We start from the raw sequence: 57,671 nt of genomic DNA, 5'->3' as shown, positions 1-57,671 counted from the left end.
TGGAGTTCCGCGCTTAACAAACCATGGGAGGCCTTCTATCATGGGAGCCATGAGCATTCCAACAGAGTATCCAATGAAGCAGTATCTCGGCGGCATCGTGGAAGCACTGAAGGCCGCTCCCACCAATGGCGCCAATCCGGACGACGTGGAGACCATCCGGTTCTACGGCGAGCTGGGCAACGATGCACCTGACTCGCAGTTGCCGAACGTGCTGGTCGCCATCGCCCGTGTGACCCGTTCCGTCTCCGAAGACGAGGCCGCCAAGGCCGCGTTCTCCAAGGCCGGCGGTTTCGGTTATGTGAAGGACGCACAGCACGCCATCATGGCCACGCTTGACAAGGATTCCGAAGATCTGGTCAAGAAGCGTGGCTGAGACGCCACCGTCTATACCATCTGTCCGAATTTCATAGCGAACTTCCTGCCCGCGTGGGGGATCTTGTGATCCTCGCGCGGGTTTTTCATATTTCCGGGACCGTGCACAACGACACGACAACACGACGATACAGCGGCCCCTAACCCAAACGGCGGATTCTAACCAAAACGGCTTCGATCACGTACAAAAACGCGATCGAAGCCAGAAAGAGGAAAGAGCTTCTACTTGAGGTCGTCCCACACACCGGTGGCTTCAAGCTCGGCCACGGTACGCGCCGGGTCGTCGGTGAGCATGGTGATATGTCCCATCTTGCGGTTGTGCCGCACCTGGGCCTTGCCGTAGTCGTGCACATTCCACTCCGGATGGTCGGCGATCAGCGCACGGCTGGGCGCCACATGCTGGCCAAGCACGTTCACCATCACGGCCGGGCTGAGCAGCTTCGGTTCGGGCAGCGGCCAGCCGGCGATGCCGCGGATGTGCGCGTCGAACTGGTCGATCGAGCACGCCTCGATGGTGTAGTGGCCGGAATTATGCGGACGGGGCGCAAGCTCGTTGACCACCACACGGCCGTCCTTGGTGATGAACAGCTCGATGGCCAGGGTGCCGGCCAGTTCGAAGCCCTTGGCCAGACGCAGCGCAAGCTCCTTGGCCTGGCGATGCAGATCCTCGCTGACGTCGGCCGGGGCGACCGTGGTGTGCAGGATGTTGTTGCGGTGATCGTTGCGCACCATCGGGAAGGTCACGTAATCCTTGCCGTTGCCGGAGACGAGGATCGACGCCTCGAACGCGAAGTCCACGAATCCCTCGAGGATGCTGGGCGGGAATCCGCCGCCACGATCGCCGCGGGCACGGATCTTCTCCAGGTCGGTGTCGTTCCTCAGCACATGCTGGCCATGGCCGTCGTAGCCGCCGGAACGGGTCTTGAGCACACACGGATAGTGCAGGTCGTCGATGGCGGCCTCGAGCTCGTCGAAGTCGTTGACCGCACGCCACGGGGCGGTCTCGGTGCCATGCTCGTTGATGAAGGTCTTCTCGTTCACACGATCCTGCGTCACGCGCAGCAGATCGGTGCCCTGCGGGGCGGCCACCAGATGGCGCACCTCATCGATGGCGTCGGCGTCCACGTTCTCGAATTCGTAGGTGAGCACGTCGGACTTCTCCGCCAGATCATGAATGGCGGTCTTGTCATCGTATTCGCCAACCACCTGGAAGTCGGCCACCTGCGCGGTCGGGCAATCGGGAGTCGGATCGAGCACGCCAATGCGGAAGCCGCGGTACTTCGCCACGATCGCCATCATGCGACCGAGCTGGCCGCCGCCGACGATGCCGATCGTCGCGCCCGGCATCAGCATCTTCACGGCGCCGTTGGTTTCCTCAGACAAGCTGGGCATTCGATTCCTCCACCTTCTTCTTCAGACCGTCGCGGTACTCCTGCAGTTCCTTGGCCAGACGCTCATCGGTGGTCGACAGGATGCTCACGGCCAGCAGGCCGGCGTTCGTGGCACCGGAATTGCCCACGGCCGTGGTGGCCACGGGGATGCCACCGGGCATCTGCACGATCGACAGCAGCGAATCCCAGCCGGACAGGGCATGGGAGCGCACCGGCACACCGATGACGGGAAGCGTGGTCTGTGCGGCGATCATGCCGGGAAGATGCGCGGCGCCGCCGGCACCGGCGATGATCACATGGAAGCCCTTCTCACGCGCGGAGTGGGCGAAGTCGGCCATGAGCTCCGGCGTACGGTGGGCGGAGATCACCTGCTTGTGGTACGGAACACCGAACTGATCCAGCATCTCGCAAGCGTGCTTCATGGTCTCCCAGTCACTGGAAGAACCCATAACCACCGCCACCAATGGTGTGTTTTCGGCCATATCAAACCTCCCGTTCGCGGCCCCGTAAGAACAGATACCACTGTACGCACGACTGGGGAAAACGGGGAGCCCTGCAAACGGCGCGAACAACCGGCCGAATATCCGCCTGTCCGCCCGTCAGTTCTCGGCAAGGACCTCCACACGGACCTTCTTGGAGCGCAGGAACGCGATCGCGTCGCGAATGTTGCGTTCCGGGCCTTCAAACACCGCCACGATGCCGCCGATCGGATACTTGCCCACGATCTGCACGTCGGCGAGCATGATGTTCACATCGATGCCGAACTTGCGCGTGACCAGTGACACCAGCGGCTCGGAGACATCCTCATGCACGTAGCGCAACGAAATGAGCTTCTGGCCGGGGCGCAGATCCACCACCGGATCATGGCCGTCGAGCAGGGTCTGCACCTTGCCCAGACTGGACGCGGACTGGGTGAAGATGCGAGTCTGCGCAGCCTGCGGATCGGCGAGCACGGCATGCGTGACGCCCTCCTCCACCACCAGACCGCGATCAAGCACCACGATATGGTCGCAGATCTCCTTGACCGCGGAGATCTCATGCGTGGCAAGCAGCACAGTGACGTTCGACTCGTGGGCGAACTGCTGCACGAGCCGCAGAATATCAAGACTTTCCAGATGATCCTGCGCGGCGGTCGCCTCGTCGAGCAGCACGATACGCGGATCCGACGCGAACGCCTTCGCCACTGCGGCGCGCTGCAGTTCACCACCGGACAACTGTGCGGGATACGTATCCTTCTGCGAGCGCAGACTCACCTCGCGCAGCAGTCGGAACGCCTTGGCACGAGCCTTTTCGTCGGGTTCGTGCGCCTCCGGATCCTCGCCGGCGGCGATGGCGACGGATTCGAGGATGGTCCGGTCGGGATCGAAGTCGGGGAACACGCCCACCTTGCTGATCTGCGCCTGCACCGCGGCGAGTCCGCGATCGTCGAGCGCGCCGAGATCCTGTCCCAGCACGCTAATCGTGCCGGAAGTGGGGGTAAGGGTGTGGTCGACGAGTTTGAGCAACGTGGTCTTGCCTGCGCCGCCCAGACCGATGATGCCGTAGATGCCGCCGGCCTCGAAGTTGAGATTCACATCCTTGATCAGCGACTTGGGACCGTCCGCGGTCAGCACCGTCTTGGTCACCGAAGAGAAGACTATCGCGTCGACCATCGGGGGTTCCCCTTCCATTCCGTTCGTTCCGTCCATACCGTCATATCCATACGCTGCGTTTCGCGCGATGCGGCCCACCGTTGCGGTGGCGTCCATCGTTACGTTTGTTTCACGCGTATTCACTGATTGCGATGGTAGTGAAGTTCGCGCACGGTTTCCAGCAGCTCATGTGGGGATGTCGTGGCGGACCTGAGATGGGCCCATCGCGCTTTGCCTCATCGGATCGTTGCAATATCAACGATTGTGGGCACATGAGAGGAATTGATATAAGCGGCGATTGTAGGCACCGATCAAATATTCGTAATTGACGCGCCAAAGCGACGCACACAATCAGCACCCACAATCGACGTACACCGATCAACTCATACCGGCTGACACATACCTACCAATATCGCCGAACGTCACACGTGCAGCACGACCTTGCCGAACACGTCGCCGTCCAGCACCTTGCGGAATGCCGCGGGCGCATCGGCGAGCGCGTACGTGGAGTCGATCGCAGGATGGATGTCGGCGTGTTCGACGAATCGCAGGAGTCGCGCGAAGTCGTCGCGCGTTCCCATGGTCACGCCCTGCACGCGGATGTCCTGGAAGAACACGCGGGTGAGTTCGGCACCCGGCTGGTCGCCGGTGGTGGTGCCGCAGATGGCGATCGTGCCGCCGGGGCGTACGGATTTGACAGAATGCGACCATGTGGCCGCGCCCACGGATTCGATCACCGCGTCGACCTTGCGCGGCAGTCTGGCCCCGGATTCGAACGCCGCGTCGGCACCCAACGCCACGGCACGGTCACGCTTGTCCTCGCTGCGCGAGGTGACGAACACCTCGAGTCCGGCCGCATGCGCGAGCTGGATGGCCGCGGTGGAGACACCGCCGCCCGCACCCTGCACGAGAATCGTGTCGCCGGGCTTCACGCCGGCCGCACTGAACACGAGCGAGTAGGCGGTCAGCCAGCTGGTGCCGAGCGCGGCGGTCTCGTCGAAGCTCAGGTTCGCGGGTTTGGCGAACACGTTGGCACTGGGCACCTGCGTTTTCTCGGCGAGTGTGCCGGCGTACTTCTCGGACAGGATGCTGCGGCGCTCGCCTGGGGCCACGCCGTTGCCGTCGGTGCCGACGAACGTATAGAGCACGACTTCGCTGCCCGCCTTGAGTCCCTTGCGCACGGGGATGTCCTCGTCGAGGATGCCCGCGGCGTCGGTGCCGAGGATCATCGGGGTCTGTGCCGCGGACAGTCCCACGCCCTGCAACGACCACAGATCGTGGTGGTTCACGGTGGCGGATTTCACGCTGATCGTGGACCAGTACTCTCGCGGCGTCGGTTCGGGCCGCTCCCCTACTTCCAGTACGGACAGCGGGTCGTCGTAATTCACATCGTTCGCGTATACGGCCTTCATTGGCGTTCCTTTCGTTTGGCGTTCCGTCGGATTCCGGTTCGTACCGCACAGGCTCTCCGACAGGCATGTCCTCCGTATTTATTGTGCCGCCGACGCCCGTCAAAACGCATGTCTGACACACCCACGCCGCCGTAGCCGCACCGTTAGTGTGATCACACTATGGCATGGTGTGCTCATATGTGCACGCGCACGGCAACGGGGCATGAGCGGGATACGGAGATGTTGGGGGTATTGTGGCTGCTAGGTGCATCGATCGCATGGGTTCGGCTATGCTTTCGCCTTTGGAACCTTTGGAAGACGAGCGATGCGCAAGCAGCGGAGGAGCAGCAGGGATGAGCGATTTTCTGGCAGGTATCGATGGTCCGGACGATCTGAAGCATCTTGCCGTGGACCAGCTGCCCGAGCTTGCGGATGAGATCCGCGGCGCGCTCATCGCGTTCTCCCATGCCCACGGTGGGCATATCGGCTCGAACCTTGGTCTGGTGGAGGCCACGATCGCGTTGCATTACGTATTCGATTCGCCGCGCGATCACATCATCTTCGACGTGTCCCATCAGAGTTATGTGCACAAGATGCTCACCGGCCGTCGCGAGGCATTCACCGATCCGACGAGGTTCGGCGAGGTGACCGGATTCACGAATCCGTTGGAGAGCGATCATGATTCGTTCGTGCTGGGACATACCGGCACGTCGATTTCGCTGGCGTGCGGCATGGCGAAGGCGCGTGATCTCATGGGCGGCGACAACAATGTGATCGCCCTGATCGGCGACGGTTCGCTCAGCAGCGCCGTGGCGTTCGAGGGACTCAACGAGGCCGGGGAATTCCACGGCAATCTGATCATCGTGCTCAATGACAATGAGATGTCGATCGCCGAGGATCATGGCGGCATGTATGACGATCTCGCCGAGCTGCGTGCCTCACAGGGGCGTGCGCAGCGCAATCTGTTCCGTGCCATGGGACTCGACTACCGATACGTCGAGCGTGGCAACGATGTGACCGCACTGGTCCGTGCGTTCTCCGAGGTGAAGGACATCGACCATCCGATCGTGATGCACATCCACACGCTCAAGGGCAAGGGATTGGGTGCCGATGAGGGGTCGGTGGAGAGCAATCACTGGCATAATCCCGATTCCGCGGCCGGTGCGCCGCTGAACGCGCGCAAGACATATGGCATGATGGCGATGGACGCGCTGGCCGCCCGATTCGACAGCGAACCCGGACTGCTGGTCATCTCCCCCGCCACGCCAGGCTCGAACGGCATTACGCGCGCATGGCGTGCCGCGGCGGGATCGCACTATATCGACACCGGCATCACCGAGGAGCATGCCGTGGCGTTCGCGGCAGGTGTCGCGCGGGCTGGCGGCACCCCCGTACTGGCCACCAGCGCCACGTTCTTCCAGCGCGCCTACGACCAGATCCATCAGGAGTTCGCCCTCAATCAGGTGCCCGGCACACTGCTGATCTTCGGCGGCGGCATTTCCGGCACCGACAACACGCATTCCGGCGCGGGCGACATCATGATGTTCGGCAACGTGCCCGGTCTGACCTGTCTGGCACCGACCAGCTGCCGTGAACTGCTCGACATGCTCGCCTGGTCGACCGGCCCCGCCAACCGTCCCGTGGCGATCCGCATGCCCGGCAACGATATTCTCGCAGCGGAGCGCGCCGGCAGCTATCCGTCGTTCACCGATGCATTCAAATTCGGCCACGACGATGATTCCGATGGCACAGCGGCGAATCATGTGAACCATGCCAACGCGTCCGTTCGTTTTACGACAGACACGTATGACGATGTCTACGGCGAGCGCGACATCACCGCGACGACCGCCCTCGGCAACCCGTGGGCGCGATACACCGTCACGCGGTCCGGCAGTCGTGTGGCGATCATCGGTCTGGGCGACGCCTATCCGACGGCCGAGGCCACGGCCCATGAACTCGACGCACATGGGGTGACGGCCACCGTGGTCGATCCGCATCAGTTCTCCACGCTCGACACGGTCACGCTCGGCCAGCTCGCCGTATCGCACACGGTGGTCGTGACCATCGAGGACGGTCAGCTCGAAGGCGGCTGGGGCACGAAGATCGCGTCGTACTACGGCGGTCATACCCGTGCCGACGCGATCACGAACTCCGGTACGAAAATCCCGATGCGCGTACTCAATTTCGGTGCCCGCAAGGAGGTCACCGACCGTATCCCGCTGTCCGCGCTGCGCGAGCGCTACCGGCTGCTCCCCCAGCGCATCGCCGAGGCAGTGCTGGCCGTGTTGTGACGCCGATCGCTATTGTTCGTTCTTGATCGCGTCCAGCGCGGGAATGCTCACGGCCTTGTTCGACGGTCCGAAACCGGAGATCAGGCCGATCGCCATCGAGAACAGGATCGCGAACACGAACAGCCACGGCGGGATCACCGACAGGCGGATCACGCCATCGCCGCCCACGATCGCCTGTTTCACGTGCTCCCAACTGAATCCGCCGAGTATGAGCAGATTGATGCCCAACGAGATGATCCCGCTGAATATGCATCCGATCGAGCCGCCGAGGAATCCGATCGCGCCCGCCTCGCCGAGGAACATCATGCGGATGTCACGCACATAGCAGCCGAGCGCCTTCATGATGCCGATCTCGCGAGTGCGTTCGGTCACCGACATGACCATCGTGTTCGTGATGCCGATCGCCGCCACCAGCAGCGATACCGCGCCGATGCCGCCGAGCATGAGCTGGATGAACCGCGACTGCTGCTCCAGATCCTTGCGCATCTGCTCGTACGAATTGGTGCTGAAGCCCATGTCGCGGATCTGCTGCTCCACGTCGGCGACCTGCGAGATGTCGTTCACCTTGACCAGTGCCTGACTGTAGGATGTGCGTTTCACCGCGGCCGATTTGTCCACCTTGGCGATCATGGCCTTGGCTTGGTTCACGTCCATGAGGATGCCGTTGGATGTGGCCTGTCCCTTGTTGTAGTCCTCCTTGAGAACGCCGGTCGCCTTGAGTTTGAACGTGTTGCCGGTGCCGGACGCGCCCGTTCCGTTTGCCGTACCGCCGTTGCCGCCGTCTGACGAGCCGGAGCCGGAGCCGGATGTGCCGGACATCGCGCCGGAACCGGACACGCCCGCCGCCGAATCATTGCCGCCGATCGTGACCGTGATCTCCGTTTTCATCGGATCGAAGAACGGCTTGATCGCCTCGTCGGCGGGAACGAATTCGCAATTGCCCTGCATATCGCACTGACTGACCTGACCGTTGCCGGAGTCGTACGGCTGCTGCCGCATGTTGTTGCCTTCGGGCCGGAACTTGTCCATGAACTGGTAGGCGAAGTACTGGCCGACGAGCACCTCGCCGTCGCGGACGGGCGCTTCGCCTTCCTTCAGTTCGTATCCCATGCTCTTCAGTTCGGCCATGTCGATTGATTCGATCACGCCGTAGTCCGTGTAGAACCGGCCGTTGGACGCCGCCATCGTGATGCGATAGTCGAGCGTGAGCTGACCGGTGGCACCCACCACGCCGGGGAGCTGCTTGAACGACGTCAGCGTGTCGTCGTCCAGTTTCACCTCGTTCTCCGTATCGCCGGAGGTTCCCGACTGCGTGGCTCCGTATCCCATGCCGCCGTATTCCGTTCCCGGCCTGTACACGGTGATGACGTTGAGATCGCCCATCTGCTTGAGCATGGCCTTGTTCTGCTCGCTGATACCCGCGCCCAGCGAGATCATGAGCACGATCGAGCAACAGCCCACGATCACGCCGAGTACGGTGAGGATCGTCCGCGATTTGCGTCGAAACATGTTCTGCGCACACAGGCGCAGGATATCGTCAAAACGCATGATCGGCTCCGGTCAGTGACGACGGCGGGCGCCGGACGCGGAACCGTTGCCGGGCAGGTCGGCGACGGCGGCGACGGCGGGCAGGTCGGCCGTGTCGTCGCTGGGCACGGCGGTCACACCGGACGCACTTGCACTGCCAGCCGGGCCGCTGCCGTTGCCATCGGACGGTCCGTTGCCATCGGATGGACCGCCGGCGTCGCCGTCGCCCTTCTCCCAATCGTCCCACGCCTCATCCACGCTGGCCTTCTTCTTGCGCTTCTTACGACGACGGATCATCACAATCGCAATGATCACCGCCATCACGATCACCACGCCCACGACGACCACCCACCACGGGGCCCCCGTCTGCTCCTGCGTTGTCATGTCGGCGTCGGCGGAGGGGATATCCGGCGCGGGCGCCTCCTGCACGCTCAGCGTCACCGGGAATTCCTTGGTCTGCTGGTGCCCGTCGGAATCCTCGTAGACAATGGTGAACTTGGCGTTCACATCGTCCGTGGTGGTGGGGGTGAAGGCGAAGCCGATCGAGCCGGACGCGCCGGATGCCACGTTGCCGAGATACTGGGTCTTGGTCACCGCCTCGATGCCGTCACCCTCCACCGTGGCCTCCACATTGGCGATATCCCCCTTGCCCTTGTTCACATAGGCCATGGTGACGGTGGATTCCTCGCCCGCGTTGAGACTTTCAGGCACCTGCGGATCGTTCACCTGGAATCGGTCGGGCTGGCTCACCGGCACAGACAGTTTGATGTCGGCGTTGTTCGAACCGCGCTGGTCCTGGTCCACGTATTCGTAGCGGAAGCTCACAGTGATGCCCTGCGCGCCGCTTTTGGCGCCGCTCACCGCCTGCATCTGCACCTCCTGGCTGAGGCTCTTGCCCGCGGCCAGTCGGTCGAAGTAGAACGTGTTGGTGCCGCCGGCGATGGTGAAGTTCTCGCCGCCGTCCACGGTGACGACCATGTTCTCCACACGCACCTTGCCCTTGTTCTGGAACGTGAAGTTGAGCGGGAACGTGGCGCCGGCGGCCACCGAATTGCCGCCGTACGTGTACCCGGTGATGATGATGTTCGGTACGGGACCGGCGATCACGGTCTGTGTGGACCCGGATCCGTTGGCGGGGGCGGTTGTGGCGGTGCCGGCATCAGCGGTGTCGTCCGCGAGCGCGGACTGCACGCCGAACGACAGTCCGGAGGACATGGCCAGTGTGAGGCCCAGCACGATCGAGATCAGTGCGGCCATCAGACGGGTCGCCGGCGTGGGTGCCGTAGGCGTGATCGCAGTTGTTGCCGTTGCCGTCGTGGATCGCATGCTACAGGATCGCGTGCCGCGGGTGGGTGTGGTCGTCATGGGGTTTCCTTCTGTCTCGGTTCCTGAAATATTGTCGTTGTGGCGTCAGGCGTTCATCGCGTCATCGTTCATGGTGTCGTCGATGATCCGTCCGTCGAGCAGGGTGACGATGCGGTCGGCGTAGGACGCCATGTTGGGGTCGTGCGAAACCAGCACGATCGTCTGATCGAGACGCCGCGCAAACGAGCACATCATCGCCATCACGTCGGTTTTGGTTTTTGAGTCGAGGTTGCCGGTGGGCTCGTCGGCGAACACCACCTGCGGCTTGGCCACGAATGCACGCGCGATGCCGACGCGCTGCTGCTGACCGCCCGACATCTGGTACGGGAAGTGCTTCATGCGTCGTTCGAGTCCGACCCGTTTGAGCATGGTTCGGGCCGCCGCTTCGCGCTGCGCCTTGGGCACGCCGCGGAACATAAGCGGCATGGCCACGTTTTCGACCGCGGTGAGATTGGGGAGCAGATTGTAGGACTGGAATACGAATCCGAGATGCTTCTGGCGGAATTCGGCCAATTCGTGCTCCTCGAGCCTGGATATGGGTACGCCGCCGATCATCACGCCACCGCGCGTGGGTTTCTCCATGCCGGCAAGCTGATTGAGCAGGGTACTTTTGCCGGATCCGGATTCGCCGAAGATGCAGCAGATCTGCCCTTTGGGAATGCTCAGGTTCACGCGTTCAAGCGCAACGACGACCTCGTCGCCGACCGGATATTCCTTGCGGAGGTTGCGAACTTCGATGATGGGCCGGGATCGGCGTTCGGATTGCCGTCGTTCGGATTGTTCAGATCGTTCTGATCGTTCGTCCATGGATCATCTCCCTCTGCCGACGACCGTACGCATCATGGCGTTGATTACGATCGGCGGTTCTTCCTCATCGATGGTAGCCGGCCATCATCGTTTGTGTGTGCAAGGCCAAGGATCCCACGAACGTCTCATGGGGATCAACCCTTGCCGTGTCTGGCACGGCATACTGGTTTCCCGGGCAAATGACAGCGTGCTTTCAGCATACGTGAAATGATGTCGAACCCCCATAGTCCCCCGGAATGATTTTTCCGACATCGTTGTCGGCCAGAACGGGAACGGGGAGGCAGATACGAAACCGGCTCCCCTCGAAGGAGGGAAGCCGGCGAACAACGACGCGCTTGATCAGCGTGTATTCAGTGCGCAGTCATCGCAAGGCGCACAGTCATCGCAAGATCAGCGACCGCGGGAAACGCGGAAGGGGGCGGCCTTCCTACGGGACTTGCGGAAGCCCTGCGCGGCGCGGGACGTGGTGTGTCCATTGCGACCGCCGTGCGAACCATGAGTACCGTGCGCACCGGTCATGCCGCTGTTCTGCTGCTTGCCCTGATGACGCTTGGCCTTGCGTTCGGTGGCATGCTGGTCGGCGTAGCGCGCCTCCGTGCCGCGACGACCACGGCCGCGCTCCTCGGCGTTACGGGCCACGGCTCCGCGCTTGCCGCCGCCACGGTTCTCGGCACCGCGCCTGACGTCGTTGCGCTCGTTACGATCATTGCGCTCCGCGGCACCGCGACGGCCACCGTGATGCTGATGCCTGGTGGTCTTCTTCGGCTTGGCCGGAACCTTGAGCTGCCATCCGAACACGAGCGGCGCATACTCGCCCACCAGCTCCTTGACGGCCGGGTCCTCGGGCTTGACCCATGTGGACTTCACCTGGATGCCGGCACGACGCATCGTGGCGCGCACACCGCGCTCCTGACTCGGTAGCACCAGCGTCACCACGTCACCGGACTCGCCGGCGCGCGCGGTACGGCCGGAACGGTGCAGGAACGACTTCGGATCCATCGGAGGATCCACCTGCACCACAAGCTCCACATCGCTCACGTCGATGCCGCGGGCCGCCACGTCGGTGGCCACGAGCACGTTCACATCGCCGTTTGTGAAGGCGGCGAGATGACGGTCGCGCTGGTTCTGGTTGAGATTGCCCTGCAGGTCCACGGCCGGAATGCCGGACTTGACGAGCTTGGCGGCCAGCTTCTGCGCCTGGAACTTGGTACGCGTGAACAGGATGCGCTTGCCCTTGCCTCCGGCAAGCTTGTTGACCAGCGTGGCCTTGTTGCCCTGAGAGACGACGAACAGATGGTGGGTCATGGTGTCGACCTGCGCGTCGGCGTCATCCACCTCGTGCACCTTGGCGTTGTGCATGAACCGCTTGACCAGCCCATCAACACCATGGTCGAGCGTGGCGGAGAACAGCATGCGCTGTCCGCGGGGATCGACCTTTTCCAGCAAACGGGTCACGGACGGCAGGAAGCCCATGTCGGCCATCTCATCGGCCTCGTCGAGCACGGTGATCTCCACGGACTCCAGCGACAGCAGACCCTGACCGAGCAGATCCTCCAGTCGCCCCGGGCAGGCGACCACGATCTCGGCACCACGGTTGAGCCCGTCGACCTGACGGCCCTGCTTCACACCACCGTAGATCGTCACGGTGTTCATACCCATCATGGCGGCGAGCGGCTGGATCACCTCGTCGATCTGGTTCACCAGCTCACGCGTGGGGGCCAGCACCAGACCCAGCGGATGCGGCACATTGCCGTTGGCACGCTTCTCATGACGGCGGTTGTTGCCGCCTCTGCCCTTGGCATACTTGGCCAGACGGGCGACCAGCGGAATGGAGAAAGCGAGCGTCTTGCCCGAACCGGTCCTGCCGCGGCCGAGCAGATCACGACCAGCCAAGGAATCAGGCAGCGTATCGGCCTGAATGGGGAACGCCTCGGTCTTGCCATCGGCGGCGAGCACGCGCACCAGCGGCTTCGGCACGCCGAGTTCGGCGAAGGAGACGGGCTTGACGTCGTCCGCGACGTCGGCGGCATCATCGGCCGTCACGGTATCGACGGCGGATTCGTTCATATCGTTGGTATCGGTCATATCGGTCACGGAATCGGATTCAACGGCATCGGGCACAATGGCATCGTCAACAACAGTAGTGTTCGGCACGGCAGCCTTTCAAAACAATAATCAGCAGACAATCAATCGGTATGAATCCCCCGACGATGCGCCGTCATCCACATGACTATGAACACGGATAGGACATGTCTGGGGATCATCACAATCCAGGCCGGTTCCTCCGACCTGTGCAAACTTAGTGATGATACCCCAAGGTCGATACTTTCATACTTTCACTGCGGGTTCATACAACACGGTGGACAGACCCGCAGCGGAGGACTCTCCATACTGCGGCTTTATCTTTACTCGGCAACAAACCCGCAGCGAAGGGTCTCCCTCAGTGCGGGTTGTTCACGGCCATAGGGCAAACCCGCAGATAACGGGCCTCTCCGCTGCGGGTTTATCGAGGATTGGCACCCAACCCGCAGCAAACGGCCAACGACCAGCCACACCACCGCAACACGCAACTCGAATACTGTCCGCATCGCGGCGGCTATAGTCGGAATCAACCAACGAAGGGAGTCGGGATGGGTATCAACGCAAGCGAAAAGCCACTGGGCAAGGTGTTCTCCACCGACTACCAATTCGTCATCCCCGCATTCCAGCGCGCCTACTCGTGGCAGGTGAGCAACATGCTGCAGCTGGTGGAGGATCTCGAGGACGCCGCACGCGACCCGGAGCATCCATACTTCCTCGGCTCGCTGATCCTGGTGGGCGGCACGGATTCCACCGGACGCCTGTATCAGGTGATCGACGGCCAGCAGCGACTCACCTCGCTCACCATCATCATCGCCATTCTGCGCGATCTCGAAACGGACCCCGAACTCGTCGCCAACCTCAACACGCTGATCCTCGAGGAAGGCAACCGACTGTTCGGACGCGAGGCCGAACCGCGTCTGGCACTACGCGAACGCGACGCCGAGTTCTTCCGCAACTACGTGCAGGAAGGCAATCTCGAATCGCTGTTCGATCTGCGCGACAGCGACATGGAATCGAACGCGCAACGCAACATCGTGCAGAACACCAAGGCCGCCTACGATGCGCTGGATGCGTTGGACGAAAAGGAGCGCAGGGCCCTGGCAGGCTATCTGGTAAGCAACGTGTTCCTGATCATCGTGCGCACCGACGATCTGGCCGGCGCGCACCGCATCTTCGACGTGATGAACATGCGCGGACTGCCGCTGACCGCATCCGACGTGTTCAAGGCCAAGGCCGTATCGGCCATTCCGCTGGCCGACCGCGACATCTACGGCAAACGCTGGGATGATGCGATCGATCCGCTGGGCGACGACGTGGAGGCGTTCTTCAACGATCTGCTGCTGGTCACCTCGCCCAAGTCCGGCATGCGCGGACCGGTCGACGGATTCCGGATCAAGGTGTTCGACGAGTATCTGAAGAAGAACACAGCCGCGGAATTCATCAACGACATACTGGCGCCGTACGCCCGCGCATGGCTGATGGTGAACCAGCCGCACGCGTTCGCGCTGCCGCAGGAGGTGTCGGACTGGCTCGTGTCACTCAACGATTTCCAGTCCACCGAATGGAAGCCCGTGGCCATGTGGGCGCTGACGAACATGGGCGGACTACAGTCCCTGACGAGCGGCGACGTGAACGGCACCGCAGCCAACGCGGCCAACGACGACACGGCAGACACGGCAGACACAGACGGCAAGACCGGCAAGGACGCTGACAAGGCGGAGCAGCAGGTGCGCAAACTCGTGAATCTTTTGGCCGCACTGGAACGCGTAACCGGCGTGGACAATCTGGCACGACAGACATCGGCCGCGCGCCGCACCCGCGTAGTACAGATCCTCAAGGATCTCAAGAAAGGCAAGGACATCGCCAAATCCACCGGGTTCGCGATCAGCGACGACGAGCGCAAGACCGCGCTCGCCCGACTGCGCGGCGAACTGCAGGCCACAGGTACGCTCAAGAAGCTGTTGCTGCTGCGCGCCAACGATCAGCAGGCCGGCGAGCGCATCGTACGACCACGCAACATCAACGTGGTGCGCATACTGCCGGAACGGATCGGCGCGAATTCGTCGTTCGCGGTATGGCCGGAGTCCACGCGCGACCATTGGGTGGACAGGATCGGCAATCTGGTGCTCACCTCCACGAACGAGCAGATAATCGCCAAACTCGACAGCTACGCCCCACGCGCGGAACGGATTCTGGCCCAGCACAAATCGTTGAAATATCCGCTGACCGCCGAGCTTGAATCGGTCCGGGAGCTCACGCCGGATGTGCTGGAACGCCGGCAGGAGGAGATCGTGCATCTCATCGCCGAATACTGGCGGATCAGGTTCGATGCCGACAAGGTCGATCTGACCACGCTCAGCGAGGATCATCTGACGCGCGGCAGTGGCAGGTCGACGACCGGATCGAAGCGCATCACGATCGCCCAGGTGATCGACGCCGGGCTGCTGGTGCCGGGAGAGACGCTGGTATGGAAGCGGCCGCGACTCGGCCAGGAGTGGATCGCCACCGTGACGCGAGACGGCAAACTGCAGCTGGAGGATGGATCGAAGCATTCCACGCCCACGGCGGCGGCCCGCGCGGCAAGCGGCAAGGCGTCGGGCGCAGGGCTGGACGTGTGGCGGAGACAGTCGAACGGGCAGAAGCTCAGCGAGATCTGGCAGGCGTACCGTCTCAAGGCACTGGGTGGCCGCGGCCAATAGTTCAACGCAGCATGTCGCACGTATGAACACTCGGCAAATCCTGATATACGCGCCTTTCCCGCCCGCATACCCGCGGAATACTGGAATTACGGGGTTGTTGCAGTATCCAATGCAAAGGGGGAGCGAGTGGAAGACGACGCATACGCGCACATTGGCATCAAGCGCGCCAAACGTAAGATGGTCACCAAAGTGATTCTGTTTGGCGTCGCGACCGTGCTTCTGACAGGGCAGTTGATATCGTCGCTGTCCCTGCTCGTAGGCCCGGGAATGTTCCCGACTATGGTGGGGATGCTGTTGATGACGAACATCATTCCGATCATCCTGCTCATCGTATGTGTATGGAGACTGGTGGTCTGGCTGAAGGCGCTGAACACTCCCCCATCTCAGGATCATGGCGTGGTGGCGGAATTCAATACCACCACCGATGACGATGACGACACCACCACAACACATATCCTGCGACTCGACAACGGGAAGAGGGTGGATCTCAGCGACAAGTTGTCGTCGATATTCCAGGGGGATGACGAGACGCGGAAGCGGCTGATCACCCCCGGTACACGTGTGGTCCTCACCTGGTATCGCGACACGCCGGTCTATGCATCGATTGCACTGGAGCAACCTCAGCAGGCTCAGACGCCGCTGGCACCGCAGACATCATTGCCGCCGCAGACGCCGGTACAGCCGAATGCCGCGCCGAACCCGATCCATACCGCTCGCGCATGATCGACCTAGTCGGCGCTGACACCACACGACGCGTACAGATGCACGCAATCACAGGATCGCAGGATTCACGATATACGCGGAAACCAAAGCATTCCAGATCATGCGGAAAGGAATCGGATAGATGATTCGCCTGATTGAGCGGTTGACGGCTGCGGGATTCGGCATCATTGTCGCGCTGTACATCATCTGGTTGGCCGTCGTGGATATTGCGAGTGGGTCGTCGAATGCCGGCGGCGCGATGGCCGGCGGCGCGATGGCGCTGGCACTGCTGTGCTTCTGCCTGTACAAGGCTGCCATCTATGTGATCGCCCTGCATCGAGGCCCCCGTACGGCTCACGCCATGGTTTGGCGGTATGCGCAGGTGCATGGTACGGATTCCGATGGCGATCCGACCACCGACACCATTCATACCCTACGACTGGATGACGGGGAAATCATCCATGTGCCGAGCATCGGGATCGAATCCCTGCACGACGGCATGACCATGCGACGTTTCACCACGCCCGGCGAGCATGTGATCATCACCTGGTATGAGAAACCGTTCATCTGCACGTCGGTGACCCTCGACCCGGAACGTCCGGTCCGCGCTACGGCTGAAGAACGCCATCGGATCCTCAACCACAATTGGACGCCAGGCAATACGACCACCACGGCCAGCACGGCATCCGTTGTCGGAAACGGAACCAACTCCCCCGACGACGGATCATGGATCGACACCGATAATCTCGCTCCATCAGACGGTCCTAAACCCACCATCAAGGATCTGGCGCCGACGGCGTTCCGCACACTGAACTACGTACTCACCACCATCACGGGCGTACTCATTGCGGCAGTGGCGTTCACCTCGTCCCGACTGGGACAGTACGGCATACAGAGCGTGATCAAGGGTCTGCTGATCGGTCTGATACTCGCATGGTTCGCCCTGTGGGTATTCATTCATATGGTCGTCAAGCAGGTGCTCATGCATCGGGCCGTCACGGATCCGAACTTTCGCGCACGCGATGGGCATGAATCGATGTATCTGCCGCAGGAACAGGTCGATAACGAACAGCGTCGCAGTCTCATCCATCATCTTCTCGGCGTGATCGCCCTGTCGATTCTGCCGACATTCGCGCTGTCCCAATCGGTGGGAGCCCTGATCGAAGGTCCCCAGACCGTACCCGTCACCTATCAGGGCGTGGAACGACGTGTGGAGGAAGGCGACGATTCCGTCAATATCTACGCCGACTTCCAGTTCCGCACCGAAAACGATAAGACGATCACCATCACCACCGATTGGGACGAACGAGCTACGATCGAGCAGCAGGTGGGCGAGGAGAGCGGTCGGCATCTGCTGCTCACCTACTGGACCGATAACGGAAGCGTACCCACCTTTGACAACGCCAAACCGGATCCGGAATACGAGTAATCACATGTCATGCGCGAACAGGCGTCGATTCACGCTTGACAGGCGCACCAACGACAAACAACGGCAATGACGCCTCAGGAAAGGTGGAAACATGGGTCGACTTATTGTGCGAATGGCGGCGGCGGGATTGGGTATTCTGATCTCGTTGTGGAACATATGGGGCGCGGTCTATAATCTGCTGGCCCCGGTGCCGTTCGCGTGGATGCGGAATGTATTCGGCGATATTGTCGGCTTTGTCATATTTCTCCCCTTGCTGTGCTTCTGCATATACAAGCTCGCCACGTATATCAGGCTGCTATGGCGAGGACCGCGGACCACTTACGGCATGATCTGGGAGTATCGCAAGACGGAAACCACGGATTCCGATGGGGACACCGTAACGAGCATCACGCACACGATTCGTCTGAACGGCGGCGAGATGATCAACGCCAGCAGCATTCCCCAGTCGGCGTTCCAGGACGGCATGATGTGGCCGCAATTCATCACGCCCGGCACATACGTGATCCTGACCTGGTATGAGAAGCCGTTCATCCCCGTGGCATTGCGGCCCGATCCCGCGCATCCGGTGCCGGCGACCGCCGATGAGCGTCACCGCATCATCGACCCGACCTGGAGGCCGGAGCCGAAGACGACGCCAGTGTCGGATGCGGTCTTGGCGGGAACGACGAATGGCACGCCGTCTGTGAGAACGAGCGGCGATGTCGTTACAAACGGGACCGGAGTCGATGCCAACAACGGACATGCGGTACACGCCGACACCAAGAATGACACCAAGGATTCGGAATCCACGCCAAGTATCGAGAAGCTGAATCCGAAACCGTTCAAGCAGCTGAACTCCATCTTCAACATCATCATAGTGTTCGTCCTCGCCGGGGTCATGCTACGATCGACTGGCCTCACGCCGTTTGGCATAGAGGGTATATACAAGCGCATGGCGTTGGGAGTGGCCTTTGGTTGCTTCGCCGTATGGACACTGGTGCGCATGGTCGCCCAATATGTGCTGCTGAGCGTTGTCGGCAAAACCACGACGATGCGCGATCACGTTACGGGGGATCAGGTTCCGCTGCCGCAGGATCAGATTGACGGACAGCGGAAGACATGTCTGATAATGCATCTGATCGGCGCAGCCATCGTGGCGGTAATCGCCACATTCATGCTGATCGGGCCTGCACGGACGCTGATCGCCGGCCCGCAATCCGTGTCCGTCACCTATCAGGGCGTGGAGCGCCGCGAGGAGACCGATGAGGATGACGACACCACCAGCGTCTACGCCGACTTCCACTTCCTCACCGAGAACGGGGAGACCCTGACCATCACCACCGATTGGGATTGGCGTTCCACCATCGAGAAGCAGGCGGGAAACAACGGCAACCATCTGCTACTCACCTATTGGGGCAACCAGAACAATTTCTTCGACCACAAACTCATCTTCGACAATGCAAAACCGGATCCGAAGTATTCGTGATCATATTGAAACAAAAAACCAGTGCCATTACAGCACTATTACCGAATAAAAAAATGAACAGGACACGGACATCGTTGGCCGTATCTTCTTCAATAATTGGAGATGTATTGCAAATATAGTGCAATGCGCTGGAACCGAGGCAATATCTAGGATGATTCCGAATACCTGCAACGATTCCGGACATCCGAGACGATTCCGAAATGATTGTCTGATTCGCGAATGGCGAATCGTTGAATCACTTCTCCTCTTCGAGCTGACGAGCCACGTACTGCATGGTCTTCAGCGTCTCGCCGTTCACGTAGTCGGTAGAGGCAAAATCAGCCATTGCCAGACCCAGAGACATCATCTTTCCGAACTTCATAATTTCCTCCTTGGTTATCGTGTTGGATCATTTCCAACTGACACCTGTGACTATAAGAATGCGATTATTACATGGCAATGATTTTCCACCTGTTGCACGCGGATTTCACAAAAAAAGTTACGTAGATCACGTTTAGATCCTTCACATATTACGTAGTGTATAGCGGATCACATTTGTCCGAGCAGGCGAAGCAGATCGTCCTTGGTGAGCGCGCCGATGGCGTTGCCGCCGGTGGATGCGGCATCCACGAAGCGTGACGCGAGATCGGTTTTGGTGCGTTGCAGGTTGAGGATGCGCTCCTCGATCGTGTCCTTGGCCACGATCTGATACACGTTCACGTCCTGCGTCTGCCCGATGCGATGCGCGCGGTCGGTGGCCTGATTCTGCGCGGCGGCGTTCCACCATGGGTCGGCGTGCACCACCACGCATGCGCCGGTGAGGTTGAGGCCCGTGTTTCCGGCCTTGAGCGAGATGAGGAACACGGGGGTGTCGTCGCGGTTGAAGGCGTCGACCAGCTCGAGCCGCTTGCGTTTGGGCGTGGAACCGGTGATCACGTCGTAGGGCACATCGTCGGCGCGCAGCCGCTCGGCGATGAGGTCGAGATAGCTGGTGAACTGCGAGAAGATGAGCATCTTGCGTCCGGCATCGCGGCAGCTCGACACCAGTTCCTCGATGGCGTCGAGCTTGGCGGACAAAGCACGTCGTCCTGCCCGATGCGTGGTTGCGCCAGCCGTGGTTGCACCAGCCCCATCACCCGTACCGTTCTCATTCTTCTCACCGAACGCGAGCCTCGGATCGCAGCACACCTGGCGCAACCGTGTCAGCTGCGCCAGCACCTGGATCTTGGACTCGTCGAAGTCCTTGCCCTTCTGGTGAAGGATCGTATCGCGCAGCCGCTGCTCGAGCGCCGCATACAGTCGCCGCTGCTCACCAGTCAATTGCACAGTGATCACGTTTTCGATCTTGTCGGGCAGATCATGGAGCACATCGGCCTTGAGCCGTCGCAGAATGAACGGATTGACGAACGCCCGCAGCTTGTCCTGCGCTTTCGTGTCGCCGGCGAGGATCGGCATTTCGAATCGTTCGCGGAAATGCGCGTACGATCCGAGCATGCCCGGCATGAGGAAGTCGAAGATGCTCCACAGTTCGCTCAGCCGGTTCTCGATCGGTGTGCCGGTGAGCGCGAACCGATGCCGCGCCCCGATGCGCCGTACCGCACGCGACGCCTTGGTGGCGTGATTCTTCACGTACTGTGCCTCGTCGAGGGCCATCACATCGAAATCGATACCGTCATAGTCGTCGATATCACGACGCAGAAGATCGTACGACGTAATGACCACGTCATATTCGCCGTGCGCGGCGGCTTCGATCATCGTGCGACGTGCGGCCTTGGTGCCGGCGATCGCCACCGCACGCAATCCGGGTGCGAACCGTCCGCATTCGGCGAGCCAGTTGTAGACCAGTGACGCCGGGCAGACGATCAGATTCATCGCCGGAGTCGCCGCCTGATTCGCCGTCGCATCGGCACTCGCCCGCTCATGCCGCTCCGGCCGCTCATGCCGCGCCACCAGCAGCGACAGCAGCTGCACGGTCTTGCCCAAGCCCATCTCGTCGGCCAAAATCCCGCCGAATCCCTTGTCACACACCGCGTTCAGCCAGCGGAATCCCTCCACCTGATACGGTCGCAGCACACCGGCCAACGAATCAGGAACCACATAGGTCGTCGGATCGATCACACGCAGATCATTCAGATACGCGGTGAAACTCGCGCTTTTGTCGGCATCGTCGACCTGATGATCAAGATAGTAGGCCTCGTAGGCGGGCACCTGCAGCGTTCCCGTTTCCAGACTGGCGGCGGAAACGCCAAGATCGGCGGCGAGCTCGTCGATGGCACTGGTATCCACGTCACGCATCTCAACGAACGCGCCGTTCGACAGTCGATGGAACCGGCGCTTGCGACGATAACTGTTCAGCAGCGCCGGCACATCCTTGGGATCGATCTCATCGGCGATGGGCGAAATCCGAACTAGATCGGACGCAACGGACAGACCGACCCGGATCTTCGGACGCGGCGTGGCGGTCAGACCGTCGAACGCAGGCGTGGCGAACACCTCGCCGAGCCCGCGCAGCACCGGCAGCCCTTCGGTGATCAGTCGGTGAATGGCCTCATCGTCGGATTCGGGAATGCGCGCCACCACATCGTCGGGCTGGGGGAAGTAATGCCGCACCGCCTCCACGGCAAGCCGTTCGGTATCCGCATCACGCGTCACATCGCCGGGCGCAATGCCGGCGAACACGTGAAACCGCCGATCGCCATACCGTGCCTGCACATCGCAGCTTACGCCGTCACGCCCACGGTCCAGATAGGTTTCAATCACGCATGGCAGACGCTTGCGCCGCAGCAGATCACTGGGCAGTTCGGCCGGAATACCATGCGTTTCGGTCGAACCGTCCGCGTTCACGGTCACGCTCGTCCCCAGATACGGCAGTATGGTTCGGCTGAACGTGTCCAAGTCGTCACGATTCAGGAACAGCCCATGCTCCGAATCGTTGCACAGGATGGACAGCATGTCGAAATCCTTGACGAACCGCGCGCTGCATCGGTGAAACACCGGCTGTCGTGAATCCGCAGTCCGCCGCACAACAACGTAGGACGTGTTGCGTCCCTCGGCCAGCAGATCAAAATACGTACTGTGTTCGATCACATACCCGTCGCCGGATTCGCTTTCCCGGATCGTGAGCCCCGGATCGGGATCGCCGTCGACCACCGTGGCGGCGACCGGGCCACGCGATGCGCCCAATCCTCCCGATGCGCCCAATCCGTCCGACGTGGATAACGATGCCGGAGAAGCAACGGGAATATAGTCGATGGTCTCATCGGCATCGCAATACAGGTCCAGCAGTTCGACGACCTCATCGACGACCAGCGACATCTCGTTCGCTGTGGATTTGCGATGGTAGTAGTAGCTGTCGTACGGCTCGGCCACGCCAAGCGCCGCACGGATATCAAACGCCTGCGTCAGCACGTCGATCAGCCGGCGGGAACGTTCGTCGAACGCATCACGGGAATGGACGAACCCGAGTTTCTTGCCGTAGTACAGATACGCGCCGACGCGTATCGCCTGCAGCAGCTCGCGAATGTTCTTCACCGCATATTCGATATTTCGATCGGGAACACGAATCCGCAGCTTCAGACGCCATCCGTCATCAGACGGGTGCAGACATGGCCGCAGACGGACGCTGCCGATGGGCATATGTCGACTGCCGTCGGCGGCGCTCCCCCGGACGAGCGAGCCTTGGGAATCCGCCAAGTTCTGGGAATCGCCGTGGGAATCAGCGAGCGCACTGACCTGTTTGAGCAGGTTCAGCCGCTGCTCGCGCATGGCCTGCGCCGCGTCATGCTCCCGTTGCCGCATGTAGACCTGCAATAGCCGCGAGGTGTGATGCGCGGCTGTCGCACGCGTGGGATCGCCAGTCTGGGTGAACGATTGCGGATGGTCGTTGTATTGCATGATCAGTGCGATCACATGCTTGCAAATTCCGCTGTACACCCCGTAGGCGGGGCAGGTGCAGGCCGAGTCGACCAGTTCGTGGTCGTTTTCATCGATGGTGGCGTGCACTTCGTAGTCGCCGCGGCCGCTGGCGTTGCTGCGGACGAGTGCGGAGATCACCGTGTCGCCGTCGGCGTCCGCGTCGCAGTGCAGATCGTGCATGCGACCGCTGGTGATCACGTTGTAGGCACGGTAGAAGGCGGTGCCGCCGAGTGTGCGCAGTTCGTATTCGGGTATGGCGTCGGACTGGTGGCCGTAGGTGGATGTGCCGGAATGGCTGTCGTCGTCGGGGTCGACGGTGTAATCGTCGTAGTAGCCGTCAGCGTTGCCGAAACTGCCGGCACCGCCGGTTCCACCGTTACGCCCGTATACGTCCGACCGCCAGTTCATTCACGCGCCTTTCGATCAGCCGGCCGATCAGCCGGCCGCGCCCGCTTCGACCATATCAGCCACGACCGTCAGCGGCTCAGATGCGCGGCAGGGACTGCAGAAAACGGTGAACGTCGGTGAGTTCGGCGTCGCAGACGTCGTGGCGCATGCCGAGGTAGGCGCGTTCCTCCACGGTGGCGAATGCGGCGAGCGCCGCGCGGATCGACGTCTTCTGTTCTTCGGGGATCTGACGGTCAAGACTGCCGTAGCCGAGGAAGACCTTGGGACGACGCGTCGGCTCGGCGAATCGTGGCTGTTCATCGTGGAACGACGGCGCAAGCAGCACCGCGCCAGCAAACGTATTGGGGTGGTCGGCGAGGATGCGGTATGACAGGTATCCGCCCTGCGAGAAGCCGACGAGCACCTTGCGGCGCCCTTTGAGCGCCGACGAATCAAGCATGGACACGATCTGATCGCCGATGGCGGAACACTGCGACTGGATGCGCGCGTTGTCCCAGCCGGCGCTGTCGTACCAGGCATGGCCGCCGAGATACTGGCGATGGATGGGTCCCTGCACGGAGATGTAGTCGCTACTGGGGTCCACCGCGTCGATGATGCGGACCATTTCATGCTCGTCGTTGCCGTATCCGTGGAACATCACATAGACGATGTCGCTGGTTGCGGTGTCCGGCGGCAGAATCTGCCCGGTGATGGGTTCGGCGGGCGATCCGGCCGATTCCATGGTCAGTCGGGTCAGCATGTTCAGTCGCATATCAGCTCTCTTTCCTCAACAACGCCCACCAACGATACCATCCATATTCAGTCACTGCGCACGTCGACCCTAGTGATGACGACGACGGTGACGGTGACGTGACGGTGACGACTGCGGCATAGTTGTGCAGCGGGCAGCCGCCTCTCCCTATCATAGGCCTCCGATCCGATCTGCTACGGAACTGCCATATGCCCGGCATCACCATGCACCGATTGTGTAACGATCCGCGATTCGTTCCCGATTCCACGACGTTCCCATAGCGAAAACGGCATGAGGTTGCTACAATGGCTACTCGTTGCTTTTCGGCCCCGTAGCTCAGTTGGATAGAGCAACTGACTTCTAATCTGTAGGTCGCCGGTTCGAACCCGGCCGGGGTCACCATCGAACCCCTTGGAAACACTAGGATCCAAGGGGTTCACTCATACCGGGTATTCCACCATAGGGATGCACTCGGATGCACCAAGCGCGGATGCTCTCCCCCTCGCCATTACATCCGCCACATCATCCAATCCAACCCGGCACTATTCCGCCACCTCGCACGATCCGTCATATCGTGACTATGGACGCCAACGCCGCACATGGAGTGCGGAGTGCTTATGGACGTCGGAAGGACTTGGTGATCATATGTGGATTGACGATCGTGATGGAGGATACGATTACGCGATTCAAAACGTGAAGACGGGGCTCTACTGCGCAAAAAGCGGTAGGGCGACTGCGAAATACGACGATATCCTTCTCGCCGAGGATATGGAGGAGAGTGACCTCAACGTGGTCGAGATGTTCCGCGGCCATCTTGACACCGATGCGCTCGATGCCGTGGAGCGCGAGGACTACTGGCAGGAGTCCGAGGCCTACGAGTTCGGCAAGCGGTTCGTCCTCCCAGGATTCCGCTTGGTTCGCATTCCGTTTTTCAATTGGGATATGGACGATGACGACCAGTTCTACGACGAGGACGGCAATTTTGATTTTGTGGCGATCCGTGACTTCGTGTTCGGTAAGGATCAGGCCATTGCTATGCCCGGTGAGGTTGTGCCCGACGATGCTCCGTGGTCCGCATGCGATGGCGATACGCTGCTTGACCGTCTTGCCATACCCAATTATGGCGATGAGATCGATTACATCGCGGTTCTCAACCATACCAACGACCAAATCAACCAAGCACTCAAGGAAGCCGGCGAACGCGACGGAATCACCAACCCGTTTGAGTGGGACTCCCGGTATCCGGACATCGTCGAAAGGGTCCGAGCCGAGGAAAATGCCAAGCTGCAGGAGAGGATTGCTCTCGGCAACGCCCGGATGAGTCAGGAACGGCGCAGTCGGGGAACGCAGCGCTGACTCTGGTTCATGACCGGTTCGTGTGAACGGGACGGCCCCGGAACCCCGTTCACATGAACCGGCTACAGTGTCGATCATGACCGATGAACGACCTGAGGATCTGGCGGCGCTACGCAAGCCCGCCAAGCGTCATGACGAAAGAACCGTCGCCGGAGCGCATCGTCGCATGCGCCGTGCCGACCGCGAGGTGACCGACATCGAGCAGATACGACAGATCATCGACCATTGCGACGTGGTGCATGTGTCGTATATGGATGCGGAGGGCCTGACGATCGTGCCAATGAACTTCGGTTACGAATACACGGATACGGCCCCTGATGGCAACGGCGACACGCTGGTCCTGTACATGCATTCCGCGCCGGAGGGTCGTAAATTCGACGCGATTCGCGCGGCCGGCAACGCGCTGCCCGTGGCGTTCGAGATGGATACGGATCGCGAGATCATCGAGGGGCGTGCCTGGTGCAATTGGGGTGAGGCGTTCAAGTCGGTGGTCGGCAACGGCACGGCAAGCATCGTGGACGATGTGGACGAGAAGATTCATGGCCTGCAGTTGCTGATGGGGCAGCAGATGGGCAAGTGGGATGTCCCGTTCACTCCGCAGCAGGCCTCCAGCGTGATGGTGTGGAAGATTACGGCGACGCATGCGACCGGCAAGATCCACGCGAAAGCGCGGCAGGCGGCTCACGCATCGGCGATGCCGGAATCACGGTGAGCGTTTGCAACGATCAATCATCGGCTGTCCCGTGTTATGAACCGCAATTACGCTGAACAAATTCGCTGAATATCATGACGATTCATTCCAATCCGACCCACGTGACCCATGGATTCGGCCCGGTGTGGGATGCGGATTCCCGCGTGCTGATCCTCGGTTCGATGCCGAGTCCGAAGTCCCGCGAGGCGTCGTTCTACTACATGCACCCGCAGAACCGGTTCTGGCCGGTGATGGCGGCCTTGTTCGATGAGCCGGTGCCGGAGCCGGACCCCGAGATTCGTAGCGATTTCGCCCTACAGCATCGGTTCGCATTATGGGACGTGATCGCCGAATGCGATATCGCCGGGGCCAGTGATTCGTCGATTCACAATGCCGTGCCGAACGATCTTGCGCCGATCATTCGCGCATCACGCATCAGTCACGTGTTCACGACTGGCGGCAAGGCGGCGCAATTGTATCGTCGTCTGTGTGAGCCGCATCTGGTCGAAAACGGCATCACCGTTCCCATGACTCCCCTGCCGTCCACGAGCCCGGCGAACGCGAGAATGCGGCTGCCGGATCTGACAGCCGCATATCAGGTCGTGGTTCAGTCGATCACACGAACAACGACAGTGTGAGCACGGAGATCAGTCCCATCACCGACATGACGGTGGTGGCGGCCGTCCACGACATGAACGTCTCCTTGAGCGAGAGGCCGAAGTACTCCTTGATCATCCAGAATCCGGCGTCGTTCACATGGTCGGCGATCACCGAACCCGCACCCACGGCCAGCACCATGAGCGCCGGGTTGACGCCGGACATGGCGACCATCGGTGCCACCAGACCGGCCGCGGTGAGCGAGGCGACCGTGGCCGAGCCGAGGCACAGGCGCAGTACGGCGGCCACGATCCAGGCGGCGAGCAGCGGCGGCATGTTGATGTTGGCGAACATGGTGGAGATGTAGTCGGAGATGCCACCGTCCACAAGCACCTGCTTGAACGCGCCGCCACCGCCGATGATGAGCAGCATCATGGCGATCTGCTTGACGGATTCGGTCATGCTGCCGGCGATGTCGGCCATGGTGCGCTTGCGGGCGAGGCCCATGGTCCAGACGGCGAACAGCATGGATAGCAGCATGGCGGCGTCGGGGGCACCCACGAACTGGATCACCTGATTGACGATGTTGCCCTCGGGCAGCACGAACGTGCAGATGGTGGCTACGGCGATGAGGATGACCGGCATCATGGAGGTGACGACGGAGATGGCAAAGCCCGGGGTGTCCTCCTCCTTGAACTCCTTGAATTCGCCGAGCGCGGTGACCTCGACGTCGGTGTGGTATAGGTCGGGCTTGATGCGGTGCAGCAGCGAGTTGAACAACGGTCCGGCCACGATGATGGTCGGTATGGACACGATGATGCCGTACAGCAGCACGTGACCCATGTTGGCGCCGAGTGTGGAGGTGATGGCGGTGGGCGCGGGGTGCGGCGGCAGGAACGCGTGGGCCACGTTGAGCGTGATGGCCATGGGGATGCCGAGGTACATGAGCGGCATGTCGAGCTCGCGCGCGATCACGAAGATGATCGGCAGCAGCACCACAAGTCCGACCTCGAAGAACAGGGCGATGCCCACGATGAACGAGGCGAGCACCACGGCGATCTGGATGTGCTTGCGGCCGAAGCGCTTGATCAGCGTCATGGCGATGCGGTGGCCGCCGCCGGAGTCGGAGACGAGCTTGCCGAGCATGGAACCGAAGCCGAAGATCACGGCGAGATGGCCGAGCTGGCCGCCGATGCCGGTTTCGATGGTGGTGGGGATCTTGTCGACCGGGATCTGCAGAACGAGCGCGGTAAGGAATGAGACGATGACCAGCGAGACGAAGGTGTTGAGCTTGAGTTTGACGATGAGGAAGATAAGCACTGCGACGGCGCAGGCCACGATGACCAGAGGCATGGGAGCTCCTTTGCTGTTCTCTGGAGAGGTAGGTATCGAGTGAAAAGAAAGAAGTGAGATAGGAACCGGGTACCGTTCAGCCGTTCAGCCCCTTATTCAGGGTCTGAAAACCCGTAAGGAGGAAGACCGCCCTCCTTAGTGTGATCACACTAACCATGTCAGGATCAAGACCCTATCAGGCAAGAAGATGGCGCACGGTTCCTTAGTGTGATCACACTAACTGTGCCAGGGTGAAAACCCATCAGGCGGGAAGAACGGAACGGGGAAAAGCGAATCAGCGCAGCAGGTAACCGCCGTCGACGGGCAGCATCACGCCGTTGATGTAGTCGGATGCGGCGGAGCAGAGGAACACCATGGCACCCATGAGCTCCTTGGGTTCACCCCAATGTCCGGCGGGGATGTGCTCGCGGATCTCCACGCTGCGCACCGGGTCCTCCTGCAGGGCCTTGGTCATGGGCGTGTTGATATAGCCGGGCGCCAGTCCGTTGACCTGGATGTTATGCGGCGCGAGCGCGTCGGCGTAGGCGCGGGTAAGACCCATGACGGCGTGCTTGCTGGCTGCGTACGGGTAGATGAATTTGCCGGCGCGGTAGGACTGCATGGAGCCGATGTTCACGATCTTGCCGCTCTGCTGCTTGATCATGATCTTGGCGACCTCATGCGAGAGATAGTACAGGGCGTTGAGATTGAGTTCGATCACGGCCTGCCAGTCGGAGTCGGGGAATTCGACGAGATCGTGACGACGCTGCATGCCGGCGTTGTTGATGAGCACGTCGATGCGGCCGAATTCCGCCATGGCACGGTCGACGATCTTCTTCGCCGCGCCGGGTTCGGTAATGTCCTGCAGCATGAAAACGGCCTTGCGTCCATTGGCCTCGACCGCGGCACGAGTCTCCTCCCAGCCCTTCTGGTCGTAGGACACGATGAACACGTCGGCACCGACCTTGCTGACGGCCTGCGTGTAGTACTGCCCCAGTCCGCTGGCACCTCCGGTGATGAGCACCACCTTGTCGGTCAGATCGAAGCTCTTGATGGAAAACTCGGCCATGATTCCTCTCCTTTGGGTATTGGCTACGTTGCGGGCGGCTCACGTCTGTACGATATCGGTACTTCGATAGGTTATCGATACCATCACAACATCATACTTCCTTGCTTTTGTTGTGGTGTATCGATATCCCAAAGATATACCCGACCATCGAATCATGTCAACGCGGCGTGTTGCCGCGATTTGTCGGCGTTTTCGAAAACACGTTCGCGACGCACCTGCGGAACGCATTAGACTCGCACTAGAGAACCCGTACGTCAGCAACGAAGCCACACAGAAGGAGCACCATGGCCAAGGTAACCATCGCCGATATCGCACGCGAGGCGCAGGTTTCGGTGACCACGGTCTCACGATTCATCAACGGCAACTACGGCAAGATGAGCCAGGCCACACGCACCCGCGTTCAGGAGACGATCGATCGTCTTGACTACCGGCCGAGCGCGTCCGCCCGACGTATGCGCCAGCAGTCCACGCATGTGGTGGGCGTGATCGTCGCCGATATCTCCAACGTGTTCTCATCGTTGCTGTTCAGCGGCATCTACGCTGAACTGCAGCCCGCCGGATACGACGTGATGCTGATGAACGCGAACAATTCGGCCACGCAGGAACGGGACGAGATCAACCGTCTGCTCTCACAGGAGGTCGATGGGCTGATCATCCAGCCGAACGCACGACGGTTCGCCGCATACGAACCGATCGTCTCATCGAAAACCCCACTGGTGATGGTCGATCGCGAATGCGCCGACCAGCCCGACGGCATGGCCTCGGTCGTCGCCGACAATGAGGATTCATGCCATCGGATGGGCATCGCGCTGGCCGACATGGGATACGACAACATCGTGGTGCTCAGCCGCACGCGCAGCGAGATCTCCGCGCAGGCACCGCGTGTGGCGGGATTCACCAAAGCCGCGGAGGAACGGCATGTGCTCGTGGTGCCGATCGAGGCCGATTCGCACGACGATGCCTGGCTGCAGCAGCGAATCCGCACCACGCTCGATCATCTCAACGGCCGCACCGTACTGGTGTCGCTGATGGGACCGCTGCTGTTCGATATCCTCGCCGCGTTGAAAACAATGGGGATTCGTTTCCCCGACGACGTCGGTCTGGTGAGTTTCGACGATTGGCGATGGTCGCAGTATGTGCAGGACGGCATTTACCTGCTGGAGCAGGATCCGCAGGCGCTGGGCCGCGAGGCGGCGAGGAATCTGCTCGAACAGATCGGCGCTCGGGGCGAAGACCGCACCGGCGACCCGTACACGAAGAGCCGCCGGATCATCCTGCCCGTCACCGAGGTCGAGGCGAGTTCCGTTACCGAGGGCTGACGTGCAGCGCAATCGAACGCCGCTACACCAGCCGAACGAACGCTACCCGACCGCGTTACCCCAGCCGACCGCACTTTGCCGGACCGCGCTACCACCCGACAGTGCCGCTACCCGACCGTGTTGCCGTAGATCTCGGCCTGCAGGTTCTTGCGGGCGGCCTCCTGCTTGGTGATCTCGCCAAGCAGTCGGAACTTCTCCTCCCCCTCCGGCAGCAGATTCATGCGGCGCTTCCACATGGCGATCCTGCGCATGCACGCCATATCGAGCAGACGCACGAGCAGCTCCGAGGCATACTGACGCTCGGCCTCGCTGGCCGGACGCAACGGATTCGCGGCACCGTTGGCCTGTGGGTCGATCGGACCGTCCGAGCCCGCCACACCTCCCGCGGCGGCACCGGAGCCACCCTTGTCCAGATTCGGCAGCGGCAGCGGCATCACGGCAAGCTCGTTGACCACCTGTTCGAGCATCGGTCCCGTGGCCTTCGACAGGTTGTGCAGCCACAGCCCCTGCGGCGTATCGTCCGACGGCAGTCCACCGGCGGCCTCCAACGCCTGATACAGCGACCGGAACACCGGCGTGATGAAGCTCTCCTCATCCAGCCGTGAGAACAGGTCGCGGTTCACCGCGCGCGGCACCTGAATCAGAATCCCCATGAACTGCTGTTCGCAGATGAACACCGAATCGTCCACCCGGTAGTATCCCTGCGCCAAGGCGTCCTGATGCTCGATGCGTCGACGTCGCGCCGGACTGATCGTGCCGCGATCCTCACCGTAGTCATTGCCGAACCGGTCACCGTTGCCGCCATTGCCGTACCGGTTGTTGCGCGGCGCATACGCGTCCTCGTCGCGCACATGCTGCCGACGACGGGCCGTCTGAACCTCACGGATCATCACGTCCAGATCCACGCCGATGCGACGGGCCGTCTTGCGCGCATAGATATCGACAAGGGAACGGTCGCGAATCTGCGCGATGATCGGCGCCACGGCCTTCACCGCACCCATCTGTCCGGTCGTGTACTCGATGCCGAACTGGTCGATCGCCGCGTTGATCACGAAGTCATACAGTGGCGACGCGTTCTCCACCAGCGTGCGCACGGCCTTGTCCCCCTGCTGGATACGCAGATCGCACGGATCAAGATTGTTGTCGGCCACTGCCACGAACGTCTGCGACAGGAACGCGCCGTCAAGACCGAACGCGTGCAACGCCGCCTTCTGCCCGGCCGCGTCGCCATCGAACGTGAACACCACGCGCGACGTGTGATTCCTACCCGGTCCGATCAGCTGCAATGCGCCGAGCTTGTCGTCGGAGATCAGTCGCCGCACGATCTTCGCATGCTCATTGCCGAACGCCGTGCCGCACGTCGCCACCGCCGTATCCACACCGGCCAGATGACAGGCCATCACGTCGGTATATCCCTCGACGATCACCACCTGACGCTTCTTCACAATGTTCGCCTTGGCCAGATCCAGGCCGTACAGCACATGATTCTTGTGATACAACGTGGTGTCGGGCGTATTGATGTACTTCGCCTGAATCGTGTCGTCATCGAACAGCTTGCGCGCGCCGAAACCAAGCGTACGACCCGTGGCATCGCGGATCGGCCACGTCACGCGACCGCGGAAATAGTCGTATACGCCACGCTGGCCCTGACGTGCAAGGCCGGCGTCAAGCATCTCCTGCTGTGTAAACCCCTTGGACGCGAGATGACGGACCAGATTATCCCAGCCCTGCGGCGCGTATCCGCAACCGAAGCGCTCGCAGTCGGCCTGTGAGAAATTACGACCGGCGAGCAGCTTGCGCGCGGCAAGCGCCTCCTTGCTCATGATCTGGGAGACGAAGAACTTCTGCGCGGCCTCGTTGGCCTCGAGCAGCCGGGATCGTTTGGAGCCCTGACGCTGCTGCGGCTGGTTGGAGTCGTAATGCAGTTCGATGTGGTATTTGTCGGCGAGGATCTCCACGGCGTCGGCGAATCCGACGTTTTCGGACTGCTCCACGTATTTGAACACGTCGCCGCCCAGACCGCATCCGAAGCAGTGCCACGCGCCGAGTCCGGGGCGCACGGAGAAGCTCGGCGTCTTCTCGTCGTGGAACGGGCACAGGCCCATGAATGTGCCGGAACCCGACGGCTTCAGCGTGACGTCGGCGGAGACGATGTCGTACAGGTCGGCTGCGGCTCGTACTTTCTCAATGTCTTCTTTCAGAATCAAACCCGGCATAACGCTTCAGTCTACGCGGAGGTCGGGTCGGGCTGAGTCGGCATGACCGGGTCGGCATGACCGGGTCGGCATGACCGGGTGCGACGGTCGACGTCCGATAGGCGGTCGGCATGACCACTGGACCTTCGACCATCGCACCCGATCATCGCACTAGGAATGCCGTAACGGCACTGCCGGTCGGCACAGCAGCAGACTACAGCAGCGACGCCGGATCGAGCTTGGCCAGATCCTCGGCCGGCAGCACCTCGGCGGCGTTGAGATACAGGCGCGGAATGCGGTTGCGCAGGCAGGTGAAGATCTCGTAGCTGATCGTGCCGGCGGCGCGCGCCCAGTCGTCGGCGGTGGGCTCGCCGTTCGCCTCGCCACGGCCGGGGCCGAACAGCACCACGGTGTCGCCCTCGTGGACGTTGAGCTCCTCGCACTTGCCGTGCAGGTCGATCATGAACTGGTCCATGCACACGCGGCCGGACACATGGTAGACCTTGGGGCCTTCGGACGTCATCACGCGCACCGGGCCACCGTCCTTCTGCACGTGCTTGGCACCCTGCATGTCGAATCCGGATGCGGAGCGGTGGATGCCGTCCGCGTAGCCGAGCGGCACGATCGCGGTGGACGTGTCGTCGGGGGTCAGGTAGGTGCGACCGTAGGAGATGCCGTGGCCGGCCTCCACATGCTTGACCGTGCCAAGCTGCGCCTGCAGCGTCATGGCCGGCTTGAGATCCCATGTGGAGGGGGTGCCCATGGCCGGGTCCGGCTCGTAACCGTACAGGCCGATGCCGGGGCGGGTGAGTTCGAAGTGGATCTCGGGACGGTCGAGCGTGGCCGCAGTGTTGGCGAGATGACGGATCTCGGGGGCGATGCCGGCCTTCTCCATGCGCGCGGTGAACGCGTTGAAATGCTCGATCTGACGGTCGGTGGACGCCACGAATTCGGGGACGTCGGGCGAGTCGGCCACGGCGAGGTGGCTCCACTGTCCCACGATCCGGAACACGCCCTCATGCGCGAGCTCCACGAACCGCTTGAGGGCCGCGTCGAACGTCTCCTCGGTGAAGCCGTTGCGGCCGAATCCGGAATCGACCTTCACGTGCACGAGAGCGGGCTTGCCCACCGTGCGCGCGGCCTCGGCGGCGGCCTCGATGCCGGCCATGGAGCCGATGGAGATGTCGATGTCGTTGTCGATGAGCTTGGCGAACGGCACGCTGCGGCCGTTGTACACCCAAGTGAGAATACGGCAACGGTCCGGTCCGATACCCGCCTGACGCAGCAGCAGCGCCTCATGCGACTGCGCGGTGCCGAGCCATGTGGCACCGCCGGCGAGCGCGGCGAGCGCGGCGGGGATCAGTCCATGTCCGTAGGCGTCGGCCTTGACCACGCCCATCACCGCGGTTCCGGATTCCGGCCCTCCGACCACGTCGACCAGGTGGCGCATATTGTCACGCAATGCCTTGAGATCGACGATGCACTGCGCGGGGTACTGCTCGCATGCCCGCGCATAGTTGTTCCGTCCGGTTTCCGATGAGAAAGCCCATTCGGGCGCTGCACTCAATGTCATGTGCCCTATTGTGGCCCGGCTATGCGACGGATCAGCGACGTGTGTCATTTTCCTTTGATTTTCTTGACATTCACGCCGGCTTTATCGCCGTTCGCTATCACCGCTCACTGTTGTTGCCCGCCTTCATGCGTTCGTAGCGCTCGCGGATCAGATCGTTGTAATGGTTGACGGCGTCGTTGGGCGCGCCGTCGAAGACCACACGATGTTCGTCGAGCACAAGCACGCGGTCGATGGCGTAGATCGGATCGGTCACCAGTGTCAGGTCGTGCGTGGCGAAGACGACCTGCCGATCGTAGCTGAACAGGGCACGGGCCACGTTGCGGGTGGCGGGTTCGTCGAGGCCCTTGGTCGGCTCGTCGGCCACGATGGCGGCCGGGCTGATGGCGAGCGCGCTGACGATGGCGAGCAGATGGCGTTTCTCGCTGTCGAGCGCGTCGGCCTTCTGACGGGCGTGGGCGGTCAGGCCGAAGTGGGCGAACAGTGCGCCGATGGTCTCGTTGCGCATGGCATCGGGCATCTTACGCTTCTTCAGCGGCGCGTCCAGGGCTTCCGAGATGTTCTCCGCCATGTAGTAGCTGTTGGGGATCTCCTCACGGCGCACGATGCCGATGATGTCCTTGAGCGCCTTGGCGTCGGATTTGTGCGACGGATCGTAGGCGGTGTCCTGCCCGTCGACGGGCTCGTCGTTGTCGTCGAGGATGTGCCGGACCACGCTCACGGTTCCGGATGCGGGCGTCATCGCACCGTCGATGAGCTTGAGCAGCGTGGATTTGCCGGCACCGTTGAGGCCGATCACGGCGACGCGTTTTTCGGAGATGGTCAGCGTGGTGGGTTCGAGTCCGATTCGACCGTCGTCATATACGGCTTTCGCATCGTTGAGCACGAACGACAGCGACCGTCTGCGCGTGTCGATCTCCTTGCGTGTGAACATATCCAGCAATCCCATGGGTTCCTCCTCGTCGTTCCCGTGAATCGACTCGCGGTTTCCATACTAGCCCGGCCGTGTCGGGCCGGCGGGATTGGTCCGACTCGCCGGGCGACGGTAATTCAAGAAAGCGGCGTGTCGTTATCGTGAAGATCAGTGCCCACTGTCCTATAATTTGAGATTTTTTGCTGTTTTCAGACATCCGAAACATAAACGCGCATGTTATGCCCGTATGATGTGAGAGTTTCGTAATTATGAATTATTGAATACGAGAGGGAATCATGAGCAGCAGTCTTCTGCGCAAAAAGGACGTGGCGACCATCGTCGCCGAGTCCACCCCGCTGAAACGTACGATGAAAACCTTCGACCTGACGATGCTGGGCATCGGTGCGATCATCGGCACCGGCATCTTCGTGCTCACCGGCAAGGGTGCGCTTACCGCGGGTCCGGCGCTGGCGGTGTCGTTCCTGCTGGCCGCCATCTGCTGTGGTTTCGCCGGACTGTGCTACGCCGAGTTCGCATCCATGGCCCCCGTTTCGGGATCCGCCTACTCGTACGCCTATCTGGCGTTCGGTGAACTCGTGGCGTTCATCATCGGTTGGAATCTGATTCTGGAATACGCCCTGCAGGCGGCCACCGTGTCGGCCGGATGGGCTGGATATTTCAACAAGCTGCTGGAAGGGTTCGGCCTGCATCTGCCGGTGGAGCTCACCGCCGCGTACGGCACCACGCCGGGCGTGACCACGTACTTCAACTTGCCGGGCTTCGTGATCGTGCTGATCATCACGTGGGTGCTGTCGATCGGCATCAACCAGACCAAGCGCGCTAACGACATCATGGTCATGATCAAGCTCGGCATCATCGTGCTGTTCATCATCTGCACCGTCTGGTACGTGAATCCCGCGAACTGGAAGCCGTTCTCCCCGTACGGCATCTACACGTTCCAGCCCGGTTCGACGCAGCCGTACGGCATCATTCCGGCCGCGTCGATCGTGTTCTTCAGCTTCATCGGATTCGACGCCGTCTCGTCCTCGGCCGAGGAGACCGTCAATCCGAACAAGACGCTGCCCCGCGGCATCCTGATCTCGCTGGCCATCTCCACGGTGATCTACATCGTCATGACGCTGGTGATGACCGGCGTGGTGCCGTACCAGGAGTTCGCGAAGTTCATCGACGCTCCCGTGGCCGGCGTGATCCTGGCGACCGGTCTCAACTGGCTGGCCGTGATCGTGAACCTCGGCGCACTGGTCGGTATGACCACCGTGATGCTTGTGCAGCTGTACGGCCAGTCCCGCATCTGTTATGCGATGGCCCGCGACGGCCTGTTCCCCAAGCTGTTCGGCGAGGTGCACAAGAAGTACCTGACCCCGTTCAAGGGCACCTGGTTCTTCGGCATTCTCACCGCCGTCGCCGGCGGCTTCATCAACATCAACATCCTGTTCGAGTTGGTGAACATCGGTACGCTGTCCGCGTTCATGATCGTGTCGGCCGGCGTGCTGTGGATGCGCAAGACCCAGCCGAACGCACACCGCGGATTCAAGGCGCCGGGCGTGCCGTTCACGCCGATCCTGTCCATCATCTTCTGCCTGGTGTTCATCGCCGGTCTGAACTGGGAGACCTGGGTGCGATTCGCCATCTGGCTGGCGATCGGCCTGTGCGTGTACTTCGGCTTCAGCCGCAGGAACTCCAAGCTCGGTCAGGAGGCGCAGAAGAAGGCGCGTAAGGCCATCGACGCCGCCATCGCCAACCAGCAGCGCGAAGCGGTCGCCGCGGATACGACCGCGACCGCGGCTGCAAGCGTGTCCGAGGAAGCCGCCGAGGCCAAGGCCGAGACCGTGGTCAAGGAGGCTGAGGCCAAGGAGGTCAAGTAACCGCGAATCGTACTGACTTGCGATCGCTGATCAACGGAAATGGGCTCCCCTCGAGCAACGAGGAGAGCCCATTCGCATATGTGGTGCAACGACGGCCGGGACTGGCGGTCGGCAATCGGTCACATCGATCGTCGATTCATCGATCGAGTTCGTCGGCAAGAATGGCGTCGATGGGACGGTAATGGTCATCCACCGCCCTGCGGTAGGCGTCGGCATCGCCGGCGAGCGCGGCGTCGAGCATGGCACGATGCGCTTCGGCACTGTCCCTAAGCTGTGCGGACACCTGCAGTCCAAGACTGGGCAGCACGGCCATGTGCACCATCCACAGACTGTCGGACAGCTGGCTGAGCACGGCGTTGTCGGCGTAGGCGAGCAGTCGGGAATGGAAGGCGATGTCCTCGTCGAGGAAGCTGTCGCCCTCATTGGCCCGCTGCATCATACGATCGGTGATCTCAACGAGTTCGGGCTGTTCGGTGCCCTTCAGCGCGGCGACGATCGGCTCGGCCACACCCTTGTCAAGTGAACGACGGACCTGCACCACGTTGCGCAGCTCGCTGAAGTCCTGCTTGCTGGTGGCCTTGACCATGGCGCGGAACGCCAGCGTTTCGACGAGCGGTTCCAGGGATAGGTCGCCGACGAACGTGCCCCTTCCGTGCACCACCTTGACGATGTGCAGCGCCTCGAGCTTGCGCACCGCTTCGCGGACGGAGGATCGTGATGCCTTGACCGCCTGGCACAGTTCGGTTTCGGTGGGCAGACTGTCGCCGGGCACCAGCTTGTGGTTGATGATGTACGACTTGATCGCGTCCATGGTGATATCGCAGCGGCTTGGCTGCTGGGGGGTATCCGTATCGATCGGAGAACGATCCAGATAGGACATCGACGGTACGGAAACCACGAAATCACTGACCGGCGTGGACGGCATCTACGTTCCTTCCAGAATATGCATGATCATCGGCGTCGGTACGGACGCTGATATCGGCTACGTAATTGGAGTCGTGTCCCTCCAAACCGCTCCGGGACATGGTCAACGGCAACCACGGATACTCTTTTTATAGCACGGTTCCGGCGTCGAATCAGCGTAAAGGGTCGATTCGACGCCGGGGAATCGTTGATTGCGCCAGCGGATGTCACTATGTAGTAACCGACATCCGCCGATCGATCAGATGCCCTGCCAGGACGGCTTGTTCGCGTAGACCCAGCGATAGTAGTCGGCGAGCCTGAGCTTGCCGGCCGCGGCCTCGTCCACGATGAACGTGGCGTGCGGATGCAGCTGCAGCGCCGAGGCCGGGCACATGGCCGAAACGGGTCCTTCGATGCTGGCGGCCACGGCGTCGGCCTTGTTCTCTCCGAACGCGAGCAGCACCAGATGCCGCGCCTTCATGATCGTGCCGATGCCCTGCGTGATGCAGTGCGTGGGCACCTGATTCATATCGCCGTCGAAGAAGCGGGCGTTGTCGACGCGCGTCTGCTGAGTAAGCGTCTTGATGCGCGTGCCGGATGCCAGCGAGCTGCCCGGTTCGTTGAATCCGATATGACCGTCGGTGCCCACGCCGAGGATCTGCACGTCGATGCCGCCGGCATCCTCGATGGCGCGATCGTAGTCGGCACCCGCGGTGGCGATGGTGTCCAGCAATCCGTTGGGTACATGCACATGCCTGGGATCAAGACCGAGTGGCTCCACCACGGTTCGTGTGATCACGCTCCGATAGGATTCCGGATGCTCGACCGGCAGTCCGGCGTACTCGTCGAGCGCGAATCCGCGCACGTGGGAGACGTCGAGGCCGCGGTCGCGCACTTCGAGCGCCAGATGCTCATAGGCCGTGAGCGGCGTGGAGCCGGTGGCCAGGCCGAGCACCGCGAAGGGCTTGCGTTCGATGAGATCGGCGACGGCCTTGGCATATAGTGCGCCTGCCTCATCCTGGTTCTTGACGATGATGACTTCCGCCATGGAAGATTCCTTTCAACGATCGTTGATGGTTCAGGGTTCAGATGGTTCAGTGCGTGGAGTTGGTGACGTCCTCGGGGGTGCGCACGGGTTCGAGTCCGCATTCGCGCAGCACGGCGGCCACGGCCTCCACGTTCTCGCCCTGCAGCGCCTGCACCGGGTTGGGCATCTGGTTGGTGTCGAACACGCCGAGCAATGCCATGGCGGTCTTGAATGCCCCCACACCCGCACCGAATCCGGACACGCCGGACGTGACGGTGACGATGCGCATGAGTGCGGCGAGCTTGTCCTGTTCGGCGCGCACGGTGGCCCAGTCGCCGGCCTCGTACGCCTGCCACATGCGCACGTATCCGGTGCATTCCACGTTGCCCAGACCGGGAACGCTGCCGTCGGCACCGGCCATGTACGCGCCGTCGACCACGACCTCCTGACCGGTGAGCAGGGTGAGCGGATGGCCGGCCTTGTTGTTGTCGTCCACGAGGAAGCGGAAGGCCACGTCGTCGTTCGACGAATCCTTCACGCCGGTCAGCACGCCCTCGAGTCCGAGCCGTACCAGCAGGTCGCCGGGCAGTTTGACGTGCACGCAGACGGGGATGTCGTAGGCGAACAGCGGCAGGTCCACGGCCTGATGGATCAGGCGGAAGTGGTTCTCGATCTCCGGCAGGCCGCCGAGCGCGTAGAACGGCGCGGTGGCGACGATCGCGTCGGCACCGAGTTCCTTGGCGACCTTGGCGTGTTCGATCACACGATTGGTTTCGGTGTCGATGCAGCCGACGAGCACGGGGACTCGTCCCGCCACGAATTCGATGGCGGCCTCGATGATCTCACGACGACGTTCGTCGGTGCTGAACGCGACCTCGCCGGAGGATCCGAGGAAGAACAGGCCGTTGACGCCGGCGTCGATCAGTCGGTCGATCGAGCGTTTGAAGCTGACGCGGTCGAGTTCGCGCTCGGCGGTGAGCGGGGTGACGACGGGCGGGATGACGCCGCGGAAGGTGGTGGTCATGGTTGGGTTTCCTTTGTTCTGTTGTGTTGTGCGATTGTGGTGATTGTGGCGGTATGAGGATGGTGTGACCGATGGCCGGCGGCTGATGCAATCGGTCAGCCGCCGGCCGGTCGTGCATCCGGTCAGATGCATTCGTCCGGCGTGGGGTGCAGCAGCGATGGCGCAGCGCCGAGCAGCATCCGCGTGTAGGGGTCCTTCGGATTGGTGAGCACGTCGTGGGCCTCGCCATGTTCGACGATGGTGCCGTGGTTCATCACCACGATCTCGTCGGACACGTATCGCACGGTCTGGATGTCGTGGCTGATGAACACCATCGACAGTCCGAGCGATTTCTTGAGATCGCTCAGCAGGTTGAGGATCTGCGCGCGCACCGACACGTCGAGGGCGCTTGTCGGTTCGTCGGCGATGATCGCGTCCGGGTTGAGCGACAGGGCTCGGGCGATGGCCACGCGCTGACGCTGACCGCCGGAAAGCTGGCCGGGCAGGGCGTTGAGCGCCGACTTGGGCAGCCCCACCATGTCGATCAGTTCGTAGGCGCGTTTGCGGCGCGATTCCTCATTGCCGAGGCTGTGCACCACCAGCGGGTCCATGAGCTGCTCCTGCACGCTCATGCGGGCGTTGAGCGCTGTGGCCGGATCCTGGAAGACCACGGAGACCACGCGTCCGATGTCCATGCGCTCCTTGGCCGTGCGCCGGGTGACGTCCTGACCTTTGAAGAACACCGTGCCGCCGGTCACGCTCTGCAGTCCGCACATCACGTTCGCGGTGGTGGACTTGCCGCAGCCGGACTCGCCGACGATGCCGATCGTGCGTCCGGGCATGAGCCGGAGGTTCACCTTGTTGACGGCGGTGATCTTCTTGGGGTGGAAGAGCGATCCGGCGCGGGTGGTGAACACGACCTCGATGTCCTTGAGTTCGATGATGGGCGTGGCCTTGCTGGCGTTGCGCTTGCTGTTCGTCTCACTCATCGCTGTGCTCCTTTCAGCGCCTTGGCCGCCTCGCGGGCCGCCACTTCGGGGGTTGCCGCGAACCAGTCGTAGGTGAAATCGGGGGCCGGGCCCGGTTCGGGGTCGTCGGGCTGGCAGGCCACGTAATGCTGGGTTCCAGGTACGACCTTCATCACCGGGCGCACGTCCAGACCGTGGTCGGGGCGCGAGGATCGGGGCGCGAAGCGGTTGCCCTTGGGGAAGTCGGCCGGGCTGGGCACGGTGCCGGGCACCTGATGGAGACGGCCCTGTCCGGCCTCGATGGAGGTGACGGATCCGAGCAGGCCGCGCGTGTATTCGTGACGGGGGTCGGTGAGGATCTCCTTGGTGGAGGCCTGTTCGACCACCTGTCCGGCGTACATGACGGTGACGGAGTGGGCCACCTTGGCCACGAGCGCCAGATCGTGCGAGACGAAGATCATGGCGAAGCCGAGCTTCTCACGCAGTTCGTTGAGCAGGTCGATCACCTGCTTCTGCACGGTCACGTCGAGGGCGGTGGTGGGTTCGTCGGCGATGATGAGCTTGGGGTCGCGGGTGAGGGCCATGGCGATGAGCACGCGCTGACGCTGGCCGCCGGAGAGCTCGTGCGGGTAGGATTCGAGCGTGCGCTTCGGGTCCAGGCCCACGAGTTCGAGCAGTTCCTCGGCGCTGCGGGTGCCGCCGCGGGAGGTGAGCTGCTTCATCTGCGCCTTGATGAGCATGGACGGGTTGAGGCTGGAGAGCGCGTCCTGATAGACCATGGCGATCTCGTGGCCGCGCAACGCGTTGTGCTCCTTGGGGTCCATGCCCACTAGGTTCTTGCCGTCGAACAGGATCTCGCCGCTGATCTGGGCCTTGGGGTCGAGCAGTCCCATGATGGCCAGCGAGGTGATCGACTTGCCACAGCCGGACTCGCCCACCAGGCCCATGGTCTCGCCGGGGCGTACGGAGAACGACAGGTGGTCCACCACGTTCACGTCGCCGTGACGCGGGAACTTGATGCACAGGTCCCGAACCTCGATGACCGGCGGTTCCTGCGAAAGCGGGATGAAGCGGTCCTTGCGCCTGAGCTCCGCCTCGCGCAGCTGGGCGAGACGCAGTTCGAGGTTCTCGTGCTGGGCCTTGTAGGCGGCCACCGGATCGATGAGCAGACGATCCTCCTTGCGCTTGAGCTCGGCCTCGTCGGCGGTCTGCCTGATCGGCGCGGTGGGGGCGGCCACCATGGCGTCGGTGATGCCTTCGGACAGGATGTTCAGGCACAGCACGGTGATCATGATCGCCAGACCGGGGAACATGGCCTGCCACCAGTAGCCGTACAGCACGCCGGCCTTGGCGGACGAGAGGATGTTGCCCCAGGTGGGCGTGGGCTCGGGGATGCCGGCGTTGATGAAGCTCAGCGACGCCTCGAACACGATCGCGTCGGCCACCGACAGCGTGGTGAACACCATGACGGGAGCGGCGATGTTGCGCGTCACATGCTTGAACAGAATCCACGGCGCGCGTGCACCGGAGACGATCACGGCACGCACGTAGTCCTTGCCGTATTCGCTGATGATGTTCGCTCGCACGATGCGTGCGATCTGCGGCACGTAGAGCACGCCGATCGAGATGATGATGCCGATCATCGACTGTCCGAGAATCGACACGAACACGGCGGCCAGGGCGATCGTCGGCACGGACATGACCACGTCGATCAGTCGCATGATGATTTCGGAGATCCACGTGCGGGAGACGGCGGCGATCGCGCCGATGATCGCGCCCACGACGAGGGCGAACGCGATCGACGTCAGGCCAATGACAAGCGAGTACCGGGCGCCGTAGATCACGCGGGAGAACACGTCTCGGCCGAGGTTGTCGGTGCCGAACCAGTGGTCGCCGCTCGGCGAATCGTAGCTCATGGTGATCTCGGTGGGGTCGTGCGGGGTGACGACGGGCGCGAGGATGGCGGCGAGCGCCAGCACGGCGATCACGATCACGGAGATGCGGGTGCCGACGGTCATGCTCGACCAGCGACGGACCTTGACCTTGGTTCCGGGTTTGCTGAATTCCTTGGTTGCGTTGTTGCTTCCGAACATGTCACACCGTCCTGATTCGCGGGTTGATGAGCACGTACAGCAGGTCGACGATCACGTTGACCACCATGAACGCCAGGGCGACGACGAGCACCACGCCCTGCACGAGCATCGGTTGGTTGTTGTTGATGCCGTCGAACATGGCGGTGCCCATGCCGGGCAGGGAGAAGATGACCTCGATGACGATCGCGCCGCCCATCAGGTAGCCGATCTTCATGCCGAGTACGGTGACCGGGGTGATCAGCGCGTTGCGGAACACGTTGCGTGCCACGACCACGCGTTTGGGCACGCCCGCGCCGATGGCGGTGCGCACGTAGTCCTTGTCGAGCTCCTCGACCATGGAGGTGCGGATGATGCGGGTCAGCGAGCCGGCGACGGGCAGGCCGAGCGCGAAGCTGGGCATGGCCATGCGGGCGAGGTAGCCGGACGGGTCCTGCGCGAATGCGGGCAGTTCGCCGGCGCCGGGCAGCCAGGACAGCTGGATCTGCAGCAGGTAGATGAGCAGCACGCCGAGCCAGAACGACGGGGTGGCGATGGCGATGATGGACACGACTCGGATGGCCTGGTCGACCCAGGTGTCCCGGTAGAGGGCGGCGAGCACGCCGAAGATCACGGCGAGGACCACGGCGATGAGCAGGCCGATGAACGTCAGCTGCAGGGTGATCGGGAAGGCGTCGGCGATGCGCGCGCCCACGGAGTCCTTGTTGACGCCGTATACGCCGAGGTCGCCGTGCAGCAGGCCGCCGAGGTAGGAGAAGAACTGCTCCCACCAGGGGCGGTCGAAGCCCATCTCGTGGCGGTATGCGGCGAGCGCCTCGGGGGTGGCGTTTTCGCCGAGTGCGGCGACGGCGGGATCGTACTGTGAGAACGACATGAGGAAGTAGACGAGCAGTGTCACTCCGAATGCCATGAATGGCAGGGCGATCAGTCGTCTGCCAAGAAGTCGTAGAAGATTATTCACGTCTGTGTCTCCCAATGAATGGTGAACATGAATGCGGTCGGTCGTGTGGCCGACGGACGGTGAGGCGGCATGGCTGTCGCCGGGCCTTGACGAACAAGAGAAAGAACAAGAGAGGAACCGGCCCGCGGATGCGGATTGTGTGGGTGTTGGATCAGTGATCCGGTCCACGGGCCGGGGCATTGATTAGCCGTTCGCGAACGGCTGAACGACTGCGGCCGGCTTGCGGCCGTTTGGTGTTTGGTGAGGGTTGGGCTACTTGCTGAGCTTGGCTTCCACCAGATTGATGCCGGTGGAGCCGATGGGCTGGAACTTCTCGAACACGCCCTTCTTGACGGCGGTGGTCGTCTTGCGGTGGAACAGCGGGTAGAGCGGCACCTGCTCGCTGAGCAGGTCGAAGCACTGGTTCCAGTACTCCTGGCGTTCCTGGTCGCTGCTGGCTGCGATGGCCTTGTCCATCAGCTCGTGGAGCTGGTTGTAGCCGTCGGAGTCCTTCCAGAAGGTGCGGGTCCTGGTCCAGGCGTTGTCGCCGTACCACCAGTTCATGAGCAGGTCGGGGTCGTTGCCGAACACGGACGGGTCGCCGGGGGCGAGGACCATCGAGTAGTCGGCGTCGGCTTTGTCGGTCACGTTCGGGTAGAGGGCGGAGGATGCCATGGACTGGATGTCCACGTTCATGCCGATCTGGGCGAGATCGTTCTTGATCTGCGGTGCCAGCTGGGTGATCCAGGACTGGTCGGTGGTGTACAGGGTGAATTTGAGCTCACCGGTCACGCCGGCGTCCTTGAGCAGCTTCTTGGCCTTGGTCAGATCCTGCTTGTAGACGGTGCTGGCCTTGTGGTAGTTGGGGAAGTTCTCGGGCAGGAAGCTGGTGGCGGCGGTGGCCTGTCCGTTCATCTGGTTGTCGATGAGCTTCTGCGTGTCGATGGCGTAGAACACGGCCTGACGCACCTCGGCCTTGTCGAACGGGGCCTTCTTGGTGTTGAACATCAGGAACGGCTGGTTGAAGCCCTGCACAGTGTCGAGTTCGGATCCGGAGGATTCGAGGGTCTTGAACGCGTTGGCGGGCACCATTTCCATGACGTCGGTCTTGCCGGCCTGCATGGCGGTGACGCGGGAGGTGTCGTCCACGGCCACGTTCCACACCATGTGCTTGGTCTGTGCCTTGTAGTCGCCGTTGTACTGGTCGTTCCTGTCGAACTTGACCTGCTGGTCGGTGATCTCGGTGTACTTCCACGGGCCGGAGCCGACGGGCTGGGCCTTGAGGTCGGCGTCGCTCATGGAGGTCGGCACGATCTGGATGAGGGCCAGACGCTGCTTGAACATCGGGAAGGCCCGCTTGAGCGTGAAGGTCACCTGGTTGTCGCCCTTGGCCTCCACGTTCTGGATGAAGCCGAGCATGGAGACGTAGAGGCTGCCTTCGGCGGTGGTGCGCTTCCACGAGCTGACCACGTCCTCGGGGGTGACGGCGGTACCGTCGGAGAACTTGGCGCCGTCACGCAGGGTGACCACGTATTCGGTGTCGGACACCTGCTCCGGCTCACCCTTGGCCAGGGCGTTGTAGACGGAGAAATCCGAGTAGTTGAGTGCGTAGAGCGGTTCGGTCACGTGCCAATTGCCAGCCATGGCGAGGGCGCTGGACGTGGTGGATGGGGCGAAGTCACGGCTGGCGTATGCCACCTGTGCGGTGATGGTGTCGGCCACGGCGGTGCCGGACGAGGTCTTGGCGGTATCTCCACCGCCGCCGCATGCGCCGAGACTGAGCGTCATGGCGCCGGCGACGACCAGGGCCGCGGCCTTGGTCAGTCGGTTCCTGAATAACGACATCGTAGTGCTCTCCTTTGATTTCCTACTTCCTTGAATGCCCGGGATGCCTCAATGCGTCCCGAACTTGGCATAATCATATGACGTCTGATGTCTTACCGCAATACGGAGTGTCGTATGACATCTGATCTCTTGGTTGTCGTACATACTCCGTCGTGCATACGCCAATCCCTCGGGCACACAGTACGGTGCCCATACGACGCACGCACACGTCATATGGGCACCAAACAAACACTACGGCGCCTGTTCAACACACGAATGCGTCGGACAGGCACCGGACGATCGGCTCGGTGCCCATATGACGCAGCCGTGCGTCAGACAGGCACCGAACCCGCGAATCACAAACCGGACTCAGCCTTTGAGCCGCGCGGCGAACCACCGCGTGATGCTGGTCGGATGGGTAATCGCCGTGCCGACGACCGCCGCCCAGGCTCCGCGCCGCATCACCTCGGCCAGCTGATCGGGCGTGTGGATGCGTCCCTCGCACAGCACCGGCACATCGGGGAACGCGTCGACCATCTGCCCAAGTAGCTCAAAATCGGGCCCGTCGGTTTTCTCCCGTTCGCCGGTATATCCCGACAGCGTGGTGGAGATGATATCAGTGCCGGCGTCGACGGCCTGCTGTGCATCGGCGAAACTGCCGCAGTCGGCCATCACGATCACACCGTCGCGATGCAGCGCCTCCACGGTCTGCGCATAGGTGAGGCCATCAGGGCGCGGCCGACGCGTGGCGTCGATGGCCACGATATCGGCTCCGGCGGCGGCGCAACAGCGCGCATGACGCAGCGTGGGCGTGATATACACGCCGTCGTCCCCCTCCTTCCAGATGCCGATGACCGGCACCTTCACCTGTCCCTTGATCGCGGCGATATCGGCAAGGCCCTGGCAGCGGATGGCCACCGCACCACCGATCTCCGCGGCCATGGCCATCTGCGCCATGGTCTCCGGATGCCGCAACGGCTCGCCCGGATACGCCTGACAGCTGACCACCAGACCGCCCTTGATCTGTTCAATGATCGGATTCATATGATGCTCCTTTGCATAGTCTTTCCGTGTCTTTGCGCATTCATCCCTATCGTCGCGAAGCGGCGAACGCGGCGGCCGCACCGATCAGCGGGGCGCTTCCGCCAAGCCGCCCGCGCAACAACGGCGTGGATCGCAGCAACGGCAGCGCGCCGTCGGCGAACCCCTCGCGTAGGGCCCGCCACCACACCTCGCCGGCGTTGACCACCGATCCGGACAGCACGATCGCCGCCGGGTCGATGAGGTTGCCCATGCCGGCGAGGCATTCGCCAAGCGCACGCGCGCTCATGGTCAGGATCTCCACGGCGTACCGCTCCCCCGCCGCCGCGCGCCGCGCGATCTCGGCGGCGTTCGCAGCCGGAGCCACATCATCGGGACGACGGGATTCGAACAGGTCGGCGATGCCGGTGCCCGATGCCACCGGTTCGATATGCCCGCTGGTCGTACCGCACGAACAGCGCATGCCTGTGCCCAGACCGTGTGGCATATGACCGACATGTCCGGCCACGCCATGCGCGCCGGTGATCAGCCGCCCATGATCCACGACCGCACCGCCGATGCCCGTGCCCACGCCCACCGACAGCATGATCGGATATCCGCGACCGGCTCCATACAATGCCTCGCCGATGCCGTGCGCACCCACGTCGCCCACCATATGCACGGGCAGGCCCGTGGCCTCGCCGACCGCCGCCGTGATATGCTGCCCGGCCCAGCCCGGCATCAGATCGGTGGCGGACAGGATCACCCCGGACGACGAATCGACCACGCCGGCCGAACCGATGCCCACACCGACGATGTCCACGCCATCATGCGCGCATCGTTCGATCCGCCGGACTGCGAATTCCACCAGACGTTCGCGCACATCGTCGCCGCCACGATCGGCAAGGGTGGGAATCATCTCGACATCGGCGACCACGGGCTGAGCCAGCGAATCAACGGACGGCAACGACACCACGCCCGACGCGATCTTGGTGCCGCCGATGTCGAAGGCGAGATACCGGCGCTCGCCATTCGCCATGCTGACGCCGTCCGTCGTACCGACGCCGCTCATTGCCCCACCACCGCGTGGTGAATGCGTTCAAGATAACCGACCCGCTCACGCAGATCGCTGTCACCGGGCACGCAGACCTTGGCCCCGATGTATTCCAACGATTCGCACGTCATGGCCGCAGCCACGCATGCGCGGATATGGTCGGAGTCCATCAGCGACGTGGGCTCGTCGGGGTTCATGGGCAGGTGGCCGTCGATCCATGCGTAGCCGTATTGCGTGACGTCCGGACCGGCTCCGGAGAACATGAGTCCGGTGAGCACGCCGGCCTGCGCCGCCGCCGTGACGTGGGCAAGCGGCAGGTTCGCATCCCGCCCCTCCACGCAGCTGCGCCCCCAGTTCACGGTCAGGCCCACGCCGGCCTGTCGGCACAGTTCGATTTCGGCGTCGATCGGCAGGAAGCCCTTCTCCGGCTTCTGTCCGTCGACGAATCGATCGCAGTGTTCGATCACCAGTCGTGTGCCACGCCAGTCCCATGACGTCAGTTCGGCGAGGGACCGCCGCATGGCGTCGGCATCGGCGCGGCCGGTTGGTGCCGAATGCAGCTCCACGAAAGCCACGTCGTTGGCACCGCGACGCTCGGCCAGATCGGCGATGACGTCGTTGACGTTCCGAACGAACTCGATCGCGGCATGACGTCCGTCATCATCAGGACTCGCCAAGCCGAAACCGGGATCGCGCCCGACGGCCTGCATGGTGCCGGGAATGGCGGTGATCACGTTGCGACACCAGACGGGCGGCAACGCATCGGCGTACCATGCGCGGTCCGTCGGATCGGCGAGATCGCCCGGATACGGGATTTCAATGGCGTCGACCCACGACTGTTCGCCAAGCAGTTCATAGTATTTCCGCTGGTCGTCCCTGCGGTGCGGAAGCGACGCGTAGGCGCCGACCACGAAGGTGGGCTGGATCATCATTCCTCCTTGATACGCCGTTGCGTGACTCATCGTCGAATACGCATATCGTCCGAATTCGTCGGACCGTACGTGTCGGTTGCACGACCCGGCAATGACCACAGTCTACCACGACATCAGACGTCTGATCTATTTCATGTCGGCGTACCGCCCGATCATCCCTTGATTACGGTTCAGCCGCAACGCACAATGTGACGCAACCGCACATCCGCCTACGACTACGGTTCGTTCCGCAATGACCACGAACCGCACAGTGTCCCCGATCCCGTTCCGTTCCCCATACACCGTACAACGAAATCGGCCCGCACCTGGCGAGTGCGGGCCTACGGAAAACAGCAAACAATGCGGCACGGGCAACGACACCTCAGCCCAGCCGAGGCACACCACTCAGTGCGTGGCGATCTCGTCGACCTTGGTGACGTGGCCGCCGAACTGGGCGCGCATCGCGGTGACCACGCGCAGGATGTCGTCGGCACCGCCGCGTGAGGTCTGCCGCTGCCACAGGGCCGCAGCGGTCGCCGGCGTCGGCACGCCAAGCTCAAGGGCCGCCTCGATCATCCACTTCGCCTCGCCGGATTCGTTCGCCACGGCCGGCACATCCGCCAGCTCGGGATCATGCTCGGTGGCGTTGTCGAACAGATCGAGCAGCCAGGACGCCACCACGGATCCCTCGCGCCACGAATCCATGGTTTCGGCCGGATTGTCGATGTACTCGCTTTTCATCATGGTGGCGAAGCCCTCGCCGAACGCCTGCATCATACCGTATTCGATGCCGTTATGCACCATCTTGGCGAAGTGGCCGCCGCCCACGGGCCCGGCCAGCACCAGACCGTGCTCCCCCTCCGGCTTGAGCGTCTCGAGCAGCGGACGCACATATTCGAACGTCTCGCGATCCCCGCCGAGCATGAGCGCATAACCGCGTTCGGCACCCCACACACCTCCGGACACGCCGCAGTCAAGGAACCGGATGCCGCGTTCCGCAAGCGATGCCGCATGGTTGCGATCCTCGGTGTACTTGGAGTTGCCGCCGTCGATCACCACGTCGCCCGGTTCGAGCAGCGCCTTGAGCGCATCGATAGTGGATTCCGTGGGCTTGCCGGCGGGAACCATGACCCATACGATGCGCGGAGCGTCAAGCGCGGCGACCAGCGCCTCAAGACCGTCGACGTCACGCGCCGATTCGGGATTCACATCGAAGCCGACGACGGTGTGTCCGCCCGCCTTCAGACGCCTGACCATGTTGCCGCCCATACGGCCGAGTCCGATCATTCCGATTTGCATAGTGTCCTTCTTTCCGATTCCTGTGATGGTTGTGGTTGGTACTGGTTCGTAATGATTACGGCGATTCTCGGAGCGTTGTCTGCCGGCTACTGCGCCAGCGCACGCTCCTCCTTGGCGGCATGCTCCTTCACCGCGGCGATGGCTCTCTCGACCATCTCCTCCATGGTGCCTTCGATGGAGATCTCGATGCCCGGCTCGTCGGGCTGCAACGGTTCGAGAGCGGCGAACTGGCTGGGCAGCAGCGCCGGCGGCATGAAGTGCCCCTTACGCGCGGCGATGCGCTCGCCGATGAGCTCCGGCGTTCCGGCAAGATGCACAAAAAACACCGGCACGTTCTCACGCAGCACGTCACGATAGGACCGCTTGAGCGCCGAGCTGGAGACGACGGTGGATTCCCCGATCGAATCACGCGCCACCATCCAGCTGTTGATCACGCGCAACCATGGCCAGCGATCCTCATCGGTCAGCGGAATGCCGGCGGACATCTTGTCGATATTGGCCTGCGGATGGAAATCATCGCCCTCCGCCATGGCATATCCCATACGATCCCGAATGGCCTCGGCCACCGTGGATTTGCCGCATCCGGCAACACCCATAACCACTACATGCACGCTCATTGTCCGCTCCTTCGCCTGACTGACCGATCAGCCGACCGATCCGTTCGTTCCGCCCAATCCAATCGGCTGGACTGACCAACTGATGCAACCGACCGCACTGCCCGACCGCGATTCCCGGATTCCCGACGCCGGTCGTCACACACCGAGACTGTCATGCACCGCGGTTGCTGACACCCACTCTACCGATAAAAAGTACTCTTTGTCGATTTAAAAAGAGTACTTTTTAAAAATGATGATCGGCCCAGTCGTCCGAGGCCGTCCAAGATCGACGCAGTTGCACTTGACTGAACAACACGGATCCAACGCATTCCTCGTCCGAGACACACAGCATTGGTAATCTTTTTTCTATGACAGATACGCCGAAATCTTCGTCGACATCGCCATCGATGTCGTCTAACGCCAACGAATCATCCGCGGACGGCAAGCTCATGCACCTGCCCATCGCCGATCAGCTGGCCATCGACATCATCGACGGACGCTGGATCGTGGGCGGCAACATCACACTGGAGGACATCCAGAACCGTTTCGGCGTCTCACGTACGGTGGCCCGCGACGCCGCACGCTATCTCGAAGCGGCCGATGCGGTGACGATCCGGCGGCGCGTCGGACTGGTGGCACAGGACCCGTCCGCATGGGCGGCGCTCAATCCGCAGGTCATCCAGTGGAAACTGCACTCGAGCCAACGCAAACAGGAGCTCATGTCCCTCACCGAACTTCGACTCGCCATCGAACCGGCCGCAGCCGCCGGAGCAGCCACCCGCGCATCGCTGGATGTGCGCGCCAAGATGCCGGTGCTCGCCATGGAGATGCGCAGACACGGCGAGGCCGGAGATCTGGAACCGTTCCACGACCTCGACATCGAGTTCCATTCGATGCTGCTTCGCAACAGCGGCAACGAACTGTTCGCATCCCTTGCGCCGATCGTGGCGACCATTCTGCGCGGTCGTGTGGAGATCAACATGTATCCGAGCCGACCGTCGCCCAGCGCACTCGACGCGCACGACGCCGTCGCCAACGCCGTGTGGAAGGGCGACGCCGAGCGAGCCCGCAAGGGCATGCACGACATCGTCGACGAGGTCAGCAAGGTCATCGCCGCACGCTGACGCAGACGGCAGCCCGCAAAAATCCGGTACAAAAAGGACGAAATCCGCGATTTGTAGTAGTTTACGGACGTTTTCGTTACCCAAAACGTCCGTACCACACTACGAATTGCGGATTTCGTCTTTTCCAGCCCGTATTGTTCCGGGCGCTCCCGCATGTTCGAACCGCGGACCGCCGGAACCAGCAGGCCTCACACCACCTTGCGCTCGAACGGATCGGAGCTGATGCCCTTGGCCAGGATGTCCTTGCACCATTCCTTGGCCGTGAACAGGCTGTGGTCACGGTAGTTGCCGCAGCTTTCGATCGTGGTGGCCGGCACGTCGTCCCACGTGGCCTTGTACGCGATGAACTCCAGCGACTCCTTGAGCGCCTTCGCCACATCCTCGGTGGAGTGCTCACCCCACGTCAGCAGATGGAAGCCGGTACGGCAGCCGAACGGCGAGCAGTCGATGTAGCCCGGAATGCGTTCGCGCAGCAGCACGGCGATCGTATGCTCGATGGTGTGCAGACCGCCGGTCGGAATGGCGTTCTCATTCGGCTGCACCAGACGCAGGTCATAGTTGGAGATCACGTCGCCGTGAGGGCCGGTTTCCGTGTCGATGTAGCGCACGTACGGTGCCTTGACCTTGGTGTGATCCAGCTGGAAGCTCTCGACAACCGGCTTCTCGTGTGTTTCGTCCGTCATGACGACTCCTTTTGACTGTGATTCATGCCGACGCATGCCGAATCCGCGCCGGCACACGTCGTATCCGTCCGCAACCGCGGCCCGGCGTCCGTCGATCCCAAACGGGTCGGGATCCATACCCTACTGTTGTCCGCGACGGCCGCCAAGTCAACCACCCCGCCACGCATGTCGGTATGAGTGTCGGTTATCGTCCGTTATCAGCGAGTGGCTTCGGGCACCGGCAGGTGTCAAAGGAATCCAACGCCTCTGACACCCGTCAGTCGCCGAAGTCGCGGATCACGGCGAGGAAGCGCCCGCCGTACTGTTCGAGCTTCTTCTGCCCCACGCCGTTGACCGCCAGGAATTCGCCGTCGTTCCGCGGCCTCCGCACGCACATGTCGCACAACGTCTTGTCGTTGAATACCCGATATGGCGGAATGGCTTCCGCGCGGGCGATCTCCGTGCGCAGTTCACGCAATCGTACGAACAGTTCGGCGTCCGCGCCGTCGAGTTCGGCGGGTGCCACACTGCGGGTCCTACGCGACGAGCCGCCGGTCTGAGAACCGCCCGAACCGCCGTAGGTCGTGCCGCCGCCCGAACCGCCGCCATGATCGTCATCATCAGCCGGCCGGCTCACCTGCTTGATCACCATGGAGAACGCCGGCGCTACGGTTTCAGCGGCCCTCGCCCCGAAGATCACCACCGCATATCTGCCGTCGGCCACGGCCAAATACCCGTCCGACGTCATCTGCGAGATCACGTCACGAATACGCGTTGCGGGCACATCGCGCAATATGCCGTAGGTGGGTAGGGAATCAAGATGCCGCCAGTCATGCATCTCCTGCGCGTCGGAGCCGCGCAACACCTGCACGATCTTGCCGGCACCGAGCCGCTGATGCACATCATGCACGCACCGACTCACCGCGCGCGCGATATCGGTCACGTCGATCGTCTCGAATTCGCCGTCGCAGTTGGAGCACCCCGAACACTTCACCTCGCCGGTCTCGCCGAAATAAGAGGTGATGTACCGGTGCAGGCAGTCGGTGGTACGGCAGTAGCCGATCATGCCGTCGAGCAGTACGCGGCGACGATTGCGCACGGCCTGCGCCTCCTCGTCGGTAAGGCGTTCGTTGCCGTTCTCCATTTCGATGAATCGACGACGGGTGGCGATATCGCCGTCGCTCCACAACAGCGTGCAACGCGAGGCGAGCCCGTCTCGTCCGGCGCGGCCGGCCTCCTGATAGTAGGCTTCGATGCTGTCGGGCATGTTGTGATGGATCACGTAGCGCACGTTGGATTTGTCGATGCCCATACCGAACGCGTTGGTGGCCACCACCACAGGCGCCTCGTCGTTGACGAATGCGCGCTGGGCCGCATGACGCTCCTCGGGCGGCAGTCCCGCGTGATAGCACACCGCGCGTACGCCATGCGCGCACAAATCGGCGGCGAGCTTTTCGGTCTCCTTGCGGGTGGCGCAGTAGATGATGCCGGATTCGTCTGGGCGGGCGGTCACGTACCGTTCGATCCACTGCTGTTTGACGGTGGGTACGGCCTTGATCACGTCGAAGTAGAGGTTGGTGCGATCGAATCCGGTGACGCTGATCTGCGGATCGCGTAATCCCACGAGGTTGACGATGTCACGGCGTACGCGTTCGGTGGCGGTGGCGGTGAATGCGGCGACGACGGGCCGGTCGGGCAGTCGGTTGAGGAAGTCGCCGATGCCGAGATAGGCAGGTCGGAAGTCCTGTCCCCATTGGGATACGCAGTGGGCTTCGTCGATGGCGACGAGCGCGATGTCGAGCGTGGCGGCGAATTCCACGAATCGTTGGGTGTCGAGTCGTTCGGGGGCCACGTACATGACCTTGCATCGGCCGGATCGGGCTTCGGCGAGAGCGACGGACTGTTCCTCGGAGCTTTGCGTGGAGTTGATGCAGACGGCGTGGATGCCGTTGCCTTCGAGGCCGGCGACCTGGTCGGCCATGAGTGAGACGAGTGGCGAGATGACGATGGTGACGCCGTGCATGAGGACGGCTGGGATCTGATAGCAGAGGGATTTTCCGGCACCGGTGGGCATGACGCCGAGCGCGTCGCGCCCCTGTAGGATGGCGTGGATCAGCGGTTCCTGCCCGGGTCGGAATCCGTCGTAGCCGAAGTATTGCCTGAGTGCGGACCGCGCATCGTTCATGTCTGCCATGATCCCGACCATAGCACTCCATGGCACCCCATAGCACCGGGGCGGGCGCTGGCCGAAACCGACCGGCACCCGCCCCCGATAGGCGATCGTTTTGCTGGATGCTCGCCCGAGCCTTGCCAAGAGGCTTACTGCGCGCTGCGTTCGAGCGCCTGATCGAGATCGGCGATCAGATCGTCCACGTTCTCCACGCCCACGGACAGGCGGATGAGGTTGTCGGGCACCTGCAGGGTGGTGCCGGAGACCGATGCGTGGGTCATGGCGGCCGGGTGCTCGATCAACGATTCCACGCCGCCCAGTGATTCGGCGAGCGTGAAGATCTCGGTGCCTGCAGCGAACTTCAGTGCGGCGTCACGGCCGGCGGCCAGCTGCACGGAGACCACGCCGCCGAATCCGCCGTGCATCTGACGCGCGGCGATCTCGTGGCCGGGGTGCGATTCCAGACCCGGGTAGAGCACGCGCTCCACTTCGGGACGGGCCGCCAGATGCTCGGCGATGGCGAGCGCGTTGGCGCTGTGTCGCTTCACGCGCAGCTCCAGGGTCTTGAGGCCACGGGTCTGCAGCCAGGAGTCGAACGGTCCGGGCACGGCACCGGCGGAGTTCTGCAGGAACGCCACCTTGTCGCGCGTCTCCTCGTCGTTGAGCACGATCGCGCCGCCCACCACGTCGGAGTGGCCGCCGATGTACTTGGTGGTGGAGTAGACCACGGCGTCAGCACCGAGCTCGAGCGGATGCTGCAGCACGGGCGAGGCGAACGTGTTGTCGACGACGATCCGGGTGCCGTGCTCGTGCGCGAGGGCGGCCACAGCCTCCACGTCGGTGATGCGCAGCATCGGGTTCGACGGGGTTTCCACCCAGATGGTTGCGTAGTCGTTGGCGCTGAGGGCCTCTCGCACCGCGTCCACGTCGGAGATGTCGACCACGTCCAGTCCGATGCCCCACGGCACGAACACCTTGCTCAGCAGTCGGTAGGTGCCGCCGTACACGTCGTTGCCGAGCAGCACGCGGTCGCCGGGCTTGAGCGTGGATCGCAGCAGCACGTCGATCGCGGCGAGTCCGGAGGAGAAGGCGAGCGCGTACTTGCCGCCTTCGATCGCGGCGAGCTGCGTGTCGAAGGAGTCTCGGGTGGGGTTCACCGATCGGCTGTAGTCGTAGCCGTGGCGCAGCTGGCCGACGCCGTCCTGCTTGAACGTGGATGTCAGGTAGAGCGGCGGGACGACCGCACCGGTGATCGGATCGGGCTCCTGGCCGGCGTGGATGGCGCGGGTGGCGAGCTGGGTGGCGGTGAAGTCGATGGTCATGATGTGCTCCTTTGGATGTGATGGCTGGTGCCGTAGTGAGTGTGATTGCTAAGTGTGGTGATTGCTGACGTGGTGTATTGGTGTTATGAGATTTGGGATTGTGGCGTATCAGTGCGGTTCACGAGGGACGACGCATGAGGAAGCACCGTGCGTCGCCGTCACGCGTTCGCCGACGTTCCGAGCACCGTATCCACGAGCGAGGGCTGTGCCGTACGGTCCACGATGTCGCCGAATCCGTTGTCGCGCATCCACTGATCGTTGAAGATCTTGCCCAGATAGCTGCGTCCGGAGTCGGGCAGCAGCACCACCATGAGCGCGTCCTTGCCGAGCTGGTGTTCACGCGCGTACTTGAGCGCGGAGACGACGGCCATGCCGCTCGAACCGCCCACGAGCAGTCCCTCCTCGGCGGCCAGTCGGCGGGTCATCTCGAACGCTTCGGCGTCGTTGACCTGTACGATCTCGTCGACCACGGACGGATCGTATGCGTCGGGGTAGAAGTCCTCCCCCACGCCTTCGATCTTGTACTGGTGCACGTTGTCGGGGCTGGAGTAGATGGATCCTTCCGGGTCGGATCCGATGACGGTCACCTGGTTGGCGGATGCGTCCTTGAGGAAGTGACCGGTGCCGGAGATGGTGCCGCCGGTGCCGATGCCGGCCACGAAGTGCGTTACCTTACGGTCGGTGGCCTCCCAGATCTCGGGGCCGGTGGTGCGATAGTGACTTTCCGGTCCGTTGGGGTTGCTGTACTGGTTGGGCTTGAACGCGCCGGGGATCTCACGGGCGAGACGGTCGGATACGTTGTAGTAGGAGCGCGGATCGTCGGGTTCCACATCGGTGGGTGCGACCACGACCTCAGCACCGTACGCGCGTAGCACGGATCGCTTGTCTTCGGAGACCTTGTCAGGTACCACGAATATCGTGCGGTATCCGCGTTGCTGGGCCACGAGCGCGAGTCCGACGCCGGTGTTGCCGCTGGTGGGTTCGACGATCACGCCGCCGGGCTTGAGCTGTCCGGAACGTTCGGCCGCGTCGATGATGCGGGCGGCGATGCGATCCTTGGATGAACCGCCGGGGTTGAGGTATTCGACCTTGACGGCGATGGTGGCGTCGATGCCTTCGGTGACGTGGTTGAGCCGGACGAGCGGAGTGTTTCCAACGAGTGCAGTGATGGAGTTTGCGATGGTCATGATGTTCCCCCTGCGGATTGACCGGTTTCCTATATCCGATTGCTGATTTTGGTGTGGATTGGCCGCCGTGCGCTGTTACCGTATATGTGCGTCGTGCGACCGGATGACACCGCCTGCCCCTTTGCTGGCCGGTGTTGCAATCGCGTGAAACATGACGGGGAATGATTCGTAAACCGTTGGAGTTCGATTTCGATGACCGTATCGTCGTGGGAATCGTATGATCGACGATCGCCGCACCGGGATGATGCTGGATTGATGATCATGGATTCATGGCCCGACGTGGCCGAAATGAAAAACCGTCCTGTTTCAGTTATGCGTCACTGACCAGCACCCCCATATGCTCCGGTACATCGTACGGCACCCGGTTTGCATACCCAGAGGGGCGGCGGCTAGCGACAACAACATGAAAAGAACGTCATGACTCAAACGGTAGCACACCCGTGCACCCCCGCGTGTCGC

At 62.3% G+C, this 57,671-nt stretch carries 43 protein-coding genes, 1 tRNA gene and 1 pseudogene; 13 read left to right on the top strand and 32 right to left on the bottom strand.

Going from position 1 to position 57,671, the window contains the following annotated elements; all coding sequences use genetic code 11:
* Nucleotides 1-49 precede the first annotated feature (49 nt).
* Entirely contained in the window at nt 50-373 is a 324-nt protein-coding gene (locus EP30_RS08380; protein WP_140557775.1) for a hypothetical protein, read from the top strand.
* Nucleotides 374-594: 221 nt separating this feature from the next.
* Here EP30_RS08380 and purK read toward each other — a convergent pair whose 3' ends face one another.
* From purK to EP30_RS08360, 4 genes are all read right to left on the bottom strand, one after another.
* Nucleotides 595-1,764 (bottom strand): 5-(carboxyamino)imidazole ribonucleotide synthase, encoded by a 1,170-nt coding sequence (gene purK, locus EP30_RS08375; protein ID WP_140557773.1) that lies wholly within the window; start codon nt 1,762-1,764, stop codon nt 595-597.
* Nucleotides 1,748-2,245, bottom strand: a complete 498-nt coding sequence (gene purE / locus EP30_RS08370; RefSeq protein WP_093959957.1) for a 5-(carboxyamino)imidazole ribonucleotide mutase — start codon at nt 2,243-2,245, stop codon at nt 1,748-1,750. Before purE ends, purK begins: the two co-directional genes overlap by 17 nt.
* A gap of 117 nt (nt 2,246-2,362) precedes the next feature.
* Entirely contained in the window at nt 2,363-3,415 is a 1,053-nt protein-coding gene (locus EP30_RS08365; protein WP_181160848.1) for an ATP-binding cassette domain-containing protein, read from the bottom strand.
* A gap of 401 nt (nt 3,416-3,816) precedes the next feature.
* Nucleotides 3,817-4,806: a zinc-binding dehydrogenase gene (locus EP30_RS08360; RefSeq protein WP_140557768.1), complete on the bottom strand. Its 990-nt coding sequence runs from the start codon at nt 4,804-4,806 to the stop codon at nt 3,817-3,819.
* A 332-nt stretch (nt 4,807-5,138) separates the two neighbouring features.
* On the opposite strand from EP30_RS08360, the gene EP30_RS08355 reads away from it, so the two are divergent.
* The gene (locus tag EP30_RS08355; protein WP_140557765.1) at nt 5,139-7,076 is read left to right on the top strand and encodes a 1-deoxy-D-xylulose-5-phosphate synthase; all 1,938 of its coding nucleotides are present in this window, start codon (nt 5,139-5,141) and stop codon (nt 7,074-7,076) included.
* Nucleotides 7,077-7,085: 9 nt separating this feature from the next.
* Here the strand turns inward: EP30_RS08355 and EP30_RS08350 are convergent, their stop codons facing one another.
* From EP30_RS08350 to EP30_RS08335, 4 genes are all read right to left on the bottom strand, one after another.
* Nucleotides 7,086-8,624 (bottom strand): ABC transporter permease, encoded by a 1,539-nt coding sequence (locus EP30_RS08350; protein WP_140557763.1) that lies wholly within the window; start codon nt 8,622-8,624, stop codon nt 7,086-7,088.
* 12 nt (nt 8,625-8,636) lie between these two features.
* Nucleotides 8,637-9,860, bottom strand: a complete 1,224-nt coding sequence (locus tag EP30_RS08345; RefSeq protein ID WP_375137749.1) for a COG1361 S-layer family protein — start codon at nt 9,858-9,860, stop codon at nt 8,637-8,639.
* A 153-nt stretch (nt 9,861-10,013) separates the two neighbouring features.
* Entirely contained in the window at nt 10,014-10,775 is a 762-nt protein-coding gene (locus tag EP30_RS08340; protein WP_140557760.1) for an ABC transporter ATP-binding protein, read from the bottom strand.
* Nucleotides 10,776-11,165: 390 nt separating this feature from the next.
* On the bottom strand, nt 11,166-12,842 hold the full coding sequence (locus EP30_RS08335) for a DEAD/DEAH box helicase (protein ID WP_140557793.1): 1,677 nt from the start codon (nt 12,840-12,842) through the stop codon (nt 11,166-11,168).
* 563 nt (nt 12,843-13,405) lie between these two features.
* On the opposite strand from EP30_RS08335, the gene EP30_RS08330 reads away from it, so the two are divergent.
* From EP30_RS08330 to EP30_RS08315, 4 genes are all read left to right on the top strand, one after another.
* Entirely contained in the window at nt 13,406-15,556 is a 2,151-nt protein-coding gene (locus EP30_RS08330; protein ID WP_140557757.1) for a DUF262 domain-containing protein, read from the top strand.
* 126 nt (nt 15,557-15,682) lie between these two features.
* Nucleotides 15,683-16,279: a hypothetical protein gene (locus tag EP30_RS08325; protein WP_140557755.1), complete on the top strand. Its 597-nt coding sequence runs from the start codon at nt 15,683-15,685 to the stop codon at nt 16,277-16,279.
* 121 nt (nt 16,280-16,400) lie between these two features.
* Nucleotides 16,401-17,687, top strand: coding sequence for a hypothetical protein (locus tag EP30_RS08320; RefSeq protein ID WP_140557752.1), 1,287 nt, complete (start codon nt 16,401-16,403; stop codon nt 17,685-17,687).
* A gap of 91 nt (nt 17,688-17,778) precedes the next feature.
* On the top strand, nt 17,779-19,152 hold the full coding sequence (locus tag EP30_RS08315; RefSeq protein ID WP_140557750.1) for a hypothetical protein: 1,374 nt from the start codon (nt 17,779-17,781) through the stop codon (nt 19,150-19,152).
* 235 nt (nt 19,153-19,387) lie between these two features.
* Here the strand turns inward: EP30_RS08315 and EP30_RS11160 are convergent, their stop codons facing one another.
* The 3 genes from EP30_RS11160 to EP30_RS08305 all read right to left on the bottom strand — a co-directional run bounded on the left by EP30_RS11160 (nt 19,388) and on the right by EP30_RS08305 (nt 24,205).
* On the bottom strand, nt 19,388-19,513 hold the full coding sequence (locus tag EP30_RS11160; protein WP_258185437.1) for a hypothetical protein: 126 nt from the start codon (nt 19,511-19,513) through the stop codon (nt 19,388-19,390).
* Nucleotides 19,514-19,680: 167 nt separating this feature from the next.
* On the bottom strand, nt 19,681-23,454 hold the full coding sequence (locus EP30_RS08310) for a DEAD/DEAH box helicase (RefSeq protein ID WP_140557747.1): 3,774 nt from the start codon (nt 23,452-23,454) through the stop codon (nt 19,681-19,683).
* A gap of 76 nt (nt 23,455-23,530) precedes the next feature.
* The gene (locus tag EP30_RS08305) at nt 23,531-24,205 is read right to left on the bottom strand and encodes an alpha/beta hydrolase (RefSeq protein ID WP_140557745.1); all 675 of its coding nucleotides are present in this window, start codon (nt 24,203-24,205) and stop codon (nt 23,531-23,533) included.
* A gap of 304 nt (nt 24,206-24,509) precedes the next feature.
* Here EP30_RS08305 and EP30_RS08300 point away from each other — a divergent pair.
* The 4 genes from EP30_RS08300 to EP30_RS08285 all read left to right on the top strand — a co-directional run bounded on the left by EP30_RS08300 (nt 24,510) and on the right by EP30_RS08285 (nt 26,869).
* Nucleotides 24,510-24,586: transfer RNA gene (locus EP30_RS08300), tRNA-Arg, on the top strand.
* Between the two features lie 243 nt (nt 24,587-24,829).
* Entirely contained in the window at nt 24,830-25,540 is a 711-nt protein-coding gene (locus tag EP30_RS08295; protein WP_140557743.1) for a hypothetical protein, read from the top strand.
* A gap of 76 nt (nt 25,541-25,616) precedes the next feature.
* The gene (locus EP30_RS08290; protein WP_140557741.1) at nt 25,617-26,252 is read left to right on the top strand and encodes a pyridoxamine 5'-phosphate oxidase family protein; all 636 of its coding nucleotides are present in this window, start codon (nt 25,617-25,619) and stop codon (nt 26,250-26,252) included.
* A 74-nt stretch (nt 26,253-26,326) separates the two neighbouring features.
* A complete protein-coding gene (locus EP30_RS08285) occupies nt 26,327-26,869 on the top strand; it encodes a DNA-deoxyinosine glycosylase (RefSeq protein ID WP_140557738.1) in 543 nt (180 codons plus the stop codon).
* Here EP30_RS08285 and EP30_RS08280 read toward each other — a convergent pair.
* Complete coding sequence (locus EP30_RS08280) at nt 26,847-28,181, bottom strand: gluconate:H+ symporter (RefSeq protein WP_094662009.1); 1,335 nt, start codon at nt 28,179-28,181, stop codon at nt 26,847-26,849. The genes EP30_RS08285 and EP30_RS08280 overlap by 23 nt on opposite strands.
* A 274-nt stretch (nt 28,182-28,455) precedes the next feature.
* Entirely contained in the window at nt 28,456-29,229 is a 774-nt protein-coding gene (locus tag EP30_RS08275; RefSeq protein WP_140557736.1) for an SDR family NAD(P)-dependent oxidoreductase, read from the bottom strand.
* Between the two features lie 284 nt (nt 29,230-29,513).
* Here EP30_RS08275 and EP30_RS08270 point away from each other — a divergent pair, with 284 nt between their 5' ends.
* The gene (locus EP30_RS08270) at nt 29,514-30,548 is read left to right on the top strand and encodes a LacI family DNA-binding transcriptional regulator (protein WP_140557733.1); all 1,035 of its coding nucleotides are present in this window, start codon (nt 29,514-29,516) and stop codon (nt 30,546-30,548) included.
* Between the two features lie 107 nt (nt 30,549-30,655).
* Here EP30_RS08270 and dnaG read toward each other — a convergent pair whose 3' ends face one another.
* The 3 genes from dnaG to EP30_RS08255 all read right to left on the bottom strand — a co-directional run bounded on the left by dnaG (nt 30,656) and on the right by EP30_RS08255 (nt 35,262).
* Nucleotides 30,656-32,764, bottom strand: coding sequence for a DNA primase (gene dnaG / locus EP30_RS08265; protein ID WP_140557731.1), 2,109 nt, complete (start codon nt 32,762-32,764; stop codon nt 30,656-30,658).
* Between the two features lie 193 nt (nt 32,765-32,957).
* Complete coding sequence (gene alr / locus EP30_RS08260) at nt 32,958-34,316, bottom strand: alanine racemase (protein WP_140557728.1); 1,359 nt, start codon at nt 34,314-34,316, stop codon at nt 32,958-32,960.
* 97 nt (nt 34,317-34,413) lie between these two features.
* Nucleotides 34,414-35,262 (bottom strand): energy-coupling factor ABC transporter ATP-binding protein, encoded by an 849-nt coding sequence (locus EP30_RS08255; protein ID WP_140557726.1) that lies wholly within the window; start codon nt 35,260-35,262, stop codon nt 34,414-34,416.
* Nucleotides 35,263-35,522: 260 nt separating this feature from the next.
* Between EP30_RS08255 and EP30_RS08250 the strand changes: the two are divergent.
* A pseudogene (locus EP30_RS08250) lies at nt 35,523-36,959 on the top strand (APC family permease); the annotation flags it as partial.
* A 289-nt stretch (nt 36,960-37,248) separates the two neighbouring features.
* Here EP30_RS08250 and EP30_RS08245 read toward each other — a convergent pair.
* The 12 genes from EP30_RS08245 to EP30_RS08190 all read right to left on the bottom strand — a co-directional run bounded on the left by EP30_RS08245 (nt 37,249) and on the right by EP30_RS08190 (nt 50,768).
* Nucleotides 37,249-38,037 (bottom strand): FadR/GntR family transcriptional regulator, encoded by a 789-nt coding sequence (locus EP30_RS08245; RefSeq protein WP_258185436.1) that lies wholly within the window; start codon nt 38,035-38,037, stop codon nt 37,249-37,251.
* A gap of 237 nt (nt 38,038-38,274) precedes the next feature.
* Entirely contained in the window at nt 38,275-39,063 is a 789-nt protein-coding gene (gene nagB, locus EP30_RS08240) for a glucosamine-6-phosphate deaminase (protein WP_140557723.1), read from the bottom strand.
* A 46-nt stretch (nt 39,064-39,109) separates the two neighbouring features.
* Nucleotides 39,110-40,066 (bottom strand): dihydrodipicolinate synthase family protein, encoded by a 957-nt coding sequence (locus EP30_RS08235; RefSeq protein WP_140557721.1) that lies wholly within the window; start codon nt 40,064-40,066, stop codon nt 39,110-39,112.
* 122 nt (nt 40,067-40,188) lie between these two features.
* A complete protein-coding gene (locus EP30_RS08230; RefSeq protein WP_140557718.1) occupies nt 40,189-41,034 on the bottom strand; it encodes an ABC transporter ATP-binding protein in 846 nt (281 codons plus the stop codon).
* Nucleotides 41,031-43,106, bottom strand: a complete 2,076-nt coding sequence (locus EP30_RS08225) for a dipeptide/oligopeptide/nickel ABC transporter permease/ATP-binding protein (protein ID WP_140557716.1) — start codon at nt 43,104-43,106, stop codon at nt 41,031-41,033. The genes EP30_RS08230 and EP30_RS08225 overlap by 4 nt, the downstream gene beginning before the upstream one ends.
* 1 nt (nt 43,107) lies before the next feature.
* Nucleotides 43,108-44,064 (bottom strand): ABC transporter permease, encoded by a 957-nt coding sequence (locus tag EP30_RS08220; protein ID WP_140557714.1) that lies wholly within the window; start codon nt 44,062-44,064, stop codon nt 43,108-43,110.
* A gap of 252 nt (nt 44,065-44,316) precedes the next feature.
* Nucleotides 44,317-45,888: an ABC transporter substrate-binding protein gene (locus EP30_RS08215; RefSeq protein ID WP_140557712.1), complete on the bottom strand. Its 1,572-nt coding sequence runs from the start codon at nt 45,886-45,888 to the stop codon at nt 44,317-44,319.
* Between the two features lie 348 nt (nt 45,889-46,236).
* Nucleotides 46,237-46,911: an N-acetylmannosamine-6-phosphate 2-epimerase gene (locus tag EP30_RS08210; RefSeq protein WP_094662035.1), complete on the bottom strand. Its 675-nt coding sequence runs from the start codon at nt 46,909-46,911 to the stop codon at nt 46,237-46,239.
* A 46-nt stretch (nt 46,912-46,957) separates the two neighbouring features.
* Nucleotides 46,958-47,959 carry an ROK family protein gene (locus EP30_RS08205; protein ID WP_258185434.1) on the bottom strand — a complete coding sequence of 334 codons (1,002 nt, stop codon included), beginning with the start codon at nt 47,957-47,959 and terminating at the stop codon, nt 46,958-46,960.
* Entirely contained in the window at nt 47,956-48,870 is a 915-nt protein-coding gene (locus tag EP30_RS08200; RefSeq protein ID WP_140557786.1) for a DUF4862 family protein, read from the bottom strand. The genes EP30_RS08205 and EP30_RS08200 overlap by 4 nt, the downstream gene beginning before the upstream one ends.
* Nucleotides 48,871-49,257: 387 nt before the next feature.
* Nucleotides 49,258-50,151, bottom strand: a complete 894-nt coding sequence (gnd, locus tag EP30_RS08195; RefSeq protein ID WP_094662039.1) for a phosphogluconate dehydrogenase (NAD(+)-dependent, decarboxylating) — start codon at nt 50,149-50,151, stop codon at nt 49,258-49,260.
* An 86-nt stretch (nt 50,152-50,237) separates the two neighbouring features.
* On the bottom strand, nt 50,238-50,768 hold the full coding sequence (locus EP30_RS08190; RefSeq protein ID WP_140557710.1) for a gluconokinase: 531 nt from the start codon (nt 50,766-50,768) through the stop codon (nt 50,238-50,240).
* Between the two features lie 386 nt (nt 50,769-51,154).
* On the opposite strand from EP30_RS08190, the gene EP30_RS08185 reads away from it, so the two are divergent.
* The gene (locus tag EP30_RS08185; protein ID WP_140557708.1) at nt 51,155-51,871 is read left to right on the top strand and encodes a FadR/GntR family transcriptional regulator; all 717 of its coding nucleotides are present in this window, start codon (nt 51,155-51,157) and stop codon (nt 51,869-51,871) included.
* Nucleotides 51,872-52,059: 188 nt separating this feature from the next.
* On the opposite strand, the gene EP30_RS08180 is transcribed toward EP30_RS08185, so the two are convergent.
* From EP30_RS08180 to EP30_RS08165, 4 genes are all read right to left on the bottom strand, one after another.
* Nucleotides 52,060-52,554 (bottom strand): S-ribosylhomocysteine lyase, encoded by a 495-nt coding sequence (locus tag EP30_RS08180; RefSeq protein WP_094662045.1) that lies wholly within the window; start codon nt 52,552-52,554, stop codon nt 52,060-52,062.
* A gap of 256 nt (nt 52,555-52,810) precedes the next feature.
* Entirely contained in the window at nt 52,811-54,727 is a 1,917-nt protein-coding gene (gene recQ, locus EP30_RS08175) for a DNA helicase RecQ (protein WP_375137748.1), read from the bottom strand.
* A gap of 125 nt (nt 54,728-54,852) precedes the next feature.
* Nucleotides 54,853-56,025: a cystathionine gamma-synthase gene (locus EP30_RS08170; protein ID WP_094662049.1), complete on the bottom strand. Its 1,173-nt coding sequence runs from the start codon at nt 56,023-56,025 to the stop codon at nt 54,853-54,855.
* 158 nt (nt 56,026-56,183) lie between these two features.
* The gene (locus EP30_RS08165) at nt 56,184-57,212 is read right to left on the bottom strand and encodes a cystathionine beta-synthase (RefSeq protein ID WP_094662051.1); all 1,029 of its coding nucleotides are present in this window, start codon (nt 57,210-57,212) and stop codon (nt 56,184-56,186) included.
* Between the last annotated feature and the right edge of the window lie 459 nt (nt 57,213-57,671).

The organism is Bifidobacterium sp. UTCIF-39, from assembly GCF_006408715.1.
Taxonomy (GTDB): Bacteria; Actinomycetota; Actinomycetes; order Actinomycetales; family Bifidobacteriaceae; genus Galliscardovia; species Galliscardovia tissieri.
The sequence above is the reverse complement of the archived record's forward strand: the minus strand, read 5'-3'. Positions and strand labels throughout refer to the sequence as shown.

Excerpts from the sequence above, each read along its gene's own strand:
- EP30_RS08310 (WP_140557747.1), bottom strand. The coding sequence starts at position 23,454 with ATGAACTGGCGGTCGGACGTATACGGGCGTAACGGTGGAACCGGCGGT.
- alr (WP_140557728.1), bottom strand. The coding sequence starts at position 34,316 with ATGACATTGAGTGCAGCGCCCGAATGGGCTTTCTCATCGGAAACCGGA.
- EP30_RS08165 (WP_094662051.1), bottom strand. The coding sequence starts at position 57,212 with ATGACCATCGCAAACTCCATCACTGCACTCGTTGGAAACACTCCGCTC.
- EP30_RS08305 (WP_140557745.1), bottom strand. The coding sequence starts at position 24,205 with ATGCGACTGAACATGCTGACCCGACTGACCATGGAATCGGCCGGATCG.
- EP30_RS08365 (WP_181160848.1), bottom strand. The coding sequence starts at position 3,415 with ATGGTCGACGCGATAGTCTTCTCTTCGGTGACCAAGACGGTGCTGACC.
- EP30_RS08170 (WP_094662049.1), bottom strand. The coding sequence starts at position 56,025 with ATGACCATCGACTTCACCGCCACCCAGCTCGCCACCCGCGCCATCCAC.
- EP30_RS08345 (WP_375137749.1), bottom strand. The coding sequence starts at position 9,860 with ATGGCCGCACTGATCTCGATCGTGCTGGGCCTCACACTGGCCATGTCC.
- EP30_RS08205 (WP_258185434.1), bottom strand. The coding sequence starts at position 47,959 with ATGAGCGGCGTCGGTACGACGGACGGCGTCAGCATGGCGAATGGCGAG.
- EP30_RS08350 (WP_140557763.1), bottom strand. The coding sequence starts at position 8,624 with ATGCGTTTTGACGATATCCTGCGCCTGTGTGCGCAGAACATGTTTCGA.
- gnd (WP_094662039.1), bottom strand. The coding sequence starts at position 50,151 with ATGCAAATCGGAATGATCGGACTCGGCCGTATGGGCGGCAACATGGTC.
- purK (WP_140557773.1), bottom strand. The coding sequence starts at position 1,764 with ATGCCCAGCTTGTCTGAGGAAACCAACGGCGCCGTGAAGATGCTGATG.
- EP30_RS08215 (WP_140557712.1), bottom strand. The coding sequence starts at position 45,888 with ATGTCGTTATTCAGGAACCGACTGACCAAGGCCGCGGCCCTGGTCGTC.
- EP30_RS08210 (WP_094662035.1), bottom strand. The coding sequence starts at position 46,911 with ATGAATCCGATCATTGAACAGATCAAGGGCGGTCTGGTGGTCAGCTGT.
- EP30_RS08275 (WP_140557736.1), bottom strand. The coding sequence starts at position 29,229 with ATGGCCGAGTTTTCCATCAAGAGCTTCGATCTGACCGACAAGGTGGTG.
- recQ (WP_375137748.1), bottom strand. The coding sequence starts at position 54,727 with ATGGCAGACATGAACGATGCGCGGTCCGCACTCAGGCAATACTTCGGC.
- EP30_RS08355 (WP_140557765.1), top strand. The coding sequence starts at position 5,139 with ATGAGCGATTTTCTGGCAGGTATCGATGGTCCGGACGATCTGAAGCAT.
- EP30_RS08245 (WP_258185436.1), bottom strand. The coding sequence starts at position 38,037 with ATGCCGTCCACGCCGGTCAGTGATTTCGTGGTTTCCGTACCGTCGATG.
- EP30_RS08270 (WP_140557733.1), top strand. The coding sequence starts at position 29,514 with ATGGCCAAGGTAACCATCGCCGATATCGCACGCGAGGCGCAGGTTTCG.
- EP30_RS08190 (WP_140557710.1), bottom strand. The coding sequence starts at position 50,768 with ATGAGCGTGCATGTAGTGGTTATGGGTGTTGCCGGATGCGGCAAATCC.
- EP30_RS08330 (WP_140557757.1), top strand. The coding sequence starts at position 13,406 with ATGGGTATCAACGCAAGCGAAAAGCCACTGGGCAAGGTGTTCTCCACC.
- dnaG (WP_140557731.1), bottom strand. The coding sequence starts at position 32,764 with ATGCCGGGTTTGATTCTGAAAGAAGACATTGAGAAAGTACGAGCCGCA.
- EP30_RS08290 (WP_140557741.1), top strand. The coding sequence starts at position 25,617 with ATGACCGATGAACGACCTGAGGATCTGGCGGCGCTACGCAAGCCCGCC.
- EP30_RS08320 (WP_140557752.1), top strand. The coding sequence starts at position 16,401 with ATGATTCGCCTGATTGAGCGGTTGACGGCTGCGGGATTCGGCATCATT.
- EP30_RS08360 (WP_140557768.1), bottom strand. The coding sequence starts at position 4,806 with ATGAAGGCCGTATACGCGAACGATGTGAATTACGACGACCCGCTGTCC.
- EP30_RS08180 (WP_094662045.1), bottom strand. The coding sequence starts at position 52,554 with ATGACGGACGAAACACACGAGAAGCCGGTTGTCGAGAGCTTCCAGCTG.
- EP30_RS08315 (WP_140557750.1), top strand. The coding sequence starts at position 17,779 with ATGGGTCGACTTATTGTGCGAATGGCGGCGGCGGGATTGGGTATTCTG.
- EP30_RS11160 (WP_258185437.1), bottom strand. The coding sequence starts at position 19,513 with ATGAAGTTCGGAAAGATGATGTCTCTGGGTCTGGCAATGGCTGATTTT.
- nagB (WP_140557723.1), bottom strand. The coding sequence starts at position 39,063 with ATGGCGGAAGTCATCATCGTCAAGAACCAGGATGAGGCAGGCGCACTA.
- EP30_RS08235 (WP_140557721.1), bottom strand. The coding sequence starts at position 40,066 with ATGACCACCACCTTCCGCGGCGTCATCCCGCCCGTCGTCACCCCGCTC.
- EP30_RS08295 (WP_140557743.1), top strand. The coding sequence starts at position 24,830 with ATGTGGATTGACGATCGTGATGGAGGATACGATTACGCGATTCAAAAC.
- EP30_RS08185 (WP_140557708.1), top strand. The coding sequence starts at position 51,155 with ATGTCGTCTAACGCCAACGAATCATCCGCGGACGGCAAGCTCATGCAC.
- EP30_RS08200 (WP_140557786.1), bottom strand. The coding sequence starts at position 48,870 with ATGATCCAGCCCACCTTCGTGGTCGGCGCCTACGCGTCGCTTCCGCAC.
- EP30_RS08225 (WP_140557716.1), bottom strand. The coding sequence starts at position 43,106 with ATGTTCGGAAGCAACAACGCAACCAAGGAATTCAGCAAACCCGGAACC.
- EP30_RS08380 (WP_140557775.1), top strand. The coding sequence starts at position 50 with ATGAGCATTCCAACAGAGTATCCAATGAAGCAGTATCTCGGCGGCATC.
- EP30_RS08230 (WP_140557718.1), bottom strand. The coding sequence starts at position 41,034 with ATGAGTGAGACGAACAGCAAGCGCAACGCCAGCAAGGCCACGCCCATC.
- EP30_RS08255 (WP_140557726.1), bottom strand. The coding sequence starts at position 35,262 with ATGGGATTGCTGGATATGTTCACACGCAAGGAGATCGACACGCGCAGA.
- EP30_RS08335 (WP_140557793.1), bottom strand. The coding sequence starts at position 12,842 with ATGAACGAATCCGCCGTCGATACCGTGACGGCCGATGATGCCGCCGAC.
- EP30_RS08340 (WP_140557760.1), bottom strand. The coding sequence starts at position 10,775 with ATGGACGAACGATCAGAACGATCTGAACAATCCGAACGACGGCAATCC.
- EP30_RS08280 (WP_094662009.1), bottom strand. The coding sequence starts at position 28,181 with ATGCCTCTGGTCATCGTGGCCTGCGCCGTCGCAGTGCTTATCTTCCTC.
- EP30_RS08285 (WP_140557738.1), top strand. The coding sequence starts at position 26,327 with ATGACGATTCATTCCAATCCGACCCACGTGACCCATGGATTCGGCCCG.
- purE (WP_093959957.1), bottom strand. The coding sequence starts at position 2,245 with ATGGCCGAAAACACACCATTGGTGGCGGTGGTTATGGGTTCTTCCAGT.